Raw genomic sequence first — 57,497 nt, 5'->3', positions numbered from 1 at the left:
CCTCACCCGTCCGGCGTCCTCTGAGCTCCTCCAGCGCCGCCTCCGCAACCCCCTACGGAACGCGCGTGGCATTCTCGATGTCGACCGCATGGCCAAGGGGCCTCTCTCACCATCGTGGATTGAACGTCTGAAGGAATCGCCCCCCGCGCAGCCGAAGCTCACGGTGCGTCGCGACGCCAACGAACTGCTCACCTCAGGTTGAGCAAGTGCCATCACCTCGTCCTCGCGACACGTCGGCAGGGCGAGCCACGGGACGTTCGACCCTGCCGATCTTTGCGGTTGAGAGTGTGCTGTTGCGATGGACGTCATCCACGAAGTTCCCGCGACTGCGCCACAGCACCCGCACCAGGACGCGTCCGCGGCGGCTGGGCCGATGGGCTGGATCGCCGCCTGCGTCGTCGCCGAGGGCATCGGGATGACCGCGTCGGCGTCAGCGGCCCGCGCGTCGGAGGGATTACCCGGCTACGCGGCGCTCGCCATCCTTGTCACGGGCGGGTTGATCGAGGGGACCGCGCTCGGGGTTCTCCAAGCGGCCTGGCTCACCCGCCGGTTTCCCGGGCTGTCGCGGCTCCGCTGGATCGTGACGACCGTTCTGATCGCCGGCCTCGGGTGGGCGCTGGCGTCGGCCCCCTCGAGCCTGGGCGACCAGGTCGGCGCTGCGCCGGCTCCAGCGTTCATTCTTCTGATGGCCGCCGGACTCGGCCTGGCTATGGGCGCCGTGCTGGGGGTCGGACAGGCGGTAGTGCTGCGTCACCATGTCCGTCATCCGTGGCGGTGGGTCTCGATCAGCGCGGTCGCATGGACACCCGCCATGGTCGTCATCTTCACCGGCGCCACGATTCCGGACGCCGCCTGGCCGACGGGAGCGGTGATCGCATTGGGTGCGCTGACCGGTGTCGTCGCAGGCGCCATCCTCGGTCTCGTGAGCATCGCCCTGATGCGAACCCTGACGGGTCAATCGGTCGGTTCCGGCGTGATGACATGGTCGCTGCGCCATGGGGTCCCCGGTCTCGGCGGCACGTTTGCGTTGCTTCGCGTGCGGGGCGCGAAGAGCGGTCGCATCTTCGAGTTTCCTGTGCAGTACGCGCGGGAAGGCAACCTCGTCATCGTCTACCCGGGTGGTGCCCAGCGCAAGAACTGGTGGCGCAACCTGCTGCGGCCGACGCCGCTCTCCATCTGGATCGACGGCGGATGGAAAGCGGCGACCGCCCAAGCGATCACCAGCACGGACGCGGGCTACCCGGAAGCCCGCCAGGTCTACGGTCGGCGGTGGCGACACCTCCGTGTCGGTGAGAACGCGATCCTCACACACATCGAACTCCTACCGCCCCAACGGGACTTCCTCGGCGTCGGACAGTCAGAGCGGGCCCTCAGTTCACCTGGATGAGCATGCGGTGCCAGCCCGTGGAGCCGTTCGGCGCGATCGGGGCCTGCTCCTCAGTCTGAAGGTCGCCGTTCTTGTTCACGGCACGCACGGTGATGTTGTGGTTGCCGGGAGTGGCGTCCCAATCGATGAACCACTGGACCCAGGTGTCGTCGTTGATGGGCGACGAGAGTGTTGCCCGCTGCCAGTCCGTGTCGTCGATCTTCACCTCGACCCGCTCGATCCCCACGGTCTGGTCCCACGCGACGCCGGCGACCGGGGTGCGCCCGGCCGTGACGGGAGTCAGGGTGCGGGGAGTGTCGAGGCGCGAGGAGAACTTGATCGGCGCCTCCGCGCTGTAGCCGCGCGGCGTCCAGTAGGCCTCGTCGGCGGCGAACGTCGTCACCGTGAGCTCCGTCAGCCACTTCGTGGCCGATACGTAGCCGTAGAGACCGGGAACCACCATGCGGACCGGAAACCCGTGCTCCAGTGGCAGCGGCTCGCCGTTCATCGCCACCGCGAGGATCGCGTCGATCCCCTCGTCGGTGAGTGAGACCAACGGCGTGCTGGCCGTGAACCCGTCGATGCTTCGCGAGAGAACCATGTCCGCCCCCGCCTGGACTCCGGCGATTCGCAGCACGTCCCGTACCGGGACGCCCAGCCACTTCGCGTTTCCAATCAGATCGCCCCCCACCACGTTCGACACGCATGTCAGGGTGATGGAGTACTCATCGAGCCCCATCCCGACGAGGTCGTCGTAGCTCAACTCCACCCGCTCATCGACCATGCCGTCGATCACCAGACGCCAGGTTCCCGGGTCGATCGAGGGAACGGTGAGCGCGGTGTCGACGCGGTAGAACTCGCTGTTCGGCGTGAACAGGGGCGAGAGTCCTGGGATGTCGAATTCGGCCCCCTCGGGAACCACGACGGTCGATCGGGGCTCCGGCAGCTTCAGCGCCTTTCGCACGGCGGCGATCGACGACGTCGTGGCGTTGACCACGCGCGCACCGATGCCGACGACGAGGGCGGATGCCGCGGCTATCGCCGTCACGCGGAAGAACATTCGTCGATCCAGCGAGGCTGGCGCGGTGGATGCTGTCGGAACAGTGGCCGTTGCCGGCGCGGTAGCTGGTGTCGGCTCGGCTGACCAGTGGCGAAGCCGGGAGACCAGGAAGGTCAGGAGCACACTCCCGGCGATCGTGCCCGCGATCGGAGGGAGCGACGCGAGCGGGGCCGCGCCAGCGCGTGTGACGATGGCGGCTACCGAGATGCCGCCCGCGATGACCAGCGCCACGACCCCCAGAGGCGGCCGGATGTACTGCGCGATCCCGGCGATCGCCGAGGCGATCAGCACCGCGAGGCCGAGGCCCGCCAGCAGCGCGATCTTGTCGTACTCGCCGAAGGTCGCGATCGCGAGCTCTTTGAACGGCTGCGGCACGATGTCGATGACGAACGAGCCGATTGCCAAGATGGGGCTTCCGTCACGGGCGACGACCAATGCGACGAGCTCGGCGACTGCCAGGAACACTCCGGCGCTCACGACCCCGGCGAGCGCACTCAAGGACCAGAACTTCGCTCGACCGCTCTTCTTCGCCATCGCCCCGGACCCCCGCACCCACGAGGGCGAGCGCCCGCGTCAACGGTTGTTCGCCGCGAATCAGCAATTGGATTGTTCGCGCCGGAATCCGCAGGAATCGCGATGACCTAAGGCACCACGATCCGTGGCATCGCCTGATCCGCCCGCTGATCGGATCAGAAAGGCTCCAGAAACGAAAAAAAGTGCCGATATCGGCACTCTCTTCCGTTACTGTCTCAACCCAGTGTGCGCCCGAAGGGACTCGAACCCCCAACCTTCTGATCCGTAGACGGACGAGAGGCAGCCGTTCTCCCACGTGATTCCGCGCATTTGTGGGCCGGGTGCACACATGCGTGCACACATGCCGAGCCCGCGTCTATGGCAGCAGGTCCAGCATCTGCGGTCGTGCTTTCATGGCGTGGATGACGAGCTCATTGCCGCTGTCGAAGACGAGCACGACCGTCTCGAGCAGCCTCCCCTGGGTGTCAAAGCCGAGCCGCAGCTGACGCGCCGGCGAATCGTCGTCGAGGTCCTCGACCCATAGCGGCCACGATGCAGCCAGGGCGGCATCCTGGGCCGAGATCCCGTGCTTGAGCGCTGTGTCGTGGATGTTCACGCGGCGTACGCGGCGAGCGCCTCGCGGATCAACTCGGACCGCGTCTTGTGCGTGCGCGCCGCCAGCGAGTCCAGCTCAGCCAGTTCCTCGCTCGTCAGCCGCAGAGCGACGACCTGCGACGGTTCCGCGCCGCGACCCGGTCGCCCCCGGCCGCGCTTCTTGAGCGCAGCTACGTCGTAGCCCGCTTCAGCCTCGGCCGCCCACGCCGCGATCTGTTCCTCGGTGACGGGCACGCCGTTGATCGTGTCGCGATCGTTCATGGCGTCATCGTAATACGAAAATGGCGTCCAGCCCAGCGTGCACGCAAGGGATCCCTCAGCGGGCATTGGTGAAGCGATCGTTGACAATCGTCGCGTGGAGCGGACGCCAAACGATCCTCGTGAGGGCGCAATGGTGTTGGCGGCCACGTAACACCCAGACATCGACATAGCCGCGTCCCCTGGGCGGGGAGTCTTCGTCGTGCGGGATCGGTCGGCTCGCGGTCTTGATTGCTTCGTCAGGGGTGCGGCCTCTCGCGCACATGGGTCGCGCTCGTGGTGCCCAGCGCGGAGGGGTCACCGCCTTCGACCGCCAAGAGTGCCCCGGTTCGTGAGTCGCTGTGGACGAGGGTGGCAACGATGCCGGTGCCATCTCGAAGCCAGCTCGGTTGGGTGAGACGTTCCCCGCCGTCGAAGTCGGTGAGCTGGGTGAGGCCGCTGCCGTCGACGGCGACGGTGTAGAGATTCGAGGCCGTGCCCTCGGCCAGGGTCGTGAAGATCGAGATGTCATAGGTGCAGAACACGATCATTTCGCCATCCGGCGACCAGTCAGGGTATTGGGCCATCAGAGCCGGTTCGGTCAGCGGAGTGGGGTCCCCGCCAGCGATGGGGACCGTGGCAATGTACGTCGACGGCGCGCCGAGCTCATCGAAATGGTCTACTTCGATGACCAGCGCGTCTCCCGTCGGCGACCAGCGCGGCATGTCGGGGACGTCGCCGCTCGCCGGCGGCGTCTGCGTCACCAATTGGATCTGTCCGGTCGCGAGATCCACGGTTCGGATGCTCCCGGATGCCGGCGGGCCGTTGGCCGTTGTCGATGCGTCGTACCAGGAGAAGGCGATGCGTGACCCGTCCGGCGACCAGGCGGGCGAGTCGACGCTCAGACATGGGTCGACGCACGGGACGACAGACTGAGGGTCCGACCCGTCAGCGCCAGCCGTCCAGATTTCACGATGGCCGTCCGCCCGGTCGAGCGCATAGACGACGCGCTCACCGTCTGGTGACCAATCGGGATGAACCGGCGATCTGTCGAGGGGAATCCGCGCGTCGCCCGCGCCTGACGCATCCATCGTCCAGATGGCCTCGCCGCTGCCCTCGTCCCATTGGTAGAGGAACTCGGAATCGGCGTCGACCAACGAGGGGGCGGGCGATTCCGACACTGGCGTCGCGGCGGGCGCACTGCACCCCGTTAACAGCAACGCAACCGCGAGTACGGCCATGCCACGCGAAATCATGGCTGATGTTACTGCCCGCTACCACTACAACCTCGTGCCGAGGCCCATTTGCGCTCAGAAAAGGCGTTTGCAGCCTCACGGGGATCCTCACACGGGCACTCCGCGTACGGGGCTGGGTCGAGTGCTGGTTTGCCGCGGCTGCATGCAATCCTGGGGTCGTGCATGCCTATTCAGACGACGGTGTCGTTGCCGATGCCGAGTTCTCCGTGCAGCAGTCCTTGCAGCAGTCCCGGTGGAGATTGGACGGGCTCAGCTGGCATCGACAGGGCACAGGACATTTGAGCGTCTGGATCGCGACGCCGTCTGATTAGGACGCACTCCTGCCAAGTCAGTTGCTATCGGCCATCCGGAAGTTGTGTGGACCTTGTCCGGGGGACGACTTCGCGGTATGACTTGAGGACCATCCGTTGGGGGGCGTCATGGACAGCAACGAACTCGGGATCACTGACCTGGTGGCGGCGGTGAGGCGGGAGTTGGAAGCCGTTGGCGTGCGGGCGAGGGAGGGCGGCTCGAAACCACTCTTCAAGCTCTCGTACATGGAGCTTGTCGTGAACTTCGAGGTGGTCAAGACCACCGATGCCAGCGCGGGTATCGACCTCCGAGTTCTCACGGTCGGCGGGTCCACCGCCCGTTCGTCCAAGAACTGGCAACAGATCACGCTCAGATATGAACTCAGCGATGCCGGGAAAGCGGGAGTGATCGATGGCGGCCGCGCACACCCTCTGAACACACGCCACGAAGAAGAAGTAGACAAGGAAGACGAAATTGCGGACTTCTGAAGTGTTCGAACCGCGATCGATTCCCGAGATAGCTGAGGCACCTGCCGAGTCGAGGTTTCACGCCTCGGGCGACAGCACCTTCCTTCACCACGGCTGCGTAGCCGCGGTTTGGCGAAGCAATCCCAGAGCCTTCGTCCACGAAGTCAGCCATTTCTGGCTACACGTGTCCACTCCCTACGGCGCTGTCCTCGATGAGATCGCTGAGCTGCAGGTTCATTCCATGCTGGCGTACTGCGAGACCTTCTCCGAAGTGGGCAAGCCCATCCCGATACCCGGCTACCGCTTCTCGCGGAACCAAGTTGCACTTGGCGAGGGTGAACTTGATGAAACCACGCAACACGCGATCGAGCACGGACGGGCCTGGGCTAAGCGCCGACTGCTCGAGCAGATCATGGAAGGCGACGATGTCGCGCCAGTTCTGCGCAGCCGTCCCAGTGAGGCCGCCCATCTGGCCCACTATTTCGAGGCGCATAACTCTCAGTTACGACCTCGGATACCGAGCGGGTTCTCTGGGCCGACTCGTTACCAACTGAGACTGCTGGACGATTGGGCCACGGGTTACGTCACGTTGGGAGACACCGGTCACGCCGCGCCCCCCTTTGTGGGGGACAAGAGGGTGCACTCCTTCGGGGCCCGACACATCTTCGAGGCCCACGCTCAGAGTGTCGAAGGCTACGAAGAGTTATCTCCCGACTTCGTGAATTCTCGGGCAGGCTTCGTTTATCACGCCGCACTGAGCAAGACGTGGGACACATACGCGAGAGACCGCGTCGTCGGTGAGCAGGACCGTGAGCGAGTGTTTGCCACCTTTGCGGTGCTGGCGGACCTCGCGCTGTACTGCCCGGTGGGTTCCGTCTACTCGAAGTTCCGCACCGACCAGATGTCGTGGATAGACATGCACCCCGGGTATCGGTTCATCAAACTGCTCGAGAAGATGGGCAACTCGGACTGGATCGATGACGTGTCGGCCGACGGAAGAAGCCTGCAAGCAAACCTCAGCCGATGGTGTGGCTGGAAGCATCCGGATCTCTTCCTGGAGACCGGCGCAATGATGAGCGGCGCCTCGACACAGGACCGCCATGCGAAGGCGTGCGAGATCAAACTCAGCCGGGCTGACCGGGGGATCATGTGGCGAGACAACAATTTCATCGACATACTCGGCCAGCAGATGGAATCGACAGCGCCGGTATTCCTCGAAGACGAATTCTTGCTCCATGTGCAGGGTGACACTGCAAATCAACGAGCGCAGCCGCTCATCGAGTACGCCATGCACCGACTGACGGACATGGTGATGAAGACGGGCAACGTCGATCTGGAGCGCCTGGCCCCACCAGGCATCAACGTGACGGACCCTGGGGTCACGGGCGCTGACATCGTCCGCTGGCTGCAACCGCTCTTCCCGGAACTTGACGTCACGGCAATGGAAGTCGTTTGAGTCGACCGCCTTTGCCTCGCATGGTGCCGTTGCGCTCGCTCTCGATCCAGGCGTCACCAGACGGGGACAGCAACCTCGAAAGCACCGGGGCGAGCGTCGAGAGTCTTTGCGGCCTTGGCGAAGAACGATGGGGCCCGGCAATCCCTCCGGGCGCGCATGATGGCTGGGATGTCGTGGAGAAGTCCACAAACGCGCGTCCGCGTACTTCGTACCCAATGCCCCTCGGCGCCGACGATGAGACTCCAGCGATGCGGTGGGCCACCGCTTCCGGGGGTGTGGGCGTGCTTCGCTAACAATGTGGTCCCGCTCGATAGACGGTCGTTCACCGCTCCAATTACGGCCAGAAGGCCGTGCTCCTCACATTTGCTCCCAGCGATGCACGAATGGCCGGCCCGGCGAACCGTCTCACTAGAGGCAGGCTTACAGACATGCTTCGAGGCGATCACTCGGCTGACCCTGGAGCGCGAAAGCCCCACCGCACCGTTGGGTCGTACGCCAGGTCGCCCGGGACGGCGTCGGGCGCGCGGACTGGTGCCAACCGGTGCACACGTAGGTGCACACATGAGTGCACCTACGTGCCTCTGATCGACCCGGCATTCGCCGCTGACCATCCGCGTGATTACGCGGAATCTCACCGCGCGCGCCTCAAACCCGTCTGATCGACAGTCAGACGTGAAACCCGCGGAATCAGAAGGAACCCGACTCCCCCACAAACACGAAAACCCGCGGAAATCCGCGGGTTTTCGTAGGTACTGTCTCAACACAGTGTGCGCCCGAAGGGACTCGAACCCCCAACCTTCTGATCCGTAGTCAGATGCTCTATCCATTGAGCTACGGGCGCACGGCCTCGCGCGCGAAACGGCGCGGAGGCACTTGACGAGAATACCCTACGAGTGGCCGGGCCGCGAATCGGCGGCCTTGTTGAGCTGCCGCCGGTGCGCGCGCAGGCGGGGCAGATCGACCAGCCGCAGCGCCTGCATCCGGGCATCGCGCATCGTCGCGTAGTCGGGGTCGTACTCGGGTCGCATGCCCTCGACGCGCAGCCTGCGCAGGAGGTTGGCCTCGACATCCCCCCACGCGGCATCGCGCGCTTCGGTCACCAATCCGGCGACCGCCTCGGGGTCGTTCGCGCGGGCGCGCAGCCCCTTCACGACGCCCAGATACTGCTTCTGCCGGCGACGCAGGTTGCGCACGTCGCGGTCCCGGTAGTCGTGCGTGCCATGGGAGTCGCTGTACTTTCCCCACGCGGCCTTGCGCTGGCGCCGCACGAGATCGGCAGCCGCCTGCTGCTCATCGGCGAGCGCCACCAGGGTGTGCCGGGCGAAGGGGGCGAAGCGGTCGAGCTCGAAGGGCTCGTCGTGCGCGATCGTCTCGACGAGGATGTGGTTGCGCACGGTGAGACGGGCAGCCGCCCAGGCGATCGAGAGTCCCTCGCCGATCGCGTCGGAAGTCCTCCCCATAGCTGTGCACCTCCTCCGCATACGAGGCTACCTGGCGGGCGTTGCCCCCCGCGTCGGCGAGAATTGACGGACCCCCCTGAAGTACGTGGAAGGACGATGATGGCGCGGATGCAGCGGCTCGATGTGCGCGGAAGAACCAGTGTCATCACGGGCGCGGCCAGTGGCATGGGAGCTGAGGTCGCTCGCGAGCTCGATCGTCGCGGTGCGCGTCTCGCGCTCCTCGATCGCAACGCGGACGGTCTGGCGGCGCTGGCAGCGACCCTCACCGGGACTGGCCACACCACGCACGTGGTGGACCTCACCGACGACGGCGCGGTGTTCGCGCTCGCGGCCGAGATCGAGGCATCCCACCCCCGCATCCAGTCGCTCATCACGTGTGCCGGCTCCTCGATGCTGGGCAACCTCGACCAGCTCACGATGGAGGAGATGCGCTGGCTCATGGAGGTGAACCTCTGGGGCACGGTCAACATCACGAAGGCGCTGCTGCCCGCGCTGCGACGGGAACCCGCAGCGCACATCACCCACCTCGTGAGCATCTACGGGCTCGCCGCCCCCGCGGGGCGGATCCCCTACGCGATGACCAAGTACGCGGTGCGCGGCTTCACCGAGTCGCTCAGGCACGAGCTGGAGAACTCCACCGTCACCGTCGGCGCGATCTACCCGGCCGGGGTGAAGACCGGGATCATCCTGCACGGCCGCTACGCCGCCGGGATCGACCCCGCGGTCGCGCAGCGCGCGGCGACGGCACAGGCCGCGATGTACCACACCGAGCCCGCGGACGCCGCGCGCCGGATCGTCGAGGCGACGGTGAAGCGCTCGACCCGCACCATGGTGGGTCGCGAGGCGCGGCTCGTCGACGTGCTCACCCGCGTCACTCCGAGCCGCTACTGGGGCGCGATGCGCGGAACGCTGCGCGAGGCGATCGACACGACGACCCCGATCTCGCAGGGTCGACCGGCCGACTGAGTCAGGCGGAGAGCTTGGTGACCACAGCCTCGACCCGGCGCGCGCGGGTCTCGGCCGCCTTCGCCGACTCGACGCTGGTGACGTGGGCCTTGCGGGCGCTGGGAGAGAGCGCATCGAACTTCTCGCGCAGGCCGGCCGCGGCGAGCGCCGCGCTGAGGTCGTCGGGCAAATCGACCGTGCGGGGCGCGGTGTCGAGCGTCAACTCGACCACAAGGTGATCGCCGCCCTTGATCCCGGTCGCAGCACGCTTGTCGGAGCTGAACGGCAGCATCGTCCTGCCCGCCATGATGCCGGCCGTCGTGCGGTACTCGTACCCGTTCACCGTCACGTTCACCGCGGGACGCCTGCCTCCGCCGAGTGCGTCCAGCACCTCGGCGGGCACCTCGATCCCGGTGTTGTTCCCCATCGCCAGCATCGTCGTCTCGAATCGCATGCGCAGAGCCTAGGACGGATGCCGCTGCCCGGGCGAGCCCGGGGCTTCGGCTAGCAACCATCGAGTCGGTGCGCAAGCCCCCCGACGCGGTCGGCTCCCCCCACTAGCGTCTTCATGCCGGCTCCTCGACGGAGCCGCAGCAACCTCGCCTGACGAAAGGAGCGATCGATGGGATTCATCGATGACGCGAAGGACACGGCCGAGACCGCGGGCCGCAAGATCCAGGACGCGTGGGAGGACACCACCGACAAGATCGGCGACAAGGTCGACGCGGCCAAGGCCGACGCCAACGTGAAGAAGGCCGAAGCCGAGCGGGAATCCGTCGAGACGCGCAATGACGTCAAGGCGCACCTCCGCGGCGACGACGACGCGTGAACTTGTCGCGGCTCGCGGGTCGCGACAGCTGGCGGTGGGCCTCGGAGAGTACTCCGGGGCCTTCTGCGTTCCCGGCGCACGAGAGCCGCAGACCAATGGAGGTCTGCGGCTCTCATGTCCGTTATCGACTGTCGGTCAGAGTGCGGCGATCCGCCAGGATGCTGTGGCCGTGGCCCCAGGCTCGAGCACGATCAGTCCCGCATCGAAGTCGTACGACGCCGCGTTGAACGCGTCCGGCGCGCAGGTCATCGGCTCGACCGCGAGGCCCGCACGGTGGCCCGGCTGGGCCGCGCCGCCGGGCTGGTCCGCGGTGTGAACCTGCACCCACGGGCACGCGGCATCCCAGACCATCTCGACACCAGTGCCCGCGGCATCCGTCAGCCGGACCGTCGCCTGACCATCGGCATCGCGCACGAGGCCGGTGTAGGCGTGGTCGATCTCCACGGCGCCGATCTGGCGCGCGGAGCGGAAGTCGAAGCGCGCCGGGTCGTCGGCGTCGACCCCGCGCAGCGCGGTCGGAATGAGCCGGTCGGAGGTCACGAGCAGCACCTCCTCGGCGGGGAGCTCGAATCTCCACTCGTCGAGCGGAGCCGGCCCCGCCACGAGATACGGGTGCGGTCCGGTGCCCCAGGGCGCGGCATCCGTGCTCTCGTTGCGGGCGGTCACCGTCTGGGTGAGCCCGTCCGGTCCGATCGCGTAGGTCGTGGTCACGATGACCCGCCAGGGGTACCCCGTCTGCGGCTCGATCTGCGCGCTGAGCGTCACATGATCGGGGCCCTTGTCGATCGCCTGGAAGTCGAGCCACCCGGCGAGGCCATGGAGGGCATGCCCGCGTCCCGGCTCGGTGAGCGCCACCTGGTGGTCGACGCCCGCGAACGTGTAGGTGCCGTCGACGACACGATTCGGCCACGGCGCAAGGGTCGCGCCGCGGAAACCCGGGCGCAGCTCGTCCGCCTCGAACGGGACGACCAGGTCGCGGCCGTCGTGGCGCAGCACGCGCAGCGACGCCCCGACGCTCGCGACGACCGCTTCGTATGATCCGGCGCGAAGGGCGTGCTGGATGCCGGAGACCGGCGTGCGGGCCATGGCTAGAGCCCCTGCGCGAGGCGGTAGTACGCCTGGTTCCAGCGCAGCTCCTTCTGGAAGCCGCGGATCGTGGTGTCCTCATCGATGACGACGAGCTCGGTCTTCGCGATCTCCGCGTAGTCGCGGAACACCTCGATGTCGACCGCGGTCGTCATGACGGTGTGGTGCGCAGCGCCGGCGGCGAGCCAGCACGCGGCCGACGTCGCGAAGTCGGGAGCGGGCTCCCAGATCGCGCGGCCCACGGGCAGCTTCGGCAGGTCGGGGGCCTCGACGTTGCGGACGACGTTCGCGACGAGCCGGAACCGGTCGCGCATGTCGCTGAGGGCGACGACGACCGCGGGGCCGGGGTCGGCCGTGAAGACGAGGCGCACCGGGTCCTCCTTGCCGCCGATACCCAGCGCGTGCACTTCGAGGCGCGGCTTGGCGGTGGTCAGCGACGGCGAGACCTCGAGCATGTGGGCGCCGAGGATGCGCTCCGCGCCGGGTACGAGGTCGTAGGTGTAGTCCTCCATCAGGCTCGCGCCACCGGGAAGGCCTGCGCCCATGACGTTCGCGACGCGCACGAGGATCGCGGTCTTCCAGTCGCCCTCGGCGCCGAAGCCGTATCCCTCGGCCATGAGCCGCTGGACGGCGAGGCCGGGAAGCTGCTTGAGCGTGCCGAGGTCTTCGAACGACGTGGTGAACGCGCCGAAGCCGCCCTCTTCGAGGAACGACCGCAGGCCGACCTCGATTGCGGCGCCATCGCGCAGCGACTGGTGGCGGTCGCCACCGGGGAGCAGCTCCTCGGCGACGTCGTAGCTCTCGACGTACTCGGCGACCAGGGCATCGACCTGCGCGTCGGTGGCGGCATCCACTGCCTCGACGAGCTCGTTGACGCCCCACGTGTTGACCTGCACGCCGAAGCGGAGCTCGGCCTCGGTCTTGTCGCCCTCGGTGACGGCGACATAGCGCATGTTGTCGCCGAAGCGGGCGAGCTTGAGGGTGCGGGACGCGGCCCAGCCGGCGGCGGCGCGCTGCCACGTCTCGATCTGCGCCGTGACGGCGGGGTTGGACACGTGGCCGACGACGGTCTTGCGCGCGACTCCCAGGCGGGTCTGGATGTAGCCGAACTCACGGTCGCCGTGCGCGGCCTGGTTGAGGTTCATGAAGTCGAAGTCGATGTCGTTCCACGGCAGCTCGACGTTCGCCTGAGTGTGCAGGTGCAGGAGCGGCTTCTGCAGGGCGTCGAGGCCCGCGATCCACATCTTGGCCGGGCTGAAGGTGTGCATCCAGGCGATCACGCCGATGACGTCGTCGCGTGAGTTCACCTCGAGGGCGAGGCGCCGGATCGAGTCGGAATCCTTGAGGACGGGCTTCCAGACGACCTTGACCGGCTGGCCGGCGAGGCCGTCGGCGACCGCCTGCGACTGCTCGGCGACCTGGCGGAGCGTCTCCTCGCCGTAGAGGTTCTGGCTGCCGGTGACGAACCAGACCTCGTAGCCATCGAGGGAGGTGGAAAGCGGAGTGCGGGTCATTGCGAGTTCCTTTGGTTCAGCGGAGGAAGTGCGAAGGGGTCAGAGTGCCTCGGTGGCGGCGCGTTCCACAGCCAGCCCGGCGCGGTAGCGCTCCAGGTAGGCGGTGAATCCGGCGACGTCGTCGGGGACGGGGTCGGTCGTTTCGAACTCGCTTCCGGCGAAGACCTGCCTGCGCAGGTATTCGCCCAGCTCGAGTTCGGATCCGGACGCGTGGTAGGACGCCAGGATGGCGATGCCCCAGGCACCGCCCTCGGAAGCGGCTTCGCCGACCGAGACGGGTGTCGAGAGCGCCGCCGCGAGGAATCGCTGGGCGACTCCGGCGGTGCGGAACACCCCACCGTGGGCGAACATCAGGTCGAGCCCGACGCCCTCATCGGCGAGGACCTTCATGCCGAGAGCCAGCGTGCCGAACACGCCGTACAGCTGCGCGCGCATGAAGTTCGCGAGCGTCAGGCGGCTCTCGGGCGTGCGCACGAACAGCGGCCGGCCCTCGCTGAGGCCGGCGATCGGCTCGCCCGCCAGGTGGTTGTAGGCGAGCAGCCCGCCGGCATCCGCCTCTCCCTGAAGAGCCTCCGCGAAGAGCGTCTCGAAGACGGCATCGGCGTCGATCGGGGTGCCGGCGGCGGCCGCGAACCGGCCGAACATGCCCGCCCATGCGGCGAGCTCGCTCGCGCCGTTGTTGCAGTGCACCATCGCGACCGGGTCGCCGACGGGCGTGGTGACGAGGTCGAGCTCGTGGTGCGCGTGCTCCAGCGGGCGCTCCAGCACCACCATCGCGAAGATGCTGGTGCCGGCGCTCACGTTGCCGGTGCGCGGGGTGACGGAGCAGGTCGCGACCATGCCGGTGCCCGCGTCGCCCTCCGGCGGGCAGAGCACCGCGCCGGGGCGCAGCGTGCCTGACGCGTCGAGCAGTGCGGCGCCTTCGGCGGTCAGCTCACCCGCGGGCCGGCCGGCGACGAGCACCTCGGGCAGCACGTCGGTCAGACGCAGCCCCGGAGCGGTGTCGGCGACGAGGGCGCCGTACCGGCGCACGAGCTCCTGGTCGTAGTCCTTGGTCGCGGCATCGATGGGGAACATGCCCGAGGCATCGCCGACGCCCAGCACCTTGCGACCGGTGAGCCGCCAGTGCACGTAACCGGCGAGCGTGGTGAGGAACCGCACCTCGGGAACGTGCGGCTCGGCGTCGAGCACGGCCTGATGGAGGTGGGCGATCGACCACCGCAGCGGGATGTTCGTGCCGAACAGCTCGGACAGCTCGGCCGCAGCCGGGCCGGTGGTCGTGTTGCGCCAGGTGCGGAACGGCACGAGCAGCTCGTCGTCGGCGCCGAACGCGAGGTAGCCGTGCATCATCGCCGAGACGCCGATCGCGCCGATCGTCTCGAGGCCCACACCGAAGCGCTGCGCGACATCGGCGACGAGGTCGGCGTAGGCGGACTGCAGACCCGACCACACGTCCTCGAGCGAGTAGGTCCAGACGCGCTCCTCGAAGCGGTTCTCCCACTCGTGGCTGCCCACCGCGAGCACGGTGGCGTCGTCGGCGATCAGGCACGCCTTGATGCGCGTCGATCCGAACTCGATGCCGAGGGACGTGCGCCCGGCGAGGATCGCCTCCCGCCCGGGATCGGAGGCGTCGTTCGCGCCCAGGGGTGTCGAACTGCTCGACGTCGAGTTTGACATCACTGTCACGGGGGTTCCTCCAGCGGATAGCAGCGGCGGGATGCGGCATCCGCCGGTCAGAATGTTACCGGTAACATCACGCGTTGTCGACCTTGGCCCCGCGGCCCGATCCGATCGACGAAAGGTCGGCCGGCGGCGGAGCGGTCGACGCGCGCACGACGAGGACCGGTTCGGCCACGGGAGCAGCGGATGCCTCCAGCCCGAGCACTTCGGCGACGCACCGCCGCGCCTCGCCCGCGATGTCGACCCGCACCGTGGTGAGCGCTGGTCGGTAGTACGCGGCATCCGGATTGTCGTCGAAACCAGCGATGCTGACATCGCCAGGCACCTCGACGCCGGCCGCACGGAGGCCCGCGATGAGCCCGAGCGCCATCTGGTCGTTCGCGGCGACCACTGCGGTCGGGCCGCCCGGCGCGCGGACCGCCGTCGCGATCGCCGGGCTGAGGGCGGCGGCGCACTCCGCGGTCCAGTCGCCCTCCCACCTCGGCCCCGCCTCGAGTCCGGACGCCGCGAGCTCCGCAACGGCGCCGCGATCCCGGGCGACGGCCTCCAGCCAGTCGGCGGGACCCGCGAGCCGGGCGATCCGCCGGTGTCCGAGGTCGATCAGGTGCCGCACCGGGAGCGCGGCGCCCTCCACCTGCCGCTGCGCGCCGGCGCCGCTGTGCAGCGCGACCACCGGCACCCCCGCACCGGCGGATTCGAGCGCCTCGAGCGTGCGGGCGTGCGGAGCCAGCACGACGATCCCGTCGACCCCCTGGGCGAGCAGGTGGCCGGCGGCGGAGCGGACGGATGCCTCGTCCGCGGCATCCGCGTACGCCGTCGCGATCCACCGGCCGACCGCCCGCGCGGCGGATTCGAGGGCCGCGATCCCGACCGCCGGCCCGTAGAGCGTGGCGTCGGACGCGATCACCCCGACGGTGCGGGTCGTGCTGGTGCCGAGCGTCCGCGCCGCGTTGTTGACGCGGTAGTCCAGTTCGGCCATGGCGTCGAGCACTCGTCGGCGGGTCTCGGAGCGGATGTTGGGCTGGTCGTTGATGACCCGGGACACGGTCTGCGACGACACGCCGGCCAGACGCGCGACGTCGCGCACCCCGACGCGTCGTGCCTGCTCGCCCTCGCTCATGGCACCTCAGGCTAGCCCGGTCCGCAGCCCAGCCCACCCAGCGCACCGGTGGGATCGGTCTCATCCGAAATGTGATCGCTCACTTACGAGACGTTCACCGAAAGGCGCGCGGGGACGAGGATGCGGGTTTCTCATGGCGGTGTTATCGAAATGTTATCGCTCACACTCTCGCCAAAATAGAAATGTGAAGGCTAACATTTCGCTCACAGACGACCACGAGAGGTCGGCAATCACAACTCCGGCATTGACGCCGGACCAAGACGAGGAGGTTTTGGAATGCAGAAGCGCAACATTGCCGCGAGCATCGCCATCCTGGGCGCGTTCGCATTGGCAGTCACCGGCTGCTCGAGCGGATCCGGCGGCGACAGCAGCGGCGACGCCGGCGGCGGCGGCGAGCTCGTCAGCGTCGGATTCGCCCAGACGGGCTCGGAGAGCGGCTGGCGCTCGGCCAACACGGAGTCGATGAAGACGGCGTTCTCGGAGGAGAACGGCTTCGACCTCACCTTCAACGCGGCCGACAACGACCCGGCGGCTCAGATCGCCGCCGTCCGCAGCTTCATCAACCAGGGCGTCGACGCGATCGTCATCGCGCCGATCGTCGAGGACGGCTGGGACGACGTGCTGCAGGAAGCAGCGGATGCCGGGATCCCGGTCGTGCTCGAAGACCGCACGGTGACGTCGTCGGACGACCTGTTCGCGAGCTGGGTCGGACTGGACTTCCACAAGGAAGGCGTCACCGCCGGCGAGTGGGCCAAGGAGAACTACGGCGACACCGCCACCAAGATGGTCGTGCTCGAAGGCACGACTGGATCGGCTCCCGCCAACGAGCGCGCGTCGGGCTTCGACGAGGCCATCAAGGGCACGTCGATCGAGAAGATCGACTCCCAGACGGGTGACTTCACCCGCGATGGCGGCAAGACGGTCATGGAGGGCTTCATCCAGAAGTACGGGCTCGACGGCATCGACCTGCTCTACGCACACAACGACGACATGGCTCTCGGCGCCATCGAGGCCATCGAGGCTGCCGGCGGCGTCCCCGGAGAGGACATCAAGATCATCTCGATCGACGCTGTCCACGACGGCATGCAGGCACTGGTCGACGGCAAGATCAACTTCATCGTGGAGTGCAACCCGCTCCTCGGCGATCTGGCTGCCGGGCTCGTCAAGGACGTGCTTGCGGACAAGTCGGTCGAGAAGGCGAACTACGTCGAGGACCAGTCCTTCACGCAGGAGCAGGCCGCCGAGGTCATCGACTCGCGCCTGTACTGATCTCCGACCCGATCATCCTGTAGCAAAGTCGTAGCACCTCCGCCGGGGGGCCGATCCATCGGTCCCCCGGCGTACGTGCCCGACAATGGAGCTGGAAAGGCACCGAACCCCACCATGCCTGCGGACACCGAAGTCCCCCCGATCGTCCAGATGACCGGCATCACGATCCGCTTCCCCGGCGTGCTCGCCCTCGACGGCGTCGACTTCCGCCTTCGCGGCGGCGAGATCCACTCGCTCATGGGCGAGAACGGCGCCGGCAAGTCCACCCTCATCAAGGCGCTCACCGGTGTGTACGCGATCGACAGCGGGTCGATCGTCGTCGCCGGCGAGACGCGCGTGTTCGCGCACACCGCCGATGCGCAGAGCGCCGGGATCTCCACCGTGTACCAGGAGGTCAACCTGTGCGCGAACCTCTCGGTCGGCGAGAACGTCATGCTCGGGCACGAGCCGCGCAAGGCCGGCGCCATCGACTGGAAGGCCGCGCATCGCGAGGCCGCCCGGCACCTCGAAAACCTCGGGCTGCGCATCGACACGCGCTCCGCACTGTCGAGCCACTCGATCGCGATCCAGCAGCTCGTCGCCATCAGCCGCGCCATGGTGCTCGACGCGAAGGTGCTCATCCTCGACGAGCCCACCTCGAGCCTGGACCGCGGCGAGGTCGAGCAGCTCTTCAGCGTCATGCGCGACCTCCGCGACCGTGGCGTGGCGATTCTCTTCGTCAGCCACTTCCTCGATCAGATCTACGAGGTCTCCGACCGCATCACGATCCTGCGCAACGGCCAGCTCGTCGGCGAGTACGCCGCCGCAGACCTCCCCCGCGAGACGCTCGTCACCAAGATGATCGGCCGCGAGCTCGATGAGCTCGCTGCGATCTCGTCGATGGCCGCCCGCGAGATCGACCGCACCGGCACCCCGGTGCTGCGGGCCACCGGCGTCGGCCGTCGCGGCGTGCTCGAGCCTGCCGACATCGACGTCTACGAGGGCGAGGTGGTCGGCATCGCCGGTCTGCTTGGATCCGGACGCACCGAACTCGTGCGCCTCCTCTACGGCGCCGACCGCGCGGACTCCGGCCAGATCGAGATCAACGGCCATCCGGTGAGGATGACCTCCCCGCGCAGCGCGATCGACAAGAAGATGGTGTTCTCGTCCGAGGACCGGCGGGGTGAAGGCGTGATCGGCGACCTCACGGTCGCGCAGAACATCGTGCTCGGCATCCAGGCCCGTCGCGGATGGATGCGACGCATCCGCCGCACCGAGCAGGACGCCATCGTGTCGGAGTACATCAAGGCCCTGGACGTGCGGCCGGCCGACCCGAACCTGCGCGCCGGGAATCTCTCCGGCGGCAATCAGCAGAAGGTGCTGCTGGCCCGCTGGCTCGCGACCGCGCCCGAGCTCATCGTGCTCGACGAGCCGACCCGCGGCATCGACGTGGGCGCGAAGGCCGACATCCAGCGCAAGGTCGCCGAGCTGTCCGACAAGGGCCTCGCCGTGATCTTCATCTCCTCCGAGCTCGAGGAAGTCCTCCGGCTCGCCCAGCGCGTCATCGTGATGCGCGACCGCCGTCAGATCGGCGAACTGTCCTCGGACGACGTGGATCTGGACGGCCTCATCGACTACATCGCCAACGCCGGCGAAGGGAGCGCAGCGTGAAGAAACTCGTGACACATCGGCTGTTCTGGCCCATCGTCGCCCTGCTCGCGCTCATCGCGCTGAACGCGATCGTCCGTCCGCAGTTCATCTCGATCACGGTGCGCGACGGAGAGCTCTACGGGGCCCTGATCGACATCCTGCGCAACAGCGCACCGCTCATGCTCGTCGCCCTCGGCATGACCATCGTCATCGCGACGCGCGGCATCGACCTCTCGGTCGGCGCCATCATGGCGGTTTCCGGCGCAGTCGCACTGACCATCATCGACACGTCGGGCTCGCCCGAGGCGCTCGGCACCGTGGCGGTCGCGCTCCTGGTCGGCCTCCTCGTCTCGCTCGTCCTGGGCGTGTGGAACGGGTTCCTGGTCGCCGTGCTCGGCATCCAGCCCATCATCGCGACCCTCGTGCTGATGTTGGCCGGCCGTGGCGTGGCGCTGCTGATCACCGAGGGCTTCATCACCACCGTCACCAGCGCGCCCTACAAGTTCATCGCGACCGGCTATGTCGTCGGGCTCCCCTTCGCGCTGTTCATCTCGGTCGCCGCGATCCTGGTGATCGCGCTGCTCGAGCGGCGCACCGCGCTGGGCGTGCTGACCGAGGCTGTCGGCATCAACCCAGAAGCCAGCCGGCTCGCGGGGGTGCGCTCCCGAGGCATCGTCTTCGGGGCCTATGTCGCGAGCGGGCTGCTGGCCGGCATGGCCGGCATCCTGTACAGCTCCAACATCATGGCGGCCGACGCCAATGCCACCGGCCTCTACATCGAGCTCTACGCGATCCTCGCCGTCGTGCTCGGCGGCACCTCGCTGACCGGCGGCAAGTTCACGATCGCGGGCACCGTCGTCGGTGTCTTCACAATCCAGACGCTCCGCTCGACGATCCTGTTCCTCGGCGTGCCCTCGGCGCAGGCGCCGGTGGTCTTCGCCGCGGTCGTCATCATCGTCGTCCTCGTCCAGTCGCCGCGGGTGCACCGTGTCGCGCGCGACCTCATTCAATCGATGCGAACGGCCGGCACGCCGAGCAGGACGGAGGCGGCGTCATGACCGCGACAGTGCAGACCCGACCCAGCGACGAGCAGAGCCTGTCGTCACGCTGGGGCACCTTCCTGAACCGCCACGCGTCGCTCATGCCGACCTTCGCGGCCCTCGCCATCCTGATCCTGCTGTTCGTCGGAGCACAGCTCTACTTCGGCAACTTCATCACGCCTCGCAACATCTCGTCGCTCCTGCTCGACAACGCGTACCTGCTGATCCTGGCCGTCGGCATGACGTTCGTGATCCTGACCGGCGGCATCGATCTGTCGGTCGGCTCCGTGATGGCATTCACCGGCATCCTGTGCGCGAAGCTGCTGTCCGAAGGCTTCCCCGCGATCGTCACGATCCCGGTGATGCTCCTCGGCGGAGCCGCGATCGGGCTGATGGTCGGTGTGCTCGTCCAGTACTTCGAGGTGCAGCCGTTCATCGCGTCGCTGGCCGGCCTGTTCCTCGCCCGCGGTCTCGCGTTCGTGGTCAGCCTCGAGTCGATCAAGGTTGTGGACCCGGTGGTCCTCTGGCTGGGCAGCACGCGGTTCCGGCTCGGCGACTGGTACATCTCGCCGACCGGCGTCCTGGCGCTCCTGGTCGTCGCCGTCGCCGCGATCGTGCTGCAATGGACCCGCTTCGGACGGACGATCTACGCGATCGGCGGCAACGAGCAGTCCGCGCGGCTGATGGGCCTCAACGTCGCCCGCACGAAGGTCGTCGCCTACGTCATCAGCGGGGTCTGCGCGGCCCTCGCCGGCCTCGCCCTCACCGCCTACTCCGGCGCGGGCTACCCGCTGTACGGCGTCGGCACCGAGCTGGATGCGATCGCGGCCGTGGTCATCGGCGGCACGCTGCTCAGCGGCGGTCGAGGGTACGTGCTGGGGTCGATGGTGGGCGTCCTCGTCTACGGCGGGATCCAGACCGTGATCTCCTTCATGGGCGCCGAGCAGTCCTGGACGCGCATCATCATCGGCATCCTGCTGCTGGTGTTCATCGTCGTGCAGCGCGCGATCGTCGCGCGTTCGGATCGACGCCGCTGAGATGGTCCGCTCGGGGAGCGCGGCGGCGCGCCGGCATCGCACCATAATGGCGTGATGGACGCCGCCGCCCCGCTCCTCGAGCTCACCGGGGCGACCGTGCGCTATGGAGCGGATGCCGCGATCGACGGCGTCGACTTCCGCATGTTCCCCGGCGAGGTGCACTCGCTCATGGGCGAGAACGGCGCGGGCAAGTCGACACTCATCAAGGCGATCACCGGTGCGCTCGCGCTGACCGAGGGGGAACTGCGGCTCGACGGCGCGGTCGTGCGCTTTCCGACACCGCACGATGCGCAGCGCGCGGGCATCAGCACGGTCTACCAGGAGATCGACCTGCTGCCCAATGTCTCCGTCGCGGAGAACATCGCGCTCGGCCGAGAGCCCCGCCGATTCGGCATCATCGACTGGCGGCGGATGCGCGCCGAGGCGAAAGCGGTGCTCACCGATCTGGGAATCGACATCGACCCGGCGTCGATCCTGAGCACGCACTCCCTCGCCATCCAGCAGCTGGTCGCGATCGCGCGGGCGATCTCGGTCGACGTCAAGGTGCTCGTCCTCGACGAGCCGACCTCGAGCCTCGACCTCGATGAGGTGGCCGAACTGTTCCGGGTCATCCGCGAGCTCAAGCAGCGCGGTGTCGCGATTCTGTTCGTCTCGCACTTCCTCGACCAGGTGTACGAGATCTGCGATCGGGTGACGGTGCTGCGCAACGGCAAGCTCGTCGGCGAGTACCTCACGAAGGAGCTGCTGCGGATCGACCTCGTCGAGAAGATGCTCGGCCGCAGCGTCCAAGACCTGCGGACTCGTCCGAGCGTCGACGAACCACTCGACGCCGCGACGCCGTACCTCAGCGGGCGCGACGTGACCGTCGGCACCGGAATCACCGGCGCCGACGTCGATCTCGCCGAAGGCGAAGTGCTCGGCGTGGCCGGGCTGCTCGGCTCCGGGCGCACCGAACTCGCCCGCGCGCTCACGGGTATCGATCGGCTGGATGCCGGGATCATCCGCATCACCGGACAGGACGCGGGGCTCGGCGGTGTGCGCCGCGCGATCTCGTTCGGGGTCGTCTACTCGTCCGAGAACCGCCGCACCGAGGGGATCATCAGCGAACTCAGCGTGCGCGAGAACATCACGCTCGCGCTGCAGGCCCAGCGCGGCATCCTCCGGCGCATCCGTTCCTCTCGTCAGCGCGAACTCGCCGCGAGCTGGATCGAGGCCCTCGACATCCGACCGGCGGATATGGACAAGCCCGCAGGCACTCTCTCGGGCGGCAACCAGCAGAAGGTGCTGCTCGCGCGCATGCTCGCCCTGTCACCGCGCGTGCTCGTGCTCGACGAGCCCACCCGCGGGATCGATGTCGGAGCGAAGGTCGAGATCCAGAACCTCGTCGGCGAGCTCGCCGACAACGGCCTGTCGGTCGTGTTCATCTCGGCCGAGCTCGAAGAGGTGCTGCGGGTCGGGCACCGGGTGGCGATCCTCCGCGGAGGGCGGATCATCGAGACCCTCCCCTCCGAGGGGCTGACCGTCGATTCGCTCATGGCGATGGTGGCGCGGCCGGACGAGGACGAAAGTGAGGCCGTGGGGTCGGCGGACCGCGACGACGCCGCCCCCTCGGGAGCGGCCGACGCTTCGGCAGGCGCCGACGATATCGAGGGTCGATCGTGAGCGACGACAAGGGCTCGCGCGCCGCGAACATCTTCGATGTCGCACGGCTGGCCGGCGTGTCGCATCAGACGGTCTCGCGCGTGCTCAACGACCTGCCGAACGTCCGCCCCGCGACGCGCGCACGGGTCGAGCAGGCGATCGCCCAGCTGCACTACAGCCCGTCACCCGCGGCGCGGGCCCTGGTCACCCGGCGCACGCGCACGATCGGGCTCGTCACTCCGGGGGTCTCGGACTACGGCCCGACATCGATCGCCATGCACTTCAACTTCGCCGCGCGGGTCGCCCGCTACAGCGTCGAGACGGTGAGCTCGCTCGATGCCGATGCGGCCGGCATCCGCGCGGTGGTCGAGGGGCTGCTGCGGCAGCGCGTGGACGCGATCGTCCTGGTCGTCGTCGACACGGAGGTGCTCGAGGCGGTGCGTGCCCTCGACCTCAGCATCCCTCTCGTCGCGGCCGCGTCCACCGCGCGCCGCAGCCCCCTCCTGGTATCGATCGACCAGTACCGGGGCGCCCGGTCGGCAGTGCGTCACCTCGCCGAGCTCGGGCATCAGCGGATTCTGCATCTCGCCGGGCCCCCACGCGCCTCGGACGCGACCGAGCGGGTGCGCGGCTGGCGCGACGAGCTCGCCGCACACCGGCTCGAGGTCGTCGAGCCGCAGCACGGCGACTGGTCGGCGGCGAGCGGCTATCGGCTCGGGTCGGCCCTCGATGTCGAGCCGGGCTCGGCGATCTTCGTCGGCAACGACCACATGTCCATCGGACTGCTGTCGGCGCTGCGGGAACGCGGCATCCGCGTCCCAGAAGACGTCAGCGTCGTCGGCTTCGACGACGTGCCGGAAGCCGGCTACCTCTACCCCGCGCTGACCACTGTGCGCCAGGACTTCGCGGCGCTCGGCGAGCTGATCATGCAGAAGGTGCTGATCGCGGTCGAGGAGCCCGAGACGGCGACCGAGGACACGCCGCTGCCGACCCACCTGATCGTCCGGCAGTCGACGCGAGCCGCCCCGAGCTGATCGCCACCGTGACAGGCTGGGTTCATGCGCATCGCTGTCACCGGCTCCACCGGAAAGCTCGGCTCGGTCGTCGCGGATGAACTCCGCGCCGCGGGCCACACCGTCATCGGGATGGATGTCGTGGGCCCGCGAGGCCAGAACTTCGTGCAGGTCGACCTCACCGACTACGGCCAGGTCGTCGACGCGCTCGGCGGCGTCGACCGCACCACGCCGTTCGATGCCGTCGTGCACCTCGCGGCGATCCCGGCCCCCGGCATCCGCTCCGATGTCGCGACGTTCCACAACAACATGCCGAGCACGTTCAACGTGTTCTGGGCAGCCGCGCGCCTCGGCATCCGTCGTATCGTCTATGCGTCCAGCGAGACGGTGCTGGGGCTGCCGTTCGACGTGCCGCCGCCGTACATCCCGGTCGACGAGGAGTATCCCGCGCGTCCGGAGAGCGTGTATTCGATCGTGAAGGTGCTCGAGGAGCAGCTCGCGACCGAGCTCGTGCGCTGGCATCCGGACCTCTCGATCACGGCGCTGCGGTTCTCGAATGTGATGGTGCCGGCGGACTACGCCGAGTTCCCCTCGTTCGACGCGGATGCACGGCTGCGCAAGTGGAACCTGTGGGGCTACATCGACGCCCGCGACGGCGCGCAGGCCATCGAGCGGGCCCTCGAGGTCGCCCCACCGGGGTTCGATCGGTTCATCATCGCGGCCGCCGACACGGTGATGTCGCGGCCGAACAGCGAGCTCATCGCCGAGGTGTTCCCCGGTGTGCCGCTGCGCGGCGAGTTCGGCGACAACGACACGCTGCTGTCGATCCACAAGGCCCGGCGCCTCCTCGGCTTCGCGCCGAAGCACTCCTGGCGTGACCACGTCTGAGGCCTCGGCTCTAGGCTGGAGGCACCTTCGCCCCCAGGAGGAGCACGATGACCGACGACCCTCGCGTCGCCGCGGCGCGGTATCAGATCGACAAGCTCGAGCAGAGCGAGAAGGATGCCGCGGCCCAGAGCGACGACGCGGCTGACGCACCCGACGACTCTGGCTTCGCACCGGAGCTCACCGCACCACCCAGCCGTCGGGACCGGGCGAGCAGCGCGGCGGAGCGGGCCGCGTACGTCGAGGTCGCGATTCAGCAGGCCATACGTCGTGGCGAGTTCGACAACCTGCCCGGCGCGGGCAAGCCGATCCCGGGCCTCGGCGAGAGCCATGATCCGGACTGGTGGATCCGACGCAAGATCGAGAGCGAGCAGCTGACCGGGCTCGGTCCGCCCGCTCTGTCGCTGAGGGTCGAGAGCGCACAGCTGGCCGACCGGCTCGACGAGCTGAGGCACGAAACCGAGGTGCGCGAGGTCGTCGAGGACTTCAATCTGCGGGTCATCGAGGCACGCCGGCAGCTGCTCGGCGGTCCACCGGTGATCACGCCCACGCGCGAGGTCGACGACGAGGTGCGCGCCTGGCACGCGCGGCGCGCGGCCAGGCAGGGGGTCGAGTCGAATCCCGAGGAAGGCGTCGCGCAGCCTCGCAAGTGGTGGCAGCTCCCCCGCCCGACCCGCTGACGGAGGGCCGGGTCCTACTTCACGGCCCCCAGGGTCAACCCGGTGCGCAGCAGGCGGTAGCTGAACACGTAAACGATGAACACCGGCACCGCCGACACCACCGCGAATGCCATCATGCCCGGCCAGTCGATACCGAAGGCGCCTGCCTGCTGGGCGATGAGGGCGCTCATCGGGTACTTGTCCGGAGACAGCATGAACGTGATGCCGTACAGGAACTCACCCCATGAGACGAGGAAGATGATCGCGCTGACGGTGAGGATGCCGTTGCGCGCCAGTGGGAGCGCGAGGGAGAAAAACGCCCTCAGCGTCCGCGCCCCATCGATTCGGCCCGCCTCTTCGATCGCGATCGGGATGCCCGAGAAGAAAGGCCGCAGCAGCAGCACCGCCCACGGGAGGAAGAGTGCGGCGTCGGCGAGGATCAGCCCGAGGTTCGTGTCGAGCAGTCCCCACTGGGCGAGCACCCAGAACAGCGGGATCAGATTCGCCGTCTGCGGGATCATCTGGAGGATGACCAAGAGCGCGAGCGCGGGCACGACGACACGACTCCTGATCCGCGCCAGTGCGTAGGCGGCCGGGATCGCGAAGACGAGACACATGATCGTCGTGCCGACGGCGATGATCGCGGACTGGCGCATCGAGGCTCCCAGCTGCGGGTCGGCGAGCGCGGACGCATAGGCGTCGAGTGTCGGGGTGAACACGAGCGACGACTGCGAGGAGAGCACCTCACCCTGGCTCTTGAGCGACGTGAGCACGATCCACAGCAGCGGCAGCCCGTAGACGACGTAAAGGAACAGCCGGAAGGCGAACGCGAGTGGCTCCCGTCGACGGCGCGGCGACCCGGTCACGATGCCTCCTCGCTGCGGCGCACATCCCGCGCGTAGACGAGCGCCAGCGCGATCACCACGAGAAGTGCCAGCAGCGCCGTAGCCGCGCCCGCGCCGTAATCCAGCCTCTGGAAGGCCTGCACGTACGCGAGGTAGGGCAGCGTGGTGGACGAGGTGCCTGGCCCCCCGGCGGTCATCACATAGATGAAGTCGAAGCTGCGGAACGCGTACACGATCGTGAGCACCGTGAGCACCGCGGCTGCCGGGCGCGCGTGCGGCAGGAAGAGGTAGCGCACCCGGTGGCGTGGCCGCGCTGCGTCGACTTCGGCCGCCTCGAGCACCGAGTCATCGATGCTCAGCAGCGCGGCGCGGAAGATGAGCGCGTTGAAGGGGATCACGGCCCACGCATTGACGAGCGCCACAGACCACAGTGCGAAGTGCGTGTCGTAGAGGAACCCGATGCCCTGAGGTCCGAAGCCGGCGGCGCGCAGCGCGGAGTTCACCAGCCCGTGGTCACCGAGCAGGAATTTCCAGATCGACCCGTTGATCACCGGTGGCAGGGCCCAGACGAAGACCATCATCCCGAGCAGGAACGACCCACCCGGCGTTCCCGACCACACCGCCACCGCGACCGCGAAGCCACCGACCATGCCGATCGCCGTGACGACCACGACGAAGATGAGCGTGTTCCCGACGACCTTCGCGAAGTCGGGATTGGCGAACAGCGCGGTGAAGTTGTCGAACCCCGCGAAGACCCAGTCGCGGTTGAGTGTCGCGCCCGTCACCTCGTGGAATGACATGCGGATCAGCTGGATCAGCGGCCAGACCGCGAGCGCGGCAATCAGCGCCGCCGCCGGAAGCGCGAGGGCGAGGCGGTGGTCGCGCTGGATCGAGCCTCGACGGCGCGGGGCAGTCCCCGCCGGATTCGACTCCGACGGGGACGGCCCGCGAACGCGCTGGCGAGGGGCGATCATGCCTGTGGTGGCCGAGCCTGTCCCTGCCATGAACGCGACTAGCCCTTCAGCAGCGGGACCAGCTGCGTCATGAGTTCGTCGGCGAGCCCATCAGGGGTGCCTTCGGAGGCGATGGCCTTGCTCCAGTAGTCGCCGACGATCGTCTCGACGTCGTTGACGTTCTTCGAGGGCACCTGCGGGCTCGGCGAAGGCCGGCCCTGGCCTTGCACGATGTCAGCGAAGACGCTGAGGATCGGGTCGCTCGATATCTCGGATGCGGATGCCGCATCACTGCGAGTCGGGATCGCGCCGAATCCCTTCAGCAGGGCCAGCTCGCCATCCGTCGAGAAGAAGGTCTGCTCGAGGAACTCCTGAGCCAGCTCCTGGTTCTCCGAGAACGCGCCGACGTTCTGCACCTCGCCGCCGAGGAGGACTCCGCCGTCGCTCGAGAGCGGGAGCGGCGCGACGCCGTACTCGAAGGTGGCCTCCTTCGCCGCGGTGATCTGCCAGTTGCCGTTAACGGCGAACAACGAGGCACCAGACGCGAACTGCTGGAACGGGATCGTCTGGTCCCAGGTCGTGGCCTCCTTCGACAGATAGCCGGCTCCGACCCAGTCCTGGAGCATCTGGTAGGTCGCGGCCATCGGCTCAGCCTGCGCATCGCCGTAGCTGAATCCCGCCGATGTGAACCATGGGAAGCCCTGCCACTGACTCTCGAGCCCCGGCTTTCCGGTGAGCGTGATGCCCTGCTTGCCGGCCGCGACCGCCTTGGCCATGTCGGCCTCGAGCTCATCGGTGGTCGTCGGCGGTGCAGGGATCCCCAGCTCGGTCAGCATGTCCTGGTTGTACCAGAGTCCGAGCAGGTTGACGAAGCCCTGCACCCCGTAGAGGGTGCCGTCGACGTTCTGCAACGCGCCCTCGGGGAATTGGCCGGCGTCTTTGAAGTCCTTGAACCAGTCCATGGGCTCGATCGCGCCGGCCTGGGAGAGGTCGTAGGTTCCGGACGCGCCGAACACCAGCACGTCGGGTCCGGTCTTGGCGCCTGCAGCGGTGACCGCCTTGGTGGTCATCTGGTCGACGGGAACGTATTGGAATTCGACCGTCACGTTCGGGTGGGTCTTCGTGAACGAGTCGCCCAGCTCTTTGAGCGTCGCGACCTGCCCATCGGTGTTGTAGTAATGCCAGACCGTCAGGGTGACGGGTGCGTCGGAACTCGCGGTGTCGCCCGAGCTGCCGGAGCAGCCGCTTAGGGCGAGCGCCGTTCCCATGGCCAGCACTGCGAGTGCAGCTGCCAGACGTGGACGATTGTGCTTCATTGCGATACGCCTCTCGTGATGGAAGGGAGAAGAATCATTTCATCGATGAAATTGTGATGAGTGAGGATTCCCACTGGGCATTGTGTCGAGCGAAAACCATTTCGTCAAGGGATATACGGGAATTGGATGCACGGGGACCAAGTGCTTGACACGCGTCTGGTCTCCCGCTTACCGTCGGGTTGTTTCACCGATGAAATACGGGATACCCAAATAGCAAGAGGAGACCTTCTCGTGCGCAACCTGCGTCCGACATCCGATCTCGGCCCGTCAGACCGCGTCGCGATCTCGGTCGGCCCGGCCGTCGGCACGGCTGGTGACCGCCTGTTCGGCTCGTTCGTCGAACATCTCGGACGTGGGGTGTACGGCGGGATCTATGAGCCGTCGCATCCGTCCGCAACACCCGAGGGATTCCGAGGCGACGTCCTCGACCTCGTCCGCGAGCTCGGTGTGACGGTCGTGCGCTACCCCGGCGGCAACTTCGTGTCGGGGTACGACTGGCGCGATGGCGTCGGAGCGCGCGCCGAGCGACCGCGCCGGCTCGATCTCGCATGGAAGTCCATCGAGACCAACGAGTTCGGCATCGACGAATTCGTCGGATGGTGTCGCAGCGCCGGAGTGGAGCCCATGCTCGCGATCAACCTCGGCCTTGGCGACGTCTCATCGGCGCTGCGGCTGCTGGAGTACTCGAACCATCCCGATGGCACGACGCTCTCAGACGAGCGCGTGTGCAACGGCTCCCCCGAGCCGCACGACGTACGACTGTGGTGCCTGGGTAATGAGCTCGACGGACCCTGGCAGCTGGGTCACCGTACGGCCTCCGGGTACGCCGAGCTGGCCGCCGTGGCGGCAACCGCGATGCGGATGTTCGACGATGCACTCGAGCTCGTGGCGGTGGGCAGCTCGAACGCCGAGATGCCGACCTTCGGCGAGTGGGAGCAGACCGTGCTCGAGCGCACGATCGGACTCGTCGACTACCTCTCGTGCCACATCTACTTCTTCGACGACGGAGACCTTCGCGCCTTTCTGAGATCGGCACGTACCCTCGACCGCTTCCTGGAGGATGTGGATGCCGTGATCCAGCGCGTCAGGTCGACGCGACCCGACGCCCGTGCGGTCAGGATCAGCCTCGACGAATGGAACGTCTGGAACTTCCGGGCGCACGATGACCTCAAGCCGCACCTCGCCTTCGAGCGCGCCCCTCGGCTCCTCGAGCAGGATTACACCGTCGCGGACGCTGTCGTGGTCGGGACTCTGCTGCAGAGCATCCTCGCGCATTGCGACACCGTCGCAATCGCGGCGATGGCCCAGCTGGTGAACGTCATCGGGCCGATCCGGGCCGAACCCGGAGCGCCCGCCTGGCGCCAGACCACCTTCTACCCTTTCGCCGCTGCCGCGCAGTGCGCCGGCCACACCGTGCTGGCGACGAGCGCGAGCGGGGGCCCCGACGCCGACACGGTGGTAACGGTGACAGTCGACCCGAGCGGGAGCGCCGTCCACATCCTGATGACGAATCGATCGATCGAACGCCGGGCCGTGGTCGAAGTCGACCTGCGCGATCTCTCACCGGAGGCCGTGGCATCCTCTGCCCTGCTCTGGGATCCCGATCCATATGCGACGAACTCGTTCGCGGAACCCGAACGGGTGGCACCACGGCCACTGGCCGTCGTGCTCGATGACGGACGGGTGCGGGCCGAGCTGCCGCCCCTATCATGGGCCGTGGTCCGGATCACCTGCGCTCCGGACGAGGGATAGCCGAGGTGACGAGACTGGCGAACGTGACGATGGCCGACGTCGGCGCGCGTGCCGGCGTCACCGCCCGTACGGTCTCGAACGTGCTCTCGGGAAGTTCGGCCGTGCGGCCGGAGACTCGTGATCGAGTCCTGCGCGCCGTCGACGAGCTCGGCTACCGCATGAACACTTCAGCGCGGAGTCTGCGGACCGGGCGCACCGGCAGCATCACCCTCGCGATCCCCGATCTCGGCATCGACTACTTCAGCCATCTCGCCAGCCGGATCATGGCCGAAGCCGAGCGGCACGACTGGGCGGTCGTCATCGAGCAGACCGGTGCGCGTCGCGAGACCGAGCTGGCGATCCTCTCGGGCGCACGCAGGCAGCACTCGGACGGACTCATCTTCCAGCCGCACGCCCTCGGCCCGGGTGACGAGCGTCATCTGACCGGCAACGACCGACTCGTCATCCTCGGCGATCGCATCTTCCACGCTCCGGTCGACCACGTCGCGATGGCCAATACCGAGGCTGCCGCCATGGCCACCGGCTATCTGCTGGATCGCGGCTACCGCCGCGTCGCCGCGATCGGATCGAACCCGCACGTCAGTACCGTGAGCGCAGCATCGCTGCGCCTCGACGGCTATCGCGAAGCGCACACCGCCCGGGGCCTTCCCGTCCGCGACGAGTACGTGATCGTCGCCCAGGAGTGGCACCTGCGCGACGGTTCAGCCGGAATGAGGCAGCTTCTGACCCTCGAGGAACCACCCGACGCGGTGTTCTGCTTCAACGACACCCTGGCGTTCGGAGCGCTGCACGCCCTGGGAGCGCGCGGACTCAGCGCACCCGGCGACGTCGCCGTCGTCGGTTTCGACAACGTTCCCATGGCGGAGTTCTCCGTGCCCGCCCTGACCACCGTCGAGCCGGGAACCGATCAGGTCGCCAAGCTCGCCGTCGACCTGCTCGCCGCCCGGGTCGAGGGCCGCGACAGCGCTCCGAGCGAGCTGTTCACCGATTTCTCACTCGTGGTCCGCCGGTCAGCGTAGGCGCCCGACCGGACCGATGCGGTGCCGCCGCGCGCCTCAGCGCCGCGCGATGGTGGAACCCCGAATCACGAGCCGCACCGGCAGGTGATGCGTGCCCTCGCCGATGTCGACGCCGTCGATCGCATCGAACACCCGCTGCGCGGCCTGTCGGCCGAGCTGCTGCAGGTTCGCATCGATGCTCGTCAGCTCGGGCCGAGCGTTCGTGGTGAGCACTTCCCAGTTGTCGTAGCCGATCACCGCCAGGTCATCCGGCACGCGCCGCCCGAGGTCGCGCGCCGTGTCGAGCACACCGCGGGCGAGCTGGTCCGAGCCGCAGAAGATGGCGTCGACGTCGGGATGGCGCTCCAGCAGCATGGCCGCGGCATCCCTCCCCCAGTGCTCGGACCACACCGAGAACATCGGCTCGCCGATGAGGGGCAGCCCGGCGGCGTCGAGCGCGGCCCGGGCACCGGCCAGGCGATCCTGCGCCGCCGCATACTCGGGATCTCCGCTGATGTGCGCGATCCGCGTGCGGCCGCATGCGATCAGGTGCTCGATCGCGAGCCGGCCTCCGGCATAGTTGTCCGGAGTGAGTGAGAGGTCGCGCGGATCGTCTGAGGGCGCGTAGGCGTAGACCACGGGAACGGGCAGGTCCTGCCCGAGCGACGGACGCGGGTCGGTCTGCCGACCGACGACGATGATGCCGTCCACGCGTCGGCTCAGCAGCGCCTTCAGATGATGCTGTTCCCGAATGGCGTCGCCCCGCGCGTCGCAGAGGAAGACATTCACCTTTCCTGCGCCGAAGGCGTCTTCTGCACCCATCAGGATCGGGAGCATGAAGCGGCCCTCGAGGTCGCTCGTGAGCAGCCCGACCGTTCCGGTGCGCCCCGCCAGCAGCCCGCGGGCCATGGCGTTCGGCGTGAACGAGAGCGCCTCGGCCGCCTCGGCAACCCGCGCTCGAGTCGCCGGCGCGACGTCGCCCCGTCCGTTCAGCGCCTTCGATGCCGTGGCGATCGACACCCCCGCCCGGCGCGCGACATCGCTGAGCGTCGTCGTTCGTCCGCTTTCACTCGACGTCATGCCACCCCCCTCGTTACAAAAACGTTATCGGTTCAACGCCTTGACGGTGCTTCGAAACTGAAGATAACGTACCGAAAGGGATTTCGGTACGTTTCGAGATTCCAAATCCATGCATAGCGGCGCGCACCCGGCACAACCGGCCGCATCCGCTCGATGACGAGCAAGAGGAGACAGCATGACCAACCACCGCCGCCGGCGGGCGCCCCTGCGGACGCTCACGGCGATCGTCGCCACCGCAGCCCTCATGGGTGGGCTCGCCGCCTGCTCGGGCAGCGACAACACACCCGCACCCGCCGAGTCGATCGGCCCGGACGGCACCGACGACGGCTCGACGCTGACCCTGTGGACCCGCGCGCCCCTCGAGAAGCAGGCGAACCTCCTCGTCGACGCCTACAACGCGAGCCATGAGAACCAGGTCGAGCTCACGGTCGTCCCCAACGACGACTACGTCGCCAAGGTCGGCGCCGCCGCCGGCTCCGACGGCCTCCCCGATCTGTTCGCCGCCGACATCGTCTACGTGCCCAACTGGGTACAGCAGGGGCTGTTCCAGGACATCTCGGCGCAGATCGAAGGCCTCCCGTTCAAGGACGAGATCAACCCGGGCCACCTGTCGGCCGGCACCGTCGACGGCAAGGAGCACGTGCTGCCGTTCGTGCTCGACCTCTCGATGCTGTTCTGGAACAAGGACCTCTTCACCGAGGCGGGGCTCGACCCCGAGAAGGCCCCGGCCAACCTCGCCGAGTTCGCCGAGGACGCGAAGGCGATCCAGGCTCTCGGCAAGGACGGTGTCTACGGCACCGCGACCGGCCTCAACTGCGGCGGCTGCCTCGTCTTCACCTGGTTCCCGAGCGTGTGGGCCGATGGCGAAGAGGTGCTGAGCGACGACGGAACCGAGTCGCTCCTCGCCAGCGACACCGCCAAGGAGGTCTACTCGACGTGGAACGACCTGTGGGAGTCCGGCGCGGTGCTGCCGAGCTCGCAGGACGAAGCCGGCCCCACCTGGACCGCCGGGTTCACCGAGGGCAACGTCGGTCTCATGTTCTACCCCGCGACCCTGCTGTCGTCGACACCGTTCGACGTCGGCGTGGCCGGCATCCCCGGACCTGAGGGCGGCGCGTCGACCTTCGTCGGTGGCGACGGCATCGGCGTCTCGAAGGACTCCAAGAAGGCTGCGCAGGCCTGGAACTTCCTCAGCTGGATGATGTCCGAGGATGCCCAGGTCGAGGTGCTCGCCAAGAACAACGACGTCGTGTCGCGCGCAGACCTCTCGAGCAACAAGTACTCCGACAAGGACCCGCGGCTGGTCACGATCAACGAGGTCGCGGCCAACGGCGACACCCCGGTGGCGCTGAACTTCCAGCAGGCGTTCAACGCACCCGGCAGCCCGTGGCTGACGCTCGTACGCAACGCGGTGCTGGATGGCACCGACACGGTCGACGCCGACAACGAGGAGATCACCGCGATCCTCAAGCAGTGAGTTCGAGAGGGGGGCGGCAGCCCGCCGCCCCCCTCTCCTCGCCTCCCCCGACTCGAAGGAATTCACACATGGTCGCCGACACACTCCCCGCGCGGGCGACGCGCCGCAGACCCTCCCGTCGCGCACGCAACGAGGCCCTGCGCGGCTGGGGCTATGCGGCTCCCACCGCGATCTTCGTCATCCTGGTCTTCCTCGTGCCCCTCGCCCTGGTGCTGCAGATGTCGGCGTCGGACTGGCCGCTCATGGCCGGTTACCAAGGACCGAATTTCCCCGAGAACTACACGGATGCCGTGCAGCACCGGCTCTTCTGGGACTCGATCGGGTTCACGCTCAAGTACACGGTGATCACGACGATCCTGCTCGTCGGTCTCGGCCTCGGGCTCGCGATGCTCGTGCAGGAGTCGACGCGCTGGAAGTCCTTCCTGCGGACGTCGTTCCTCGTGCCGAGCGCACTGGGTCTTGCCTCGGCATCCCTCCTCTTCTATGTGCTCTACTCCCCGTACGCGGGACCCTTCGCCGACCTCATGCAGAAGTGGGGCTTCACGTTCCTCGGCACGCCCGAGGGTGCGCTGTGGTCGACCGTGTTCCTCGTCGTCTGGAGGTATGCGGGCTTCTACATGCTGCTGATGCTCGTCGGCCTTCAAGGCATTCCCGACGATGTCTACGAAGCCGCCCGCATCGACGGCGCCTCGCGCTGGCAGACGTTCCGCGACATCACCCTTCCGCTGCTGCGGCCCACGTTCGCCCTGACCATCGTGCTCTGCGTCACCGGGTCGCTGCTCGCGTTCGAGCAGTTCTACATCCTCACGAAGGGCGGCCCCGACAACAGCACGATGACCATCGTGCAGCTCATCTACAACGTGGCGTTCCAGGGTCAGAACAACCTCGGCATCGCCGCGGCACTGTCGGTCATCGTCCTGCTCGCCCTCATCGCGATCAACATCTTCCAACTGCGCGCGTTCCGCCGCCCCGAGGACAGCTGAGCGAGCCAGGAGCCGAAGCCATGACCTCTTCATCCACCGCACTCACACCCACCGACGTCCTGCGCGTCGCCCCCGCCGAGGCCCGGCACCGCCGGTCACCCGCCGCACGGTTGGTGCTCGGCATCCCGTACTGGGTGTTCACCACCGCCCTCCCGGTGATCTTCCTCTACCCGCTGATCTGGACGACGGTCTCGTCGGTGCAGCCGAAGGCCGGCACGAGCCAGACCGACGGCTGGGGCTTCGGCAACTACGCCGCCCTCGCCAACTACCAGGCCGGCATCTGGGTGTATCTCGCCAACTCGCTCTTCGTCTCGCTGCTGACGGTGGTGCTGACCCTCACGGTGTCGCTGCTGGGCGGCTACGCATTCGCGCGGTTCTCGTTCCCGGGCAAGAACCTGCTGTTCCTCACGACCCTCGCCATCCTGATGGTCCCCTATGCGACGCTGCTGATCCCCCTCTACGTGATCCTCAACGCCGTCGGCCTCAGCAACTCCCTCGTCGGCGTCGCGATCGTCCTCACGATGTTCCAGCTGCCGTTCTCGATGTTCATGATGCGCATCTCGTTCGAATCGATCCCGCGCGAGCTCGACGAAGCGGCGATGGTCGACGGCTGCTCTACGTTCGCGGCGCTCTGGCGGGTCCTGCTGCCGGCGGTCAAGCCTGGCCTGATCACGGTGGGGCTGTTCGCATTCCTCGCGGCGTGGAACGACTTCATGGCGCCGCTGATCCTCATCACCGACACGAACAAGATGACGCTCCCTCTCGCGGTCGCGAACCTCCGCGTGCAGGTGCAGGGGGTCATCGATTACGGCGCCACCGAGGCCGGCGTGGTGGTCCTCGCCCTGCCGTGCATCGTGCTCTTCCTCATTCTGCAGCGGCACTACGTCCGCGGTTTCATGTCCGGCGCGTTCAAGGGATGACGATGATCTCCACTACCACCCCCGCCACCCCCGTGGTGCCGGCCACCGGCCGACTGCGGCCTCTCGGCCTCGACGAGGTGCAGATCACGGGCGGTTTCTGGGCCCACCGCCAGGAGGTCAACGGCAGCGCGACGCTCGACCACATCGGGGGCCGGCTCGAGTCCGAGGGATGGCTCGCCAACTTCGATCTCGCCGCGGCGGGCACGCTGCCCGACGGGCGGCGAGGGCGTGAGTTCTCGGACTCCGAGATCTACAAGTACCTCGAGGCGCTCGCGTGGGAGATCGGCCGCACCGGCGATGCCGCCCTGGAGGAGCGCTTCCGGGGCGTCGTCGCGCGGGTCGCGGCGGCGCAGGAGCCCGACGGGTACCTCGACACGATGTTCGGGCGACCCGGCCAGGGTCCGCGCTGGTCGAACCTCGAGTGGGGACACGAGCTGTACTGCCTCGGGCACCTCTTCCAGGCAGCGGTTGCTCGCCGTCGCACTCGGCCGGACGCGGACGACGGGCTCATCGACATCGCCCGCCGGGCCGCCGACCTGGTGTGCGACGTCTTCGGGGAGGGTGGCATCGAGTCGATCTGCGGGCACGCCGAGGTCGAAGTCGGACTCGCGGAGCTCGCCCGTGCCGTCGGGGAGCCCCGCTATCTCGAGCAGGCGCGGATCTTCATCGAGCGCCACGGCGCGGGCACTCTCGCCGACATCGAGTACGGCCGGTCGTACTTCCAGGACGACATCCCGGTTCGGGATGCGCGGGTGCTCCGCGGCCACGCCGTGCGGGCGAACTATCTCGCCTCCGGTGCGGCCGATGTCGCGGTCGACACCGGCGACGCGGCGCTGCTGGAGGCCCTGCGCTCGCAATGGGAGCACACCATCGCCCGTCGCACCTACTTGACCGGCGGCCAGGGCTCCCACCATCAGGACGAGGCCTTCGGCGACGACTGGGAGCTGCCGCCGGACCGCGCCTACTCCGAGACGTGTGCCGGCATCGGCTCGATCATGTTCGCCTGGCGGCTCCTGCTCGCCGACGGCGATCCGCGCTACGCCGACCTGATCGAGCGCACGCTCTACAACGTGGTCGCGACGTCGCCGAGCGACGACGGGCGGTCGTTCTACTACGCCAACACGCTGCACCAGCGCGTGCCCGGCATCCCGGCCGATCCCGACGAGACATCGCCGCGCGCGTCGTCGTCGCTGCGCGCCCCCTGGTTCGAGGTCTCGTGCTGCCCGCCGAACGTCGCCCGCACGTTCGCGAGCCTCGCCGCCTACATCGCGACGGCAGACGATACCGGGGTGCAGGTGCATCAGTACGCCTCCGCGTCGGTGCGCACGAAGCTGGCCGATGGCCGCGCGGTCGCGTTCGACCTCGAGACCGGCTACCCGGCCGAGGGCGGCATCCGCGTGTCGATCGTGGGCGACACCGCCGGCAGCTGGACCCTCGCGCTGCGCGTCCCGGCGTGGGCGCGCGGCGCGCGGGTGCGCGTGACGACGGCTGACGGCGTGGAGGATCGGGATGCCGCGCCTGGCGTCTGCGAGATCACCCGGGAGTTCCGTGCCGGCGATCTCGTGGAGCTCGACCTCCACGTCTCGCCGCGGGTGACCTGGCCGGATGCGCACATCGACGCGGTGCGCGGATGCGTCGCCATCGAGCGCGGCCCCGAGGTGCTCGCGCTGGAGTCGACGGACCTCGCGGCGCTCGGCGTCGACGACGTCGGACAGGTCGTCATCGATCCGGCCGCGCCGCTGCACGAATCCGACGGTCGCGTCAGCGCCCGCATCCGGGTGCGCACTGCGCCGGCGGCCGAGTGGCCCTACGGCGCTGCCGATGCGGCGAGCGAGGGCGACGGCATCCTGATCCCCCTCGTTCCGTATCACTCGTGGGCGAACCGGGGACCCTCGACCATGCGCGTCTGGATTCCGACGAGCTGAGTGCGAGCGAAACATCGCGAACGCGAAGACGCCCGGCCTGCGTGATGCAGACCGGGCGCCGTTCGTCGATTCGACGTCAGAGAAGCTTCGACTTTAGAAGTGGAAGTCCTCGATGTTGTCGGCGTTGAACACGTACGGGTCGCCGAGGAGCACGACGCCGTCCTTGCCGATCGTGTAGGAGCCGAGCTTTCCGCCGTCGAACTCGTCGCCCTCGGCGCCGGTGATGTCGCCCTCGATGAGCGCCTTCGCCGCGTACGAGGCCAGGTAGCCCACGTCACCCGGGTTCCACAGCGCGAACGCGGTGACGGTGCCGTCGTTGACGTAGTCACGCATCTGGTCGGGCGTGCCGAGACCGGTCAGTGCGACCTTGCCCTTGAAGTCCGAGGTCTGCAGGTAGCGGGCCGCGGCGGAGATGCCGACCGTCGTGGGCGAGATGATGCCCTTGAGGTCGGGGTAGGTCTGCAGCAGTGCCGCGGTCTTGTCGAACGACGTCTGGTCGTCGTCGTCGCCGTAGACGACCTCGACGAGCTCGATGTCGGGGTGGTTGTCGGCCAGCTCGGTCTTCATGAGCTCGATCCAGGCGTTCTGGTTCGTGGCGTTGGCTGTCGCCGAGAGGATCGCGACCTTGCCCGCATCGCCGATCTGCTCGGCGATCAGGTCGACCTGGATCTTCGCGATGCCCGCTGCGTCAGCCGGCTGGATGAACATGTCGCGGCAGTCGGCGCTGGTGTCGGCGTCGTAGGTCACGATCTTGACGCCCGCGTCCTGGGCTTCGCCGATCGCGTCGCACAGTGCGGTCGGGTCGTTCGCCGAGATGGCGATCGCACCGACACCCTGCTGGGTCAGCGTGTTGATGTAGCTGACCTGCCCGTCGGGCGAACCGGTGGCGGGGCCGACCTCGGCGTACGTGCCGTCGAACTCGGCGATCGCGTCCGCGCCGCCCTGGTCGGCGGTGTCGAAGTAGGCGTTGCCCAGGTTCTTCGGCAGGAAGGTGATGGACAGGTTGCTTGCGTCGCCCTCAGCGCTCGCGCCGTCGTCGCTAGCGGTCGTGGTGCAGCCTGCGAGCACCGCGACGCTGGCCGCCAGCACGGCGATGGCGCCGAGCTTGGCCGTGCGTGACTTCAGAAACATCATCGTTCTCCTTGTTGTTGTGGTTCGTGCCGATGTGACTGCATCGACGTGGTTCGGGTTGCCCTAGTCCTTGGCGATGGCCGGGGCATCCGTTTTTCTTCCGCCTGGTCTGCTGCGCCGCGCGCGCAGCCATGCCAGGAAGCTGGTTCCGACGACCGACGCGATGAGCAGGGTGCCGGTGACGATGTTGATGACGTCGGAGGTGACGCCGGCGAGCCGGAGTGCACTCGCGATGGTGCCGATCAGCAGCACGCCCGCGAGCACGCCGTGCAGCGCGCCCTTGCCTCCGAAGATGGAGACGCCGCCGAGCAGCACTGCCGCGATCACCGACAGCTCCAGGCCCGTGGCGTTGTCGCCTCGGGCGCTGCTGAACCGCAGCGTGAAGTAGATGCCGGCGAGCGCCGAGACCACGCCGGCGAGGATGAACAGGATGAACTTGGTCCGCTCGACGTGCACTCCGGAGAAGCGGGCCGTCTCGGGGCTGAGCCCGATGGCGTAGATGCCGCGGCCGAAGGGGGTGAAGTGCAGCAGCACCGCGAAGGCGACCGCCAGGATGACGATGAGCAGCGTCACCGCCGGGAACGGTGTGCCCACGAAGCGCGACTTGACCAGGTCCTTCCAGTATTCGGGGAACTCGGTCACCGCCTTGGTGCCGAGGAGTCCCACCGCGAGGCCGCGATAGAGCGCGAGCGTGCCGATCGTCACTGCGAGCGAGGGCAGGCCCACGACCGTGATGAGGAACCCGTTGAGGGCGCCGGCGATGCCGCCGACGACGAGTGCGATCAGACCGGCCATCTCGAGCGGCATGCCGCCCGCGTGGAGCACGCCCACGGTGACGCTGGAAAGACCCACGATGCTCGCCACCGACAGGTCGATCTCGCCGGTGATGATGATGAGCGTCATCGGCAGCGCGATCAGCAGGATCGGCGCCATGTCGAGCAGCAGGTAGGTGAGCGTGATCGGCTTCGAGAAGGGCCCGACGGTGAGGCTGGCGACGATCACCACGAGGATCAGCGCGGCGATGACCGCCATCTCGCGGGTGAGCAGCGCGCGGCGCCACAGCGGGTGCGCATAGTCCTTGTACGTGCGGACGGGGACGGGTACGGATGCCGGGGCAAGAGCGGTCATCAGATGTCCCTCGCTTCCACGAGATGCTTGGCTTGTCGAAGCGCGAGCAGGCGGTCGAGCACGATCGCGCTGATGATGAGCACGCCGACCACGGCGCGCTGCCAGAAGTCGGGCACCCCGAGGATCGGCAGAGCGCGGTTGATCGTCAGGAGCAGGTAGGCGCCGATGGCGGCGCCCCAGACCGAGCCGCTGCCGCCGAAGATCGCGACACCGCCGATCACCGCGGCGCCCACCGCGAGCAGCTCGAATCCGCTGCCCGCCTGCGAGTTGACCGTTCCGTAACGCGCGGCGTAGAGCACCCCGGCAAGACCCGCCAGCGCACCGCAGACGATGAACGCCCCGAGCACGCGCTGCGTGACCTTCAGTCCGTACAGGTTGGCTGCCGCGGGATCCGACCCGATCGCGTACAGCTCGCGGCCGCCTCGGCGATTGCGCATGTACCAGCCGGCGATCACGAGCACCACCAGGGCGATGATCGTGAGGATCGGGATGAACAGGATCGAGCCCGTGCCGAGGGCCAGGAACTCCGCCGGCATGTCGCTCGAGTTGATGCGATCGCTGCCGGTCCACACGACATTGATGCCGCGATAGACGTACAGCGTGCCGAGCGTGATCACGAGCGCCGGCACCTTGGCGAACGCGATCAAGGCGCCATTGATGAGGCCGAGGACGGCACCGAACGCCATGCCCACGAGGAAGACCACGATGATCGGGATTCCCGGGAAGTCGATGAACAGCCGGCCGGTGGCGTAGGCGGACAGCCCCAGCACGGAGCCGACCGAGAGGTCGACGTTGCGGGTGATGATCACGATCGCCTGACCGACCGCGACCAGCATGAGGATCGCCGGGGTGAGCAGCAGGTCGCGGAAGCCGTCGGCGCTGAAGAGGAAGTTGGGGTTCTTGATGGTGGCCGCGAGGATGACGAGCAGCAGGGCGAGCAGGATGCCCGTCTCGCGGGCACGCACGAGCGACGAAGCCGCTGTGGCCAGTCGGCTCTTCGGCTGAACGGGAACTACGGCGGTCATCGGGCGATCTCTTCCGCTTTGTGGGTGGCGGCGAACATGACGGTCTCGGCGGTGGCGTCGCCGCGGTCGATCTCGGCGGTGATCTGGCCCTCGCGGACCACGACGACCCGGTCGGCCATGCCGAGCACTTCGGGAAGCTCGGAGGAGATCATGAGGATGGCCATCCCCTCGCCGGCGAGCTGCGAGAGCAGGCGGTGCACCTCGGCCTTGGTGCCGACGTCGATGCCGCGAGTCGGCTCGTCGACGATCAGCACTGTCGGCTTCGTGGCGAGCCATTTGGCCAGCACGACCTTCTGCTGGTTGCCACCGCTCAGGGTGCCGGACTCCGTGTCGAGCGACGCGGTCTTCACCTCGAGGCGGCTGTCCCAGACGCGCGCGGCGGCGTTCTCGGCCGCTGCGGTGATGAGGCCGAACTTCGCCAGCGAGCTGCGGATCGCCATCGTCGTGTTCTTGGCGACCGAGCTGCCGAGCACGAGCCCCTGCTTGCGGCGATCTTCCGGAACCAGCGCGAGCCCGAGCTTCATCGCGGCGACCGGCTTGCGCTTGGGCACCGTGGCGCCGTTGATCGTCACCTTGCCCGAGGTGTACGGGTCGACGCCGAAGATCGCTCGCGCGATCTCGCTGCGGCCGGCACCGACGAGGCCGGCCAGGGCGACGATCTCGCCCGACCGCACCGTGAACGAGACGTCGTGGAATACGCCCGGCTCGGTGAGCCCTTCGACGACCAGGACGGGCTCGCCGATCTCGGCATCCTCTTTGGGGAACAGCGTCGCGATGTCGCGCCCGACCATCTGGCGCACGAGGTCGGCGACCGTGGTGTCGGCGATGGGGCTGGTGGCGATGTAGGCGCCGTCGCGCATGACCGTGACGGTGTCGCACAGGTCGAAGACCTCGTCGAAGCGGTGCGAGATGAACAGCAGCGCACGACCTTCATCGCGAAGGCTCCGGGCGACGGCGAACAGGCGCTCGACCTCGACGCCGCTCAGTGCCGCGGTGGGCTCGTCCATGACGAGCACCTTGGCGTCGAGCGAGATCGCCTTGGCGATCTCGATGATCTGCTGGTCTGCGATCGACAGTCCGAGCGTGGGGCGATCGGGGTCGAGCCGCACACCCAGGCGAGTGAACAGCTCGAGCGCCTGAGCCCGCATGAGCTTGCGATCGATGCGGCCGAGCGAGCGGGTGGGCTGGCGGCCCATGAAGATGTTCTCGGTCACCGACAAGTCGGGGAAGAGGGTCGGCTCCTGGTAGATCACGGCGATGCCCGCGGCCTTCGACTGCGCCGTGCTGGAGAAGTCCACGGACTCTCCGTCGAGGAGCAGATCGCCCGCGTCGCGGTGGTAGAGGCCCGCGATGATCTTCACGAGCGTGGACTTGCCGGCACCGTTCTCGCCGATCAAGGCGTGGATCGAGCCGCGCTCGAGCGTGAGGCTTCCGGAGCGGAGGGCGACGACGGGGCCGAACGACTTGACCACCCGACGCAGTTCCAGCGCGGGTGTCTGTGCGGCGGAGGCGGCGTTGTCTGCCACAGGTCCTCCTCGTTGAGGGTGAAGATGAATGAATCGATTCAGGCGGGTTTCAGGCTACTCTAGGTTTCACCGACGTTGCCGGTCAAGTCGCACAGCGACAGTGACCGAATCGTGATCCAACAAGGAAGTGGAGTCGACGTGGCGGTCAGCATTCGAGATGTCGCCGTGCGCGCGGGCGTCTCGGTCGGCACCGTCTCGAACGTGCTCAACCGCCCCGACGAGGTGTCTGTCGACTCGGTCGATCGGGTCAGCCGGGCGATCGAAGAACTCGGATACGTCCGCAACGACGCGGCCCGCAAGCTCCGGGCCGGTGTCAGCACCACCATCGGCTTCGTGGTCCTCAACGGCCAGAACCCGTTCTACAACGACGTCGTCCGCGGCGCAGAGGACGAGGCATCCCGCCACAGCATCGCGGTGCTCTACGGCAACACCGACGAGGACCCTGCGCGCGAACGCCTCTACCTCGACCTCTTCGAAGAGCAGCAGGTGCGCGGGGTGCTGATCGCCCCCTACGGCGACATCACGTCCCGGCTGCAGAAGCTGCGGGCGCGCGGGATCGCCGCCGTGCTCGTTGACCGGTTCAGCGGCGACGGGCGGTTCTCGTCCGTGTCGGTCGACAGCGTCATCGGCGGACGGATGGCGGTCGACCATCTCATCGAGGGCGGGCGCCGGCGGATCGCGTTCGTGGGCGGCCCCTTCGACATCCGCCAGGTGACCGATCGGCTGGCCGGCGCCCGCGTCGCCGCCGAGAACGCGACCGCCAGCGTCGACCTCGAGGTCGTGGCGACCTCGGCGATGACCGTCGAGGAGGGCGTCGCGGCGGGAACGCGCATCCTCAGCCGACCCCGCCGGGACTGGCCGGACGCCCTCTTCGCCGCCAACGACCTGCTCGCGCTGGGCCTGCTGCAGTCCCTCGTCGTGGCGGGACGGATGCTGGTGCCCGATGACATCGCGATCATCGGGTTCGACGACATCGCGTTCGCCGCAGCCGCGGCGGTGCCGCTCTCGTCGATCCGGCAGCCGAGCCGCATGATCGGCCGCACCGCGCTGCGGATCGTGCTCGAAGAGGCCGCGGATCCGGAGAGCATCCCCCGGCAGACCGTGTTCCAGCCGGAGCTCGTCGTGCGGGCGTCGACGCGCCCCCGCTGAGCGGGCGTCAGGCGGTCGCGCTCAGCCGCCCAGCCAGGCCGCGACCACGGCGTCGACGACGGCCGCCGGCGCGAGGGCGACGTCGACGACCACTCCTGGCTCGTCGGCCTGCAGCGGCTCGAGCGTCGCGAGTTGCGAATCGAGCAGGCTGCTCGGCATGAAGTGATCGGTGCGTGCGCCCATCCGCGCCGCCAGCAGCTCACGCGCACCGGTGAGCTGCGCGAAGAAGAGGTCGCCGCCGCGCGCGCGCAGCTGGTCGCGGTAGGCGCGCTTGAGCGCCGAGCAGGCCAGCACGACCACCTCGCCGCGGGCCGTGCGGCTGGCGAGCTCGTCACCGAGGATGGCGAGCCAGGGGCCGCGATCCTCGTCGGTGAGCGGCGTGCCGGCGGCCATCTTCGCCCGGTTGGACTCCGGGTGGAAGTCATCGGCATCGAGGAACACTCCCCCGACGCGTGCGGCGACCGCGGCTGCCACCGTCGACTTGCCCGACCCCGAAACACCCATCACGACCAGCGGCACAGCAACTCCAGACGGTCACGGGCCCGACGATCGTGACCCAACAAGCCAGTGTGCCAGGCCGGAGTCCCGCGCAGCGCGCGGGCCCGGGTCTTCGAGGAAGGGCGGATGCCGCATCCGTCGTCGCTGATCACTCCCGTGAGGTGCGCCCCGGTCGCTAGCCTCGATCTTGGACGAGAGGACATCGATGGCCTGGCGAATGCCCGCGGAGACCGCGCCGCACGATCGCACCTGGATGGCGTTCCCCCGAGAGGGTCCGACCCTCGGCGACACGGCCGCACAGGCCGAGGAGTGCTACGCGGCGTGGACCGCGGTGGCGCACGCCGTCGCGGAGTTCGAGCCGCTCACGATGGTGGTCGATCCGACCGAGCGGGCGCGAGCACGCCGCATGCTGGGCGGCGAGATCGAGCTCATCGAGGCCCCGTTGGATGAGTTCTGGATGCGCGACTTCGGTCCCACCTTCGTGCTCGACGACGAGCGGCCCGGCGCGCTCGGCGCCGTGGACTGGACGTTCAACGGCTGGGGCGATCCGGCGTGGTCGGAGTGGCGCAAGTCGGCCGAGATCGCCCGCGTCGTCAGCGCCCTCGTCGGGTCTGAGCTGGTCAGCTCGGTGCTCGTGAACGAGGGCGGCGGCATCCATGTCGACGGTGAAGGCACCGTGCTGCTGACCGAGACGGTGCAGCTCGACCACCGCCGCAACCCGTACGCCGACAAGGCGCGTGTCGAGGCGGAACTCGCCCGCACGATCGGCTCGACCACCGCGATCTGGCTGCCGCGCGGCCTCACGCGTGACTACGACGAATTCGGCACGAACGGCCACATCGACATCGTCGCGACGATCCCGTCGCCCGGGCGGCTCCTGCTGCACGCCCAGCACGACCCGTCCCATCCCGACCACGCCGTCACCCACGAGCTGCGCGAGCTGCTCGCCGAGCAGACCGACGCGGCTGGGCGCAGGTTCGACATCGTCGATCTCCCCGCCCCCGAGACGCTCCGCGACCACGAGGGCTTCGTGGACTGGAGCTACGTCAACCACCTCGTCGTCAACGGCGGCGTGATCGCGTGCGGCTTCGATGAGGAGCGAGCGGATGCCGCGGCCCGCAGCATCCTCGCCGAGGCCTACCCCGGTCGGCGCGTGGTGACCGTCGACGCGCGGCCGATCTTCGCGCGGGGCGGCGGCATCCACTGCATCACCCAGCAGCAGCCGACGGTGACCACGTGATTCGTCCGAGGCGTTTCGTCTCGCTTCGCCCGCGGCTGGGCACGGGGTGCGCCGGGCGGCCGAATAGAGTCGACCGGTGCCTGGCCTCGACTTCTCCCCCGCGCTGAGCCGTCCCGACCTGCTCGCGGCGCCCGTGCAGGACCGGCTCGCGCGGCTCGACGCCATGTTGTCCGGCCAGGTGCGGGTCACCCCGATCGACGCGACGCTCGCCGACACTGCCGCGTTCTGCGAGGCATACGGCGTCGAGCTCGACGAGAGCGCGAACTGCATCGTCGTCGCCGGCACCCGGGGTGAGGCGACGACCTACGCCGCGTGCATGGTGCTCGCCACCACCCGCCTCGACGTCAACGGCACCGTGCGGCGGCTGCTCGGCGCGCGGCGGGCGAGCTTCGCGCCGATGGACGACGCGGTCGCGCTCACCGGCATGGAGTACGGCGGCATCACGCCGATCGGCCTGCCCGACGCCTGGGCCCTGCTCATCGATGCGCGGGTCGCGGCGCTGCCGTCCGCAATCGTGGGTGCCGGCATCCGCGGGGCGAAGCTGTCGCTGCCAGGAGGCGTCCTCGCGGCGCTCCCCGGAGCCCAGGTCATCGACGACCTCGGTCGCGAGATCCCCTCAAGCTGACCTCGACGGCCCCCTCAGGCGAGGGTGTCGAGGATGCCGCTCACGAGCTCGAACGTCGTCAACGGGCTGATGATCGCGAAGCGAAGGACAGGCTCGCCGGCGTGCGAGCTCGGCACGACGAACGCGAGTTGGTCGTCGAGGAGCCGGTCCGACCAGGCCTGGTAGTCGGCCATCGTCCAGCCGTCCCGGCGGAATACGACCACCGAGAGCTGCGGATCGCGCACGAGCGACAGCCCTTCGCGCGCCGAGATGTCGTCCGCGATGCGCTGGGCGAGATCGATGCCGTACTCGATGGTCGCCCGGTACTGGTCGGTGCCGTGCGTGGCGAGTGAGAACCACAGCGGCAGCCCCCGCGCCCGGCGGGTGAGCTGGATGGCGAGATCCGAGGGGTTCCAGTCGGCCGACTCGGTCAGCGTGTCGAGATACTCGGCGTGCTGCGTGTGCGCCCGCTGGCCCTGCGATGGATCGCGGTAGATGAGCGCGCACGCGTCGAACGGCGCGAACAGCCACTTGTGCGGGTCGACGATCACCGAGTCGGCGTGCTCGACCCCCGCGAACGCGGGCCGCATCCGCTCCACGAGCATCGCGGCGAGGCCATAGGCGCCGTCCACATGCAGCCAGACGCCGCGGGTGCGCGTGACCTCGGCGATGGAGGCGATGTCGTCCACGATCCCGAAGTTCGTCGTGCCTCCGGTCGCGACCACCGCGAACACAGCGTCGCCGTGCTCGTCGAGCGCCGTCGCCACCGCGTCGCCGTGCAGCCGACCGTCGGCACCGACCGGGATCGGCAGGGTGTCGACATCCATCACCGCCGCCGCCGACGCAATCGACGAATGGGCTTCCGCGCTGCACACCACAAGCCACCGCTCCGGAGCAGGCCGGCCGGCCTCCCGCGCCCGGCGGCGGGCGGTGTCGCGCGCCGCGACCAGCGCGGACAGGTTGCCGATCGTGCCACCCTGCACGAACACGCCCCCGGCCCCCTGCGGCAGCCCGAACTCGGCGGCGAGCCAGTGCAGCACCTCGTTCTCGGCGAAGACCGCCCCGGAGCCCTCCATCCACGATCCGCCGTAGACGGAGGATGCCGACACGATGAGGTCGAAGGCCGCAGCGGCCTTCGTCGGGGCCGACGGGATGAAGGCGAGATAGCCGGGGTGGTCGGTGGACAGGCACGCCGGGGCCAGCACGTTCTCGAACAGCGCCGTCGCCCGGCGAGCGCCGATGCCGTCGGCGGTGATCGAGCCGGAGGCCAGCCGAGACAGATCGCGCGGGGTGAGCGGCTTGTCCAGCGGCACGTCCTCGTACAGTGCCCGTCGGCGCGCATAGTCGAGGATGTCGTCCACGGTGCTGCGCGTCTGCTCCGACAGCGCGTGCATCTGCGCGGGTGAGGGTGAAGCGGTCACTGGTTCCTCCCGAGGGGTCGGACTCCATTGTCTCGGTAGGGTGGCCGTAACCGCACCGCAACAGCGGTAGGGCAAGGTTGAGGCTATGTCCATAAAGGTCGCGCTCGAGCATCAGACCACCTACGAGTTCGCCCGACCGGTGACCGTGAACCCGCACCTGGTGCGCCTGCGCCCCGCGCCGCACTCCCGGACCCCCATCGAGGCCTATTCCCTCGAGGTCAGCCCGCGCGAGCACTTCGTCAACTGGCAGCAGGACCCGTTCGGCAACTGGGCGGCGCGGCTCGTCTTCCCCGAGAAGGTCAGCCGCCTCTCGCTCACCGTCGGTCTCGTCGCCGACATGATGGTGATCAACCCGCTCGACTTCTTCATCGAGGCGTACGCCGAGCGGTTCCCGTTCGAGTACGAGCCTGCGCTGAAGGCCGACCTCGCGCCCTACCTCCGCCGCGTCGCCGACAGCGATCTGGCGGCGGATTGGAAGGCGCGGCGTCCCAACCTTCCCGCGGGCGGCGTGCCGACCGTCTCGTTCCTCGCCGATCTCAACACGGCCGTCTACCGCGACATCGCCTACGACGTGCGCATGGAGCACGGCGTGCAGACCCCCGATCAGACCCTCAACCGCCGCATCGGCTCCTGCCGCGACAGCGCGTGGCTGCTGGTCAGCCTGCTGCGCCAGCACGGTCTCGCGGCCAGGTTCGTGTCGGGCTACCTCGTTCAGCTCGCGCCGGACCGGCCCTCCTTGGATGGACCGAGCGGCACCGCGGTGGATTTCACCGACCTGCACGCCTGGACCGAGGTGTTCATCCCCGGCGCCGGCTGGATCGGCCTCGACCCGACGAGCGCCCTGTTCGCGGGCGAAGGCCACATTCCGCTGAGCGCGACCCCGCACCCGAGCAGCGCCGCCCCGATCACGGGGACCACCGAACCGACCCTGGTCACCTTCGGCTTCCGCAACGAAGTGCGCCGCATCCACGAGGACCCGCGGACGACGAAGCCCTACACGGCGCAGCAGTGGTCCCGCATCGACGCACTCGGCGGTGCGATCGACGAGCGGCTGAACACGCTCGAGCTGCCGCTCACGTTCGGCGGCGAGCCGACGTTCGTCGCGCTCGACGACGCCACGAGCCGACAGTGGAACACTGCCGCCGACGGTCCCGAGAAGCGCGAGCTCGCCAGCGCGCTCGCCGAGCGCCTCCGCACCCACTACGCGGGCGGCGGAGTCATGCACCGCGGTCAGGGCAAGTGGTATCCGGGCGAGCCGCTCCCCCGCTGGAACATCTCGCTGCAGTGGCGCACCGACGGGGTGCCGCTGTGGCAGCATCCGGAGCTCTTCGCGGATCCATGGGACACGGCGGCCGATCTCGGCGCCGTCGACGGCGCCGAGCAGCTCGCCCGCCGGGTGACCGCCATCCTCGGACTCCCCGTCGGGCAGCTCGTCCCGGCCTACGAGGATCCGCTCGCCGAGCTCGCCGCCGAGGTGCGCAAGCCGGAGGGACCGCGACCCGAGGAAGCCGCGGACGCCGCGGCCGTCGCCGAGCTCGACGGCGCCGAGACGACGCCCGCCGGCTGGGTGCTTCCTCTCACGACCGACGGCGACTGGACGAGCCCGGCCTGGCGGTTCCGCCGCGGACGCCTCGTGCTTGCCCCCGGCACGAGCGCCATCGGCTTTCGCCTGCCCCTGGACTCGATCTCATGGGAGGACCCGGAGTGGCCCGGTGAGCCGTCGTACTTCGAGGCCGGCCCGCCGCTTCACCCCGGCGTTCCGAGCGTCACCGTGGTCAGCCCGGACGGCGCTCCGCCCACGGCTCTCACGATCGAGGAGCGCGACGGGCACGTCTTCGTCTTCCTGCCGCCGACGCAGGAGCTCGAGGGCTACGCGGATCTGCTCCATGTCATCGAACTGGCCGCGGTCGACACCGGGCAGAAGCTCGTGCTCGAGGGCTACGGTCCTCCCCCGGACGCGCGGCTCACCCAGCTGTCGGTCACTCCTGACCCCGGGGTGATCGAGGTGAACGTGCAGCCAACGTCGTCGTGGGCGGAGCAGCGCGACCTCACGTTCGCGCTGTACGAGCACGCGCGCGCCATCCGTCTCACCACCGAGAAGTTCGACCTCGACGGCACCCACCAGGGCACCGGCGGCGGGAACCACCTGACCCTCGGCGGTCGGCAGCCGGTCGAATCCCCGCTCCTGCGCCGCCCCGAGCTGCTCGCGAGTTTCGTCACGTACTGGCAGCGGCATCCGAGCCTCTCCTATCTGTTCTCGGGCCGGTTCATCGGCCCGACGAGCCAGGCGCCGCGCTTCGACGAGGGCCGGCCCGAGGCCGTCTACGAGATGGAGATCGCGCTCGAAGAGGTGCGGCGACTGACCGCCGCGGCCGAGGGCGGCAGCCTGCTCCCGTGGGTCGTGGACCGGTCGTTCCGACACCTGCTGACCGACCTCACCGGCAACACGCACCGCGCCGAGTTCTGCATCGACAAGCTGTACAGCCCGGACGGGAGCCGTGGCCGGCTCGGCCTGCTCGAGCTGCGCGGCTTCGAGATGCCGCCGCATCCGGAACTCGCCCTCGTGCAGGCGCTGCTCGTCCGCAGCCTCGTCGCGATGTTCGCCGAGCGACCGGTGGTGGCACCGCTGGTGCGGTGGGGCACGCGGCTCCACGACGACTTCCTGCTGCCGGCCGGCACCATCCGTGACATCGCCGAGGTCGTCGCCGACCTGCGGGCGCACGGCATTCCGTTCGAGGAGACCTGGCTCGATGCGTTCAGCGAGTTCCGGTTCCCGCGCATCGGGATGACCGAGATCACCACGCCCTCCGGTGCCCTGATCGAGCTCGAGCTGCGCGCCGCGATCGAGCCGTGGAACGTGCTCGGCGAGGAGGCGCGCACGGGAGGCACGGCACGCTACGTCGACTCGTCGGTCGAGCGCGTGCAGGTCGCCGTGCGCGGCCTCGATCCGCACAAGCACCTGGTCACCTGCAACCAGGTGCCCGTGCCGCTCACCTCGACGGGCCGTCACGGCGAGTACTACGCCGGCGTCCGCTACCGCGCATGGCAGCCGCACTCCGCGCTGCACCCGACGATCCCGATCCACGCCCCGCTCACCTTCGACGTGATCGACGCGGAAGCCGGCGCGAGCCTGGGCGGTGCCACGTACCACGTCGTGCATCCCGGCGGCCGGACGTACGAGCGCCCTCCCGTGAACGCGAACGAGGCCGAGGCCCGCCGCGCGAGCCGGTTCGAACGACACGGGCACACGCCGGGACGAGTGGATGTCGCGGCCCTCCGCGAAGCCGCGCGCCGCGCCGAGAACCCCGACTACCCGCACACCCTCGACCTGCGAAGGGTTCCCACGACGTGACCGTGCTCCGCGACTACGCGACGGCGCTCGCGCAGCCCACTCTGCCGCTCGGCCCCGACGACCTCATCCGCTACGACGAGGTCGTGGCTCCGGACGGCTCGTTCCGTCCGGCCTGGAAGGCGATGGCCGCGCCGGCGCTCGCCCTCACCCCGCGCGAGCTGCGCCGGGTGGGCGGCGAGATCTCGCGATTCCTGGCGGACGACGGCGTCACCTATGTGCCACGCGGCGGCGACGCCCAGCCCTGGCTGCTCGACCCGGTGCCGCTCGTGCTCGACGCGCCGACCTGGACGCAGCTCGAGGTGGGGCTCGCCCAGCGCGCGGAGCTGCTCAACGCTCTGCTCGCCGATCTGTACGGCGACCAGGACGTGCTGCGCGACGGGGTGGTGCCCTCGGCGCTGATCTACGGCCACTCCGGGTACCTCCGCCCGGTCGCCCGCCCGAGCGCGCACGACGCGCGCCCGCTCCTGCTGTCTGCCACCGATCTCGGACGCGACGCCGCGGGCGAGTGGCGCGTGCTCGCGGATCGCGTGCAGGCCCCATCGGGTCTCGGGTTTGCGATGGAGAACCGTCGGGTGATCTCGCAGGTGCTTCCCGAGCTGTACCAGGAGAGCGACCTGCACCGGATGGACCCGTATTTCGCGGCCCTGCGCTCGGCTCTGCTCAACTCGGCCCACGAGGGGATCGAAGAGCCGCGCGTGGTGGTGCTGTCCCCCGGAACGCACTCCGAGACCGCGTTCGACCAGGCGTTCCTCGCGAACACCCTGGGCTTCCCGCTCGTGCAGGGCAGCGACCTCACGGTGCGCGACGGCTGGGTCTGGATCAAGCCGCCCGGTGGGCCCAAGGCGACCCCCACAGAGCGGGTCGATGTGATCCTGCGCCGCGTCGACGCCGACTGGTGCGACCCCCTCGAACTGCGCGGCGGGTCGCGGCTCGGCGTGGCGGGCCTGACGCAGGCCGTGCGACGCGGCCGGGTGCGGCTCGTCAACGGCCTCGGTGCCGGGGTGCTGGAGAACCCGGCGCTGCTGCCGTACATGCCGGCGATCTGCGAGCGACTGCTCGGCGAGCGCCTGCGCCTGGAGTCGCTGCCTACCTGGTGGTGCGGCGATCCCGCCGGCCGTCAGGTTGTGCTCAAGCGCCTCACCGAAGATCCGGGGCGCTTCATGGTGCGCCCGATCGACGAGCCGCGCTCTACGCTGGCCGGCCTCAGCGCCGCCGAACTGCGCGCCAAGATCCTCGCGGCGCCGCACCGATTCGTCGGCCAGGACCGGCTGCCCCTTTCGCAGGCGCCGGTCTGGAGCGATGGGGATGGCGCGGATGCCCGCGCTCTCGTGCTGCGGGCGTTCACCCTGCGCTTCCGCTCCGCCTACCGGCCGCTGATCGGCGGTCTCGCGACCGTCCAGGACGGATCCCTCGGCCCCGTCACCAAGGATGTCTGGGTGCTCAAGGGCACCGCCGACGACCCCGACCAGGGCCTCGTCGAGGTCGCTCCGCTCGACTTCACCCCCACGATCCCCGCGCTCACCCCGCGCGCGCTCGAGGACATGTTCTGGGCCGGACGCTACGCGGAACGCGCCGAGGATCTCCTGCGACTCCTGCTCACGGTCGACGCGGAGTTCGACATCAGGTCGGTGACGGATGCCGATCACGGCGTCACGACGAGGGTGCTGATGTCAGCTCTCCACCGCCTCGCCGGAACGCGCTACACCGACCCAGAGCAGGAGCTGCGATCGCTCCTCCTGGACGCCGCCCGGCCGGGCTCGGCCGCGCACGCCCTGGAGCGGCTGCGCGACGCACTGGAGGGCGTGCGCGACCAGCTCTCCAGCGACACCTGGCGCGTCTTCGCGCACACCGACCGCGCCGCCCGCGCCCTGCGCACCTCACCGCGCTCCCATGTGGTCGCCGAGTCGGCGGGTCGCATGCTCACCGCGATCCTCTCGCTGCAGGGCGTGACCGCGAGCATGATCCGCGACCCCGGCTGGCACATGATCGAAGCCGGCCGTCACCTGGAGCGCACGATGCAGCTGTGCGCGCTGCTGCAGGCCACGACCGCCACCCGGCACGGCGTCGCCCTCGACCGGGTGATCTGGGAGGGCGTGCTCAAGTCGGCGGAGAGCTCGGTCACGTTCCGGCGCCGCTACCGCGGCAACGTCCGCACCGCAGGCGCGCTCGAGCTGCTCCTGCGGGACCTCGACAACCCCCGTTCCTTCGCGTTCGCGTTCCGTGAACTGCGTGGGCACCTCGCGGCGATGCCGTCCTCGACCGGTTCGACCCGGCCGGAGCGCATCCTCGAGCACCTCGAGACCGCACTCGAGAATGCCGACGTCGCGGCGCTGGCCGCGGCATCCGGTGCCCGTCGTCCGCGGCTGGAGCGCTTCCTCGAGGAGTTCGCCGAGCAGCTCCCCCGGCTCGCGATCGCGATCGCCGACCTGCACTTCGCGAGCGGACCGCCGCCCCAGCCGCTCACGTCGCTGTCGCTCATCGAGCTGGTGGGCTGACATGCGCTATCTCGTCTCGCATCGCACGGCGTACACGTACAGCTCGCCGGTCAAGGACAGCCGTGGCATCTACCACCTGTCGCCCCGCGAGCTGCCGTGGCAGGAGGTGGCCACCCACTCCGTCACGGTCGAGCCGGCACCCGCAGACCTCAATCGCGACGGCGATGTGCACGGCAATGCGGTCACCTACTTCCAGGTGACCGAGCCGCACAAGCAGCTCGTCATCACCGCGACCACCGAGGTGACGGTGGTGCCTCCTCGGTACGACGAGGACGCCCTCGCCACCCCCTGGGAGAACGCGCGGCCGCTGCTGCACGCGGAGGTGACGGATGCCTGGGCCGCCGTCGAATTCGCGCTCGAGTCGCCGCGGGCAGCCCACGCCGACGGCGTCGCCGCGTACGCCGCGGTGTCTCTGACCCCGGGCCGACCGATCGGCGAAGCGGTCACCGACCTCATGCACCGGATCCACGCCGACTTCGACTACGACAGCACCGCGACGACGGTGACCAGCTCGGTCGCGGAGGTGCTGCGCAAGCGGGCCGGCGTGTGCCAGGACTTCGCGCACTTCGCACTCGCCTGCCTGCGCAGCCACGGCCTCGCGGCCCGCTATGTCAGCGGCTACCTCGCGACGCGGACGACCGCCGGAACCGAACGTGTCGTCGGGGCGGATGCCTCGCACGCGTGGCTCGCGGTCTGGATGCCAGGCTCGCCCGACTGGCTCGCCATCGACCCGACGAACAACCAGTGGGCGGGCGAGCGCTACGTGACGGTGGCGTGGGGACGCGACTACGGCGATGTCTCGCCGGTCAAGGGCGTGATCTTCACGAAGGCGAAGAAGTCGACGCTGCGCGTGGCAGTCGATGTCGCGCCGCTGGCGGATGCCCCGGCCGGCGGCCCGCCCGAAGCCCCGGGAGGCGCCGCGCTTCCGTAGCGAACCGACCGGTGTTACCTTGTAGCTCTATGTACCTGACACCTCTAGGTATACGGGAGCGAACATGCACATCGGCAAAGACCTCGTCGCGGCCGCCGCGACACCCCTCGTGCTCGGCATCCTCGCCGAGGGCGAGTCCTACGGCTACGCCATCCTGCGGCGTGTGGGCGAGCTCTCCGAAGGCCAGCTCGAGTGGAGCGACGGGATGCTGTACCCCCTGCTGCACCGTCTCGAGCGGCTCGGGCACGTCGAGGCGACCTGGGGGGCATCGCCGACCGGGCGCCCACGCAAGCACTATCGGCTCAGCGCCAGCGGCTCGGCGGCAGCCGCCGAGCAGCGCCAGCAGTGGGCCGTCGTGAGTGAGGCCCTGAGCCGGGTGTGGAGCGGGCCGGACGGCCCCACCAACCGGCAGCTCGCCTGGGGAGGCGCATGATGGCTCCGACCGAAGAGACCGAGGCCCAGATCTCCACCTGGCGCTCGTACCTCACCCAGGGCAGCGCGATGACGCCGACGGATGCCGATGAGCTCGAGGGACACCTGCGCGACCAGATCGACTCTCTCGAGGCATCCGGACTCTCCGCCGACGAGGCGTTCCTCGTCGCGGTCAAGCGGATGGGTGCGCTCGACGCGGTGTCCCGCGAATTCGCGCGCGAGCACTCCGAGCGGCTGTGGAAGCAGCTCGTCGTCGGCGAACCGGCGGCCGCCCGGGCGGGCGCGAACGGCCTGATCCTCGCGATCTCGCTCGCGGTCGCCGCGGCCGTGACGATCAAGCTGCCCGCCCTGCTCGGACTGGATCCCACGGGTGCGTTCACGATGCGCACTGCTCCCGTGCTCGTGCTGATGTACCTGGCGGCGTTCTTCCTCGTCCGCCGGCGGGCGGGCATCGGCACCATCGCCGCGGTCGCGGTGCCGTTCGTCGGCATCGCCGTCATCCTCAACGCCTACCCGTTCGCGGAGGACGGGATGACGCTCCCGCTCGCCGTCATCCACTCCGTGGTCGTGCTGTGGATCGTCACGGGCATCGCCTACGTGAACAGACTGTGGCGCTCCGCCACCGCGCGGATGGACTTCGTGCGCTTCACCGGCGAGTGGGTCGTCTATCTCGCCCTCATCGCCCTCGGCGGCGGCGTGCTCGCCGCCCTCACGATCGGCGTCTTCGGCGCGATCGGCCTCGACGCGCAGCCGTTCGTCGAGAACTGGCTGATCCCCTGCGGGGTCGCCGGCGCGGTCGTGGTCGCCGCCTGGCTGGTCGAGGCGAAGCAGAGCGTCATCGAGAACATCGCGCCGGTGCTCACGAGGGTGTTCACTCCGCTGTTCACGCTGCTGCTGCTCGTGCTGATCGTCGCGGGCATCCTCCAAGGCGGGATCGCTGCGGCCTCCGACGTGGAGATGTTCGGGTCGGGCGATCTCATGGTGATCTTCGACGTCGTGCTCATCGTCGTGCTCGGGCTGCTGCTGTACTCGCTCTCGGCACGGGATCGGGATGCCGCGCCCTCCTGGTTCGACGGACTGCAGCTGGTGATGGTGCTCCTGGCGCTCGTGATCGACGTCATCGTGCTCGTCGCGATGATCAGCCGGATCGGCGAGTTCGGCGCGAGCGCGAACAAGCTCGCCTCGCTCGGGCTGAACCTCATCCTGCTCGCCAACCTGGCAGGCGCGGCCTGGCTGCACTTCCGGTTCCTGCGGCGCCGCACCCGGTATTCGACGCTCGAGCGCTGGCAGACGTCGTATATCCCGGTGTACCTCGTGTGGGCAGCGGTCGTGGTGGTGGTCTTCCCGCCGGTGTTCGGCTTCGCGTAACGGCGGCGAGTCCGGTCGCTGAGCGCAAGCCCGGTCGCTGAGCTAACCCCGGTCGCTGAGCTTGTCGAAGCGTCCGGCGGCCCTTCGACAAGCTCAGGGACCGGCCCGAAGCGTCCGGGCGGCCCTTCGACAAGCTCAGGGACCGGCTGTGCCGCCCGACCTCAGATCGCGAGGAGCCGGTCGGTGTCGCCGTAGACCTCGAGGCCGGCGCATTCGGCCGTGCCCTCGAGCAGCACCGTGCCGTCACGGTCGAGATGCCGGAAGGCGACGCGGGCGTCGAGGGTCTCTTCGACCCGCTGGTGCATCGCCGCCCGCAGCGGGGCGTGCAGCAGCCCGCCGCGCACCCGCTCGGCGTCGAGTTCGAGCACCCCGTCCGGCCCATCGACCGTCCAGCGCACGTGGGTGTCGTCGATGATCAGCCGGTGCTCCTTCGAGCGGTTGTAGGTCGTCCACTTGTGCAGGCGCCCACCGTGGCGGAACCCGATGATCGAGCCCCGGAACGAACCGCCGAGCCACGGGATGATGGCGACCGACGCGATGAGCGAGGCATCCGTCCCGTCGCCCGTGGAAGCGTCGATGTGGTTGCTCGCGAGCCAGACGTAGCCGGCGGGGAAGGCCTTGCCCCAGTCCTTCTCGATGTAGCCGCGGCCGCCGTCGAACGAGGTCGCCGCATCCTCGACCTCGAGCGTGCCGGCGAGGCCATGACCGAACGACACGATGCCGTGGAAACACTCCATGAAGGGCACCAGGCCGTACCAGCCCATGATGCCGGGCTCGCGCACCGTCACCGGCCATGGCTCAAGGGGGCTCGTGTAGTCGATGCGTCCGCGCAGCTGGGGCAGCTCGAGGGTCACGCCATCCGGCGCGAAGCGGTTACCGGCGATCCGCACGTCGAACCCGTCGTCGGAGGCCACCAGCGCCTCGGCGGGGAACCGGTGGTACCAGGACCGCCCCGTGAGCCCGTCGAGCACCTGCACGAACGCCTCGTCGCGGGTGCCGCCGCCGTCGTCGCCCGTCGCGAGGCCGCGGAAGACGCCCGGGATGACCGCCCAGCGCTGTGCGCGGTCGGCGCTGACGAGCTTGATGTACCAGCCCTCGAAGAAGCCGCTGCCGACGCCACGACCGTGGAACGCCTCCGGATGCCGCACTCCGCGCAGAAAGGCGGCCGGGGTTCGCATGGGCCCACCCTAGGGCGACCTCGGGCGGACCGGTGTGGATAACCCGCGCGCAGAGGTGACGCAAGTGGCTGCATCGCCGCTGGCGGTCTCAAGTTTCTAGAGCAACACCGGTGATTGCTATCGCCATCATGGCGACTGGGTTGCGGAAGCCGTGGATCGCACGGGGGGCGGATGTTCAGCAGCTTGGTCTGCGCGATCTCGTCGTTCGAGACGTCGTTGAAGTTCGTGCCGTCGAGTCATGCCGCGCGCCGAAATCGGAGCCGGGGTGGATCCACATCCGCCCAGGCGTATCTGAGCGGGAGGCGCGCCATCAAGATGATCGGGTCGCCCTGCCCTTCCGGCGGATGCAGGACGAACTCGCCGAGTCCGGTGCGGGTGATCCGCCAGCCGCCGTGATGCAGCGCCATGTGGTGATAGCGACACAGCAGAATCCCGCGATCGACGTCGGTGCACCCGCCCTCGGCATAGGGGTCGAGATGATGTGCTTCGCAATACGAGGGCGGTCGATCGCACCCGCGCCATCGGCATCCGCCGTCGCGGATCGCGAGGGTCAGGCGCTGTTTCGCGGAGAACAGGCGCTGCTCTCGTCCTAGGTAGAGCGGGTTTCCGTCCCGATCGATCGTGCACTCGATAGTGCCGACCTCGCAGGCCTGCTGTGCGATCAGCCACGCCGGCACGGCGGTCTGGTCGTCTTCGGTGAGC

At 68.8% G+C, this 57,497-nt stretch carries 49 protein-coding genes and 1 tRNA gene; 27 read left to right on the top strand and 23 right to left on the bottom strand.

Translation table 11 applies throughout. The features are described from left to right. Nucleotides 1-298 precede the first annotated feature (298 nt). Entirely contained in the window at nt 299-1,387 is a 1,089-nt protein-coding gene (locus tag ACXJ3V_RS03655) for a nitroreductase/quinone reductase family protein (protein WP_457098904.1), read from the top strand. Here the strand turns inward: ACXJ3V_RS03655 and ACXJ3V_RS03650 are convergent. The 4 genes from ACXJ3V_RS03650 to ACXJ3V_RS03635 form a co-directional block, all read right to left on the bottom strand. Continuing rightward, nucleotides 1,371-2,960, bottom strand: a complete 1,590-nt coding sequence (locus ACXJ3V_RS03650; protein WP_457098903.1) for a molybdopterin-dependent oxidoreductase — start codon at nt 2,958-2,960, stop codon at nt 1,371-1,373. The two genes, ACXJ3V_RS03655 and ACXJ3V_RS03650, sit on opposite strands and share 17 nt — an antisense overlap. Nucleotides 2,961-3,315: 355 nt before the next feature. Next, nucleotides 3,316-3,555, bottom strand: coding sequence for a toxin (locus ACXJ3V_RS03645; RefSeq protein ID WP_457098902.1), 240 nt, complete (start codon nt 3,553-3,555; stop codon nt 3,316-3,318). Further along, nucleotides 3,552-3,815, bottom strand: coding sequence for a ribbon-helix-helix protein, CopG family (locus ACXJ3V_RS03640; RefSeq protein WP_457098901.1), 264 nt, complete (start codon nt 3,813-3,815; stop codon nt 3,552-3,554). Before ACXJ3V_RS03640 ends, ACXJ3V_RS03645 begins: the two co-directional genes overlap by 4 nt. Before the next feature lie 236 nt (nt 3,816-4,051). Then, nucleotides 4,052-4,585, bottom strand: coding sequence for a TolB family protein (locus tag ACXJ3V_RS03635; RefSeq protein WP_457098900.1), 534 nt, complete (start codon nt 4,583-4,585; stop codon nt 4,052-4,054). An 881-nt stretch (nt 4,586-5,466) separates the two neighbouring features. Here ACXJ3V_RS03635 and ACXJ3V_RS03630 point away from each other — a divergent pair. Next, nucleotides 5,467-5,826: a trypco2 family protein gene (locus tag ACXJ3V_RS03630; RefSeq protein ID WP_457098899.1), complete on the top strand. Its 360-nt coding sequence runs from the start codon at nt 5,467-5,469 to the stop codon at nt 5,824-5,826. Between the two features lies 1 nt (nt 5,827). Continuing rightward, entirely contained in the window at nt 5,828-7,261 is a 1,434-nt protein-coding gene (locus ACXJ3V_RS03625) for a hypothetical protein (RefSeq protein ID WP_457098898.1), read from the top strand. Nucleotides 7,262-8,029: 768 nt separating this feature from the next. On the opposite strand, the gene ACXJ3V_RS03620 is transcribed toward ACXJ3V_RS03625, so the two are convergent. Continuing rightward, nucleotides 8,030-8,102, bottom strand: a tRNA-Arg gene (locus ACXJ3V_RS03620). A gap of 46 nt (nt 8,103-8,148) precedes the next feature. Beyond that, nucleotides 8,149-8,721, bottom strand: a complete 573-nt coding sequence (locus tag ACXJ3V_RS03615; protein ID WP_457098897.1) for an asparagine synthase — start codon at nt 8,719-8,721, stop codon at nt 8,149-8,151. A gap of 108 nt (nt 8,722-8,829) precedes the next feature. Between ACXJ3V_RS03615 and ACXJ3V_RS03610 the strand changes: the two genes are divergently transcribed. After that, entirely contained in the window at nt 8,830-9,687 is an 858-nt protein-coding gene (locus ACXJ3V_RS03610; RefSeq protein ID WP_457098896.1) for an SDR family NAD(P)-dependent oxidoreductase, read from the top strand. Between the two features lies 1 nt (nt 9,688). Here ACXJ3V_RS03610 and ACXJ3V_RS03605 read toward each other — a convergent pair whose 3' ends face one another. Continuing rightward, nucleotides 9,689-10,120: a YdeI/OmpD-associated family protein gene (locus tag ACXJ3V_RS03605; protein WP_457098895.1), complete on the bottom strand. Its 432-nt coding sequence runs from the start codon at nt 10,118-10,120 to the stop codon at nt 9,689-9,691. A gap of 168 nt (nt 10,121-10,288) precedes the next feature. Here ACXJ3V_RS03605 and ACXJ3V_RS03600 point away from each other — a divergent pair, with 168 nt between their 5' ends. Next, nucleotides 10,289-10,495 carry a hypothetical protein gene (locus ACXJ3V_RS03600; protein WP_457098894.1) on the top strand — a complete coding sequence of 69 codons (207 nt, stop codon included), beginning with the start codon at nt 10,289-10,291 and terminating at the stop codon, nt 10,493-10,495. A gap of 135 nt (nt 10,496-10,630) precedes the next feature. On the opposite strand, the gene ACXJ3V_RS03595 is transcribed toward ACXJ3V_RS03600, so the two are convergent. The 4 genes from ACXJ3V_RS03595 to ACXJ3V_RS03580 all read right to left on the bottom strand — a co-directional run bounded on the left by ACXJ3V_RS03595 (nt 10,631) and on the right by ACXJ3V_RS03580 (nt 15,895). Beyond that, nucleotides 10,631-11,581 carry an aldose 1-epimerase family protein gene (locus ACXJ3V_RS03595; protein ID WP_457098893.1) on the bottom strand — a complete coding sequence of 317 codons (951 nt, stop codon included), beginning with the start codon at nt 11,579-11,581 and terminating at the stop codon, nt 10,631-10,633. 2 nt (nt 11,582-11,583) lie between these two features. Beyond that, on the bottom strand, nt 11,584-13,095 hold the full coding sequence (araA, locus tag ACXJ3V_RS03590) for an L-arabinose isomerase (protein WP_457098892.1): 1,512 nt from the start codon (nt 13,093-13,095) through the stop codon (nt 11,584-11,586). Between the two features lie 39 nt (nt 13,096-13,134). Beyond that, nucleotides 13,135-14,772, bottom strand: coding sequence for a xylulokinase (locus ACXJ3V_RS03585; RefSeq protein ID WP_457099413.1), 1,638 nt, complete (start codon nt 14,770-14,772; stop codon nt 13,135-13,137). Nucleotides 14,773-14,848: 76 nt separating this feature from the next. After that, a complete protein-coding gene (locus tag ACXJ3V_RS03580; protein ID WP_457098891.1) occupies nt 14,849-15,895 on the bottom strand; it encodes a LacI family DNA-binding transcriptional regulator in 1,047 nt (348 codons plus the stop codon). Nucleotides 15,896-16,171: 276 nt separating this feature from the next. On the opposite strand from ACXJ3V_RS03580, the gene ACXJ3V_RS03575 reads away from it, so the two are divergent. The 8 genes from ACXJ3V_RS03575 (at nt 16,172) to ACXJ3V_RS03540 (ending at nt 25,089) form a co-directional block, all read left to right on the top strand. Continuing rightward, nucleotides 16,172-17,164 (top strand): ABC transporter substrate-binding protein, encoded by a 993-nt coding sequence (locus ACXJ3V_RS03575; RefSeq protein ID WP_457098890.1) that lies wholly within the window; start codon nt 16,172-16,174, stop codon nt 17,162-17,164. A gap of 114 nt (nt 17,165-17,278) precedes the next feature. Next, nucleotides 17,279-18,814 (top strand): sugar ABC transporter ATP-binding protein, encoded by a 1,536-nt coding sequence (locus tag ACXJ3V_RS03570; protein WP_457098889.1) that lies wholly within the window; start codon nt 17,279-17,281, stop codon nt 18,812-18,814. Next, complete coding sequence (locus ACXJ3V_RS03565) at nt 18,811-19,851, top strand: ABC transporter permease (protein ID WP_457098888.1); 1,041 nt, start codon at nt 18,811-18,813, stop codon at nt 19,849-19,851. Before ACXJ3V_RS03570 ends, ACXJ3V_RS03565 begins: the two co-directional genes overlap by 4 nt. Further along, a complete protein-coding gene (locus tag ACXJ3V_RS03560) occupies nt 19,848-20,870 on the top strand; it encodes an ABC transporter permease subunit (protein WP_457098887.1) in 1,023 nt (340 codons plus the stop codon). The genes ACXJ3V_RS03565 and ACXJ3V_RS03560 overlap by 4 nt, the downstream gene beginning before the upstream one ends. A 54-nt stretch (nt 20,871-20,924) precedes the next feature. Then, entirely contained in the window at nt 20,925-22,532 is a 1,608-nt protein-coding gene (locus tag ACXJ3V_RS03555; RefSeq protein WP_457098886.1) for a sugar ABC transporter ATP-binding protein, read from the top strand. After that, the gene (locus tag ACXJ3V_RS03550; protein ID WP_457098885.1) at nt 22,529-23,545 is read left to right on the top strand and encodes a LacI family DNA-binding transcriptional regulator; all 1,017 of its coding nucleotides are present in this window, start codon (nt 22,529-22,531) and stop codon (nt 23,543-23,545) included. The genes ACXJ3V_RS03555 and ACXJ3V_RS03550 overlap by 4 nt, the downstream gene beginning before the upstream one ends. 24 nt (nt 23,546-23,569) lie before the next feature. After that, nucleotides 23,570-24,412 (top strand): NAD-dependent epimerase/dehydratase family protein, encoded by an 843-nt coding sequence (locus tag ACXJ3V_RS03545; protein ID WP_457098884.1) that lies wholly within the window; start codon nt 23,570-23,572, stop codon nt 24,410-24,412. A gap of 47 nt (nt 24,413-24,459) precedes the next feature. After that, nucleotides 24,460-25,089, top strand: coding sequence for a DnaJ family domain-containing protein (locus tag ACXJ3V_RS03540; protein WP_457098883.1), 630 nt, complete (start codon nt 24,460-24,462; stop codon nt 25,087-25,089). Between the two features lie 14 nt (nt 25,090-25,103). Here ACXJ3V_RS03540 and ACXJ3V_RS03535 read toward each other — a convergent pair whose 3' ends face one another. Genes ACXJ3V_RS03535 through ACXJ3V_RS03525 form a run of 3 tightly spaced genes read right to left on the bottom strand, consistent with a single transcriptional unit; the run spans nt 25,104 to nt 28,182 of the window. Next, on the bottom strand, nt 25,104-25,934 hold the full coding sequence (locus ACXJ3V_RS03535; RefSeq protein ID WP_457098882.1) for a carbohydrate ABC transporter permease: 831 nt from the start codon (nt 25,932-25,934) through the stop codon (nt 25,104-25,106). Next, complete coding sequence (locus ACXJ3V_RS03530; protein WP_457098881.1) at nt 25,931-26,887, bottom strand: carbohydrate ABC transporter permease; 957 nt, start codon at nt 26,885-26,887, stop codon at nt 25,931-25,933. The genes ACXJ3V_RS03535 and ACXJ3V_RS03530 overlap by 4 nt, the downstream gene beginning before the upstream one ends. Nucleotides 26,888-26,925: 38 nt before the next feature. Further along, nucleotides 26,926-28,182, bottom strand: coding sequence for a sugar ABC transporter substrate-binding protein (locus ACXJ3V_RS03525; protein ID WP_457098880.1), 1,257 nt, complete (start codon nt 28,180-28,182; stop codon nt 26,926-26,928). Between the two features lie 231 nt (nt 28,183-28,413). Between ACXJ3V_RS03525 and ACXJ3V_RS03520 the strand changes: the two genes are divergently transcribed. Continuing rightward, on the top strand, nt 28,414-29,934 hold the full coding sequence (locus tag ACXJ3V_RS03520) for an alpha-N-arabinofuranosidase (RefSeq protein WP_457098879.1): 1,521 nt from the start codon (nt 28,414-28,416) through the stop codon (nt 29,932-29,934). Nucleotides 29,935-29,939: 5 nt separating this feature from the next. Further along, nucleotides 29,940-30,953 carry a LacI family DNA-binding transcriptional regulator gene (locus ACXJ3V_RS03515; protein WP_457098878.1) on the top strand — a complete coding sequence of 338 codons (1,014 nt, stop codon included), beginning with the start codon at nt 29,940-29,942 and terminating at the stop codon, nt 30,951-30,953. 36 nt (nt 30,954-30,989) lie between these two features. Here the strand turns inward: ACXJ3V_RS03515 and ACXJ3V_RS03510 are convergent, their stop codons facing one another. Further along, the gene (locus tag ACXJ3V_RS03510; RefSeq protein WP_457098877.1) at nt 30,990-32,012 is read right to left on the bottom strand and encodes a LacI family DNA-binding transcriptional regulator; all 1,023 of its coding nucleotides are present in this window, start codon (nt 32,010-32,012) and stop codon (nt 30,990-30,992) included. A 175-nt stretch (nt 32,013-32,187) separates the two neighbouring features. Here ACXJ3V_RS03510 and ACXJ3V_RS03505 point away from each other — a divergent pair, with 175 nt between their 5' ends. From ACXJ3V_RS03505 to ACXJ3V_RS03490, 4 genes are all read left to right on the top strand, one after another. Next, entirely contained in the window at nt 32,188-33,489 is a 1,302-nt protein-coding gene (locus ACXJ3V_RS03505; protein WP_457098876.1) for an ABC transporter substrate-binding protein, read from the top strand. Nucleotides 33,490-33,557: 68 nt separating this feature from the next. Continuing rightward, nucleotides 33,558-34,472 carry a carbohydrate ABC transporter permease gene (locus ACXJ3V_RS03500; protein ID WP_457098875.1) on the top strand — a complete coding sequence of 305 codons (915 nt, stop codon included), beginning with the start codon at nt 33,558-33,560 and terminating at the stop codon, nt 34,470-34,472. Between the two features lie 20 nt (nt 34,473-34,492). Continuing rightward, complete coding sequence (locus ACXJ3V_RS03495) at nt 34,493-35,392, top strand: carbohydrate ABC transporter permease (protein WP_457098874.1); 900 nt, start codon at nt 34,493-34,495, stop codon at nt 35,390-35,392. Further along, nucleotides 35,389-37,317, top strand: a complete 1,929-nt coding sequence (locus ACXJ3V_RS03490; RefSeq protein WP_457098873.1) for a glycoside hydrolase family 127 protein — start codon at nt 35,389-35,391, stop codon at nt 37,315-37,317. Before ACXJ3V_RS03495 ends, ACXJ3V_RS03490 begins: the two co-directional genes overlap by 4 nt. A 93-nt stretch (nt 37,318-37,410) precedes the next feature. On the opposite strand, the gene rhaS is transcribed toward ACXJ3V_RS03490, so the two are convergent. Genes rhaS through ACXJ3V_RS03470 form a run of 4 tightly spaced genes read right to left on the bottom strand, consistent with a single transcriptional unit; the run spans nt 37,411 to nt 42,127 of the window. Continuing rightward, entirely contained in the window at nt 37,411-38,451 is a 1,041-nt protein-coding gene (gene rhaS / locus ACXJ3V_RS03485) for a rhamnose ABC transporter substrate-binding protein (RefSeq protein WP_457098872.1), read from the bottom strand. A 60-nt stretch (nt 38,452-38,511) separates the two neighbouring features. Then, nucleotides 38,512-39,576 (bottom strand): ABC transporter permease, encoded by a 1,065-nt coding sequence (locus ACXJ3V_RS03480; RefSeq protein ID WP_457098871.1) that lies wholly within the window; start codon nt 39,574-39,576, stop codon nt 38,512-38,514. Next, nucleotides 39,576-40,601 (bottom strand): ABC transporter permease, encoded by a 1,026-nt coding sequence (locus ACXJ3V_RS03475; protein ID WP_457098870.1) that lies wholly within the window; start codon nt 40,599-40,601, stop codon nt 39,576-39,578. The genes ACXJ3V_RS03480 and ACXJ3V_RS03475 overlap by 1 nt, the downstream gene beginning before the upstream one ends. Then, nucleotides 40,598-42,127, bottom strand: coding sequence for a sugar ABC transporter ATP-binding protein (locus tag ACXJ3V_RS03470; protein WP_457098869.1), 1,530 nt, complete (start codon nt 42,125-42,127; stop codon nt 40,598-40,600). Before ACXJ3V_RS03470 ends, ACXJ3V_RS03475 begins: the two co-directional genes overlap by 4 nt. Before the next feature lie 138 nt (nt 42,128-42,265). Between ACXJ3V_RS03470 and ACXJ3V_RS03465 the strand changes: the two genes are divergently transcribed. Beyond that, on the top strand, nt 42,266-43,276 hold the full coding sequence (locus tag ACXJ3V_RS03465; RefSeq protein WP_457098868.1) for a LacI family DNA-binding transcriptional regulator: 1,011 nt from the start codon (nt 42,266-42,268) through the stop codon (nt 43,274-43,276). Between the two features lie 21 nt (nt 43,277-43,297). Here the strand turns inward: ACXJ3V_RS03465 and ACXJ3V_RS03460 are convergent, their stop codons facing one another. Beyond that, a complete protein-coding gene (locus tag ACXJ3V_RS03460; protein WP_457098867.1) occupies nt 43,298-43,795 on the bottom strand; it encodes a gluconokinase in 498 nt (165 codons plus the stop codon). A gap of 184 nt (nt 43,796-43,979) precedes the next feature. On the opposite strand from ACXJ3V_RS03460, the gene ACXJ3V_RS03455 reads away from it, so the two are divergent. Together ACXJ3V_RS03455 and ACXJ3V_RS03450 are read left to right on the top strand one after the other, a co-directional pair. Next, a complete protein-coding gene (locus tag ACXJ3V_RS03455) occupies nt 43,980-45,014 on the top strand; it encodes an agmatine deiminase family protein (RefSeq protein ID WP_457099412.1) in 1,035 nt (344 codons plus the stop codon). Between the two features lie 76 nt (nt 45,015-45,090). Further along, the gene (locus ACXJ3V_RS03450) at nt 45,091-45,639 is read left to right on the top strand and encodes a YbaK/EbsC family protein (RefSeq protein WP_457098866.1); all 549 of its coding nucleotides are present in this window, start codon (nt 45,091-45,093) and stop codon (nt 45,637-45,639) included. 14 nt (nt 45,640-45,653) lie between these two features. On the opposite strand, the gene ACXJ3V_RS03445 is transcribed toward ACXJ3V_RS03450, so the two are convergent. Then, a complete protein-coding gene (locus ACXJ3V_RS03445; RefSeq protein WP_457099411.1) occupies nt 45,654-47,012 on the bottom strand; it encodes a pyridoxal phosphate-dependent decarboxylase family protein in 1,359 nt (452 codons plus the stop codon). A gap of 112 nt (nt 47,013-47,124) precedes the next feature. Between ACXJ3V_RS03445 and ACXJ3V_RS03440 the strand changes: the two genes are divergently transcribed. From ACXJ3V_RS03440 to ACXJ3V_RS03420, 5 genes are all read left to right on the top strand, one after another. After that, complete coding sequence (locus ACXJ3V_RS03440; protein WP_457098865.1) at nt 47,125-50,391, top strand: transglutaminase family protein; 3,267 nt, start codon at nt 47,125-47,127, stop codon at nt 50,389-50,391. After that, nucleotides 50,388-52,886, top strand: coding sequence for a circularly permuted type 2 ATP-grasp protein (locus ACXJ3V_RS03435; RefSeq protein ID WP_457098864.1), 2,499 nt, complete (start codon nt 50,388-50,390; stop codon nt 52,884-52,886). Before ACXJ3V_RS03440 ends, ACXJ3V_RS03435 begins: the two co-directional genes overlap by 4 nt. A gap of 1 nt (nt 52,887) precedes the next feature. Then, entirely contained in the window at nt 52,888-53,817 is a 930-nt protein-coding gene (locus tag ACXJ3V_RS03430; protein WP_457098863.1) for a transglutaminase family protein, read from the top strand. A 64-nt stretch (nt 53,818-53,881) separates the two neighbouring features. Beyond that, nucleotides 53,882-54,250, top strand: coding sequence for a PadR family transcriptional regulator (locus ACXJ3V_RS03425; protein WP_457098862.1), 369 nt, complete (start codon nt 53,882-53,884; stop codon nt 54,248-54,250). Further along, on the top strand, nt 54,250-55,617 hold the full coding sequence (locus ACXJ3V_RS03420) for a permease prefix domain 1-containing protein (RefSeq protein ID WP_457098861.1): 1,368 nt from the start codon (nt 54,250-54,252) through the stop codon (nt 55,615-55,617). The genes ACXJ3V_RS03425 and ACXJ3V_RS03420 overlap by 1 nt, the downstream gene beginning before the upstream one ends. 161 nt (nt 55,618-55,778) lie before the next feature. On the opposite strand, the gene ACXJ3V_RS03415 is transcribed toward ACXJ3V_RS03420, so the two are convergent. Next, on the bottom strand, nt 55,779-56,795 hold the full coding sequence (locus ACXJ3V_RS03415; RefSeq protein ID WP_457098860.1) for a tocopherol cyclase family protein: 1,017 nt from the start codon (nt 56,793-56,795) through the stop codon (nt 55,779-55,781). A gap of 236 nt (nt 56,796-57,031) precedes the next feature. Further along, a partial coding sequence (locus ACXJ3V_RS03410) for an HNH endonuclease signature motif containing protein (protein ID WP_457098859.1) occupies nt 57,032-57,497 on the bottom strand: 466 nt, incomplete at its 5' end.

Source organism: Microbacterium sp. P5_E9 (assembly GCF_054049175.1).
The sequence above is the reverse complement of the archived record's forward strand: the minus strand, read 5'-3'. Positions and strand labels throughout refer to the sequence as shown.

Coding starts and splice junctions, on each gene's coding strand:
- ACXJ3V_RS03655 (WP_457098904.1), top strand. CDS start 299: ATGGACGTCATCCACGAAGTTCCCGCGACTGCGCCACAGCACCCGCAC.
- ACXJ3V_RS03650 (WP_457098903.1), bottom strand. CDS start 2,960: ATGGCGAAGAAGAGCGGTCGAGCGAAGTTCTGGTCCTTGAGTGCGCTC.
- ACXJ3V_RS03640 (WP_457098901.1), bottom strand. CDS start 3,815: ATGAACGATCGCGACACGATCAACGGCGTGCCCGTCACCGAGGAACAG.
- ACXJ3V_RS03630 (WP_457098899.1), top strand. CDS start 5,467: ATGGACAGCAACGAACTCGGGATCACTGACCTGGTGGCGGCGGTGAGG.
- ACXJ3V_RS03615 (WP_457098897.1), bottom strand. CDS start 8,721: ATGGGGAGGACTTCCGACGCGATCGGCGAGGGACTCTCGATCGCCTGG.
- ACXJ3V_RS03610 (WP_457098896.1), top strand. CDS start 8,830: ATGCAGCGGCTCGATGTGCGCGGAAGAACCAGTGTCATCACGGGCGCG.
- ACXJ3V_RS03605 (WP_457098895.1), bottom strand. CDS start 10,120: ATGCGATTCGAGACGACGATGCTGGCGATGGGGAACAACACCGGGATC.
- ACXJ3V_RS03600 (WP_457098894.1), top strand. CDS start 10,289: ATGGGATTCATCGATGACGCGAAGGACACGGCCGAGACCGCGGGCCGC.
- ACXJ3V_RS03595 (WP_457098893.1), bottom strand. CDS start 11,581: ATGGCCCGCACGCCGGTCTCCGGCATCCAGCACGCCCTTCGCGCCGGA.
- araA (WP_457098892.1), bottom strand. CDS start 13,095: ATGACCCGCACTCCGCTTTCCACCTCCCTCGATGGCTACGAGGTCTGG.
- ACXJ3V_RS03585 (WP_457099413.1), bottom strand. CDS start 14,772: ATGTCAAACTCGACGTCGAGCAGTTCGACACCCCTGGGCGCGAACGAC.
- ACXJ3V_RS03580 (WP_457098891.1), bottom strand. CDS start 15,895: ATGAGCGAGGGCGAGCAGGCACGACGCGTCGGGGTGCGCGACGTCGCG.
- ACXJ3V_RS03575 (WP_457098890.1), top strand. CDS start 16,172: ATGCAGAAGCGCAACATTGCCGCGAGCATCGCCATCCTGGGCGCGTTC.
- ACXJ3V_RS03570 (WP_457098889.1), top strand. CDS start 17,279: ATGCCTGCGGACACCGAAGTCCCCCCGATCGTCCAGATGACCGGCATC.
- ACXJ3V_RS03560 (WP_457098887.1), top strand. CDS start 19,848: ATGACCGCGACAGTGCAGACCCGACCCAGCGACGAGCAGAGCCTGTCG.
- ACXJ3V_RS03555 (WP_457098886.1), top strand. CDS start 20,925: ATGGACGCCGCCGCCCCGCTCCTCGAGCTCACCGGGGCGACCGTGCGC.
- ACXJ3V_RS03545 (WP_457098884.1), top strand. CDS start 23,570: ATGCGCATCGCTGTCACCGGCTCCACCGGAAAGCTCGGCTCGGTCGTC.
- ACXJ3V_RS03540 (WP_457098883.1), top strand. CDS start 24,460: ATGACCGACGACCCTCGCGTCGCCGCGGCGCGGTATCAGATCGACAAG.
- ACXJ3V_RS03530 (WP_457098881.1), bottom strand. CDS start 26,887: ATGATCGCCCCTCGCCAGCGCGTTCGCGGGCCGTCCCCGTCGGAGTCG.
- ACXJ3V_RS03525 (WP_457098880.1), bottom strand. CDS start 28,182: ATGAAGCACAATCGTCCACGTCTGGCAGCTGCACTCGCAGTGCTGGCC.
- ACXJ3V_RS03510 (WP_457098877.1), bottom strand. CDS start 32,012: ATGACGTCGAGTGAAAGCGGACGAACGACGACGCTCAGCGATGTCGCG.
- ACXJ3V_RS03505 (WP_457098876.1), top strand. CDS start 32,188: ATGACCAACCACCGCCGCCGGCGGGCGCCCCTGCGGACGCTCACGGCG.
- ACXJ3V_RS03500 (WP_457098875.1), top strand. CDS start 33,558: ATGGTCGCCGACACACTCCCCGCGCGGGCGACGCGCCGCAGACCCTCC.
- ACXJ3V_RS03495 (WP_457098874.1), top strand. CDS start 34,493: ATGACCTCTTCATCCACCGCACTCACACCCACCGACGTCCTGCGCGTC.
- ACXJ3V_RS03490 (WP_457098873.1), top strand. CDS start 35,389: ATGACGATGATCTCCACTACCACCCCCGCCACCCCCGTGGTGCCGGCC.
- rhaS (WP_457098872.1), bottom strand. CDS start 38,451: ATGATGTTTCTGAAGTCACGCACGGCCAAGCTCGGCGCCATCGCCGTG.
- ACXJ3V_RS03480 (WP_457098871.1), bottom strand. CDS start 39,576: ATGACCGCTCTTGCCCCGGCATCCGTACCCGTCCCCGTCCGCACGTAC.
- ACXJ3V_RS03475 (WP_457098870.1), bottom strand. CDS start 40,601: ATGACCGCCGTAGTTCCCGTTCAGCCGAAGAGCCGACTGGCCACAGCG.
- ACXJ3V_RS03455 (WP_457099412.1), top strand. CDS start 43,980: ATGGCCTGGCGAATGCCCGCGGAGACCGCGCCGCACGATCGCACCTGG.
- ACXJ3V_RS03445 (WP_457099411.1), bottom strand. CDS start 47,012: ATGCACGCGCTGTCGGAGCAGACGCGCAGCACCGTGGACGACATCCTC.
- ACXJ3V_RS03440 (WP_457098865.1), top strand. CDS start 47,125: ATGTCCATAAAGGTCGCGCTCGAGCATCAGACCACCTACGAGTTCGCC.
- ACXJ3V_RS03430 (WP_457098863.1), top strand. CDS start 52,888: ATGCGCTATCTCGTCTCGCATCGCACGGCGTACACGTACAGCTCGCCG.
- ACXJ3V_RS03425 (WP_457098862.1), top strand. CDS start 53,882: ATGCACATCGGCAAAGACCTCGTCGCGGCCGCCGCGACACCCCTCGTG.
- ACXJ3V_RS03420 (WP_457098861.1), top strand. CDS start 54,250: ATGGCTCCGACCGAAGAGACCGAGGCCCAGATCTCCACCTGGCGCTCG.
- ACXJ3V_RS03415 (WP_457098860.1), bottom strand. CDS start 56,795: ATGCGAACCCCGGCCGCCTTTCTGCGCGGAGTGCGGCATCCGGAGGCG.